This is a genomic window from Pseudoduganella rivuli, from assembly GCF_009674485.1.
GTDB classification, from domain to species: Bacteria; Pseudomonadota; Gammaproteobacteria; order Burkholderiales; family Burkholderiaceae_D; genus Rugamonas; species Rugamonas rivuli_B.
Genome location: NZ_WKJJ01000005.1, coordinates 345,597 through 403,267, shown reverse-complemented (window position 1 = coordinate 403,267; position 57,671 = coordinate 345,597). Strand labels below are relative to the sequence as shown.

Annotated in this window: 49 protein-coding genes (2 of these 49 cut by a window edge); 22 read left to right on the top strand and 27 right to left on the bottom strand. The window is 64.4% G+C overall.

All coding sequences use genetic code 11. The annotated features are described in order from the left end of the window. Positions 1–427: the 3' portion of a CHASE domain-containing protein gene (locus tag GJ700_RS10495; protein WP_154373380.1), read on the top strand. Its footprint begins 3,518 nt before the window's first position; only the last 427 of its 3,945 coding nucleotides appear in the window; its start codon lies beyond the left edge, outside the window; it ends in the stop codon at positions 425–427. 7 nt (positions 428–434) lie between these two features. Here the strand turns inward: GJ700_RS10495 and GJ700_RS34955 are convergent, their stop codons facing one another. Continuing rightward, a complete protein-coding gene (locus GJ700_RS34955; RefSeq protein ID WP_195763850.1) occupies positions 435–587 on the bottom strand; it encodes a hypothetical protein in 153 nt (50 codons plus the stop codon). A gap of 115 nt (positions 588–702) precedes the next feature. Further along, entirely contained in the window at positions 703–1,353 is a 651-nt protein-coding gene (locus GJ700_RS10490) for an HAD hydrolase-like protein (RefSeq protein WP_195763849.1), read from the bottom strand. A gap of 192 nt (positions 1,354–1,545) precedes the next feature. Between GJ700_RS10490 and GJ700_RS10485 the strand changes: the two genes are divergently transcribed. Then, a complete protein-coding gene (locus GJ700_RS10485; protein ID WP_154373366.1) occupies positions 1,546–2,304 on the top strand; it encodes a sulfite exporter TauE/SafE family protein in 759 nt (252 codons plus the stop codon). 6 nt (positions 2,305–2,310) lie between these two features. On the opposite strand, the gene GJ700_RS10480 is transcribed toward GJ700_RS10485, so the two are convergent. From GJ700_RS10480 to GJ700_RS10465, 4 genes are all read right to left on the bottom strand, one after another. Further along, complete coding sequence (locus tag GJ700_RS10480; RefSeq protein WP_154373364.1) at positions 2,311–3,579, bottom strand: glycerate kinase type-2 family protein; 1,269 nt, start codon at positions 3,577–3,579, stop codon at positions 2,311–2,313. A gap of 9 nt (positions 3,580–3,588) precedes the next feature. After that, complete coding sequence (glxR, locus tag GJ700_RS10475; protein WP_229506909.1) at positions 3,589–4,476, bottom strand: 2-hydroxy-3-oxopropionate reductase; 888 nt, start codon at positions 4,474–4,476, stop codon at positions 3,589–3,591. A gap of 22 nt (positions 4,477–4,498) precedes the next feature. After that, the gene (locus GJ700_RS10470; RefSeq protein WP_371867908.1) at positions 4,499–5,269 is read right to left on the bottom strand and encodes an aldolase/citrate lyase family protein; all 771 of its coding nucleotides are present in this window, start codon (positions 5,267–5,269) and stop codon (positions 4,499–4,501) included. A gap of 175 nt (positions 5,270–5,444) precedes the next feature. Further along, entirely contained in the window at positions 5,445–7,733 is a 2,289-nt protein-coding gene (locus GJ700_RS10465; protein WP_154373358.1) for a putative bifunctional diguanylate cyclase/phosphodiesterase, read from the bottom strand. Between the two features lie 216 nt (positions 7,734–7,949). On the opposite strand from GJ700_RS10465, the gene GJ700_RS10460 reads away from it, so the two are divergent. After that, the gene (locus GJ700_RS10460) at positions 7,950–10,676 is read left to right on the top strand and encodes a TonB-dependent receptor (RefSeq protein ID WP_154373355.1); all 2,727 of its coding nucleotides are present in this window, start codon (positions 7,950–7,952) and stop codon (positions 10,674–10,676) included. A gap of 175 nt (positions 10,677–10,851) precedes the next feature. Then, entirely contained in the window at positions 10,852–11,370 is a 519-nt protein-coding gene (locus tag GJ700_RS10455) for a pyridoxamine 5'-phosphate oxidase family protein (protein ID WP_154373353.1), read from the top strand. Between the two features lie 7 nt (positions 11,371–11,377). On the opposite strand, the gene GJ700_RS10450 is transcribed toward GJ700_RS10455, so the two are convergent. From GJ700_RS10450 to GJ700_RS10430, 5 genes are all read right to left on the bottom strand, one after another. Next, positions 11,378–11,893 (bottom strand): DUF2867 domain-containing protein, encoded by a 516-nt coding sequence (locus tag GJ700_RS10450; RefSeq protein ID WP_154373351.1) that lies wholly within the window; start codon positions 11,891–11,893, stop codon positions 11,378–11,380. Positions 11,894–11,928: 35 nt separating this feature from the next. Further along, positions 11,929–13,221 (bottom strand): DUF3472 domain-containing protein, encoded by a 1,293-nt coding sequence (locus tag GJ700_RS10445; protein WP_154373349.1) that lies wholly within the window; start codon positions 13,219–13,221, stop codon positions 11,929–11,931. A gap of 78 nt (positions 13,222–13,299) precedes the next feature. Then, a complete protein-coding gene (locus tag GJ700_RS10440; protein ID WP_154373348.1) occupies positions 13,300–14,676 on the bottom strand; it encodes a Gfo/Idh/MocA family protein in 1,377 nt (458 codons plus the stop codon). 30 nt (positions 14,677–14,706) lie between these two features. Then, positions 14,707–17,703, bottom strand: a complete 2,997-nt coding sequence (locus GJ700_RS10435; RefSeq protein WP_154373346.1) for a TonB-dependent receptor plug domain-containing protein — start codon at positions 17,701–17,703, stop codon at positions 14,707–14,709. 107 nt (positions 17,704–17,810) lie between these two features. Then, a complete protein-coding gene (locus GJ700_RS10430; RefSeq protein WP_154373344.1) occupies positions 17,811–21,176 on the bottom strand; it encodes a TIM-barrel domain-containing protein in 3,366 nt (1,121 codons plus the stop codon). Between the two features lie 290 nt (positions 21,177–21,466). Here GJ700_RS10430 and GJ700_RS10425 point away from each other — a divergent pair, with 290 nt between their 5' ends. The 7 genes from GJ700_RS10425 to GJ700_RS10395 all read left to right on the top strand — a co-directional run bounded on the left by GJ700_RS10425 (position 21,467) and on the right by GJ700_RS10395 (position 29,213). Further along, complete coding sequence (locus GJ700_RS10425) at positions 21,467–22,642, top strand: SIS domain-containing protein (RefSeq protein WP_229506908.1); 1,176 nt, start codon at positions 21,467–21,469, stop codon at positions 22,640–22,642. Between the two features lie 5 nt (positions 22,643–22,647). Then, positions 22,648–23,607 carry an ROK family protein gene (locus tag GJ700_RS10420; RefSeq protein WP_154373342.1) on the top strand — a complete coding sequence of 320 codons (960 nt, stop codon included), beginning with the start codon at positions 22,648–22,650 and terminating at the stop codon, positions 23,605–23,607. A 13-nt stretch (positions 23,608–23,620) separates the two neighbouring features. Further along, on the top strand, positions 23,621–24,976 hold the full coding sequence (locus GJ700_RS10415; RefSeq protein ID WP_229506907.1) for a D-tagatose-bisphosphate aldolase, class II, non-catalytic subunit: 1,356 nt from the start codon (positions 23,621–23,623) through the stop codon (positions 24,974–24,976). Positions 24,977–25,015: 39 nt separating this feature from the next. Next, a complete protein-coding gene (locus GJ700_RS10410; protein ID WP_154373340.1) occupies positions 25,016–25,783 on the top strand; it encodes a DeoR family transcriptional regulator in 768 nt (255 codons plus the stop codon). A 6-nt stretch (positions 25,784–25,789) separates the two neighbouring features. Next, positions 25,790–26,923: an N-acetylglucosamine-6-phosphate deacetylase gene (locus GJ700_RS10405; RefSeq protein WP_371867907.1), complete on the top strand. Its 1,134-nt coding sequence runs from the start codon at positions 25,790–25,792 to the stop codon at positions 26,921–26,923. A gap of 85 nt (positions 26,924–27,008) precedes the next feature. After that, entirely contained in the window at positions 27,009–28,829 is a 1,821-nt protein-coding gene (locus GJ700_RS10400; RefSeq protein ID WP_229506906.1) for an MFS transporter, read from the top strand. Positions 28,830–28,928: 99 nt separating this feature from the next. Then, positions 28,929–29,213 (top strand): hypothetical protein, encoded by a 285-nt coding sequence (locus GJ700_RS10395; protein ID WP_154373338.1) that lies wholly within the window; start codon positions 28,929–28,931, stop codon positions 29,211–29,213. A gap of 40 nt (positions 29,214–29,253) precedes the next feature. On the opposite strand, the gene GJ700_RS10390 is transcribed toward GJ700_RS10395, so the two are convergent. From GJ700_RS10390 to GJ700_RS10370, 5 genes are all read right to left on the bottom strand, one after another. Next, positions 29,254–33,231 (bottom strand): beta-galactosidase, encoded by a 3,978-nt coding sequence (locus GJ700_RS10390; protein ID WP_195763848.1) that lies wholly within the window; start codon positions 33,229–33,231, stop codon positions 29,254–29,256. Positions 33,232–33,368: 137 nt separating this feature from the next. After that, positions 33,369–34,058 (bottom strand): pentapeptide repeat-containing protein, encoded by a 690-nt coding sequence (locus GJ700_RS10385; protein ID WP_154373334.1) that lies wholly within the window; start codon positions 34,056–34,058, stop codon positions 33,369–33,371. A gap of 89 nt (positions 34,059–34,147) precedes the next feature. Further along, on the bottom strand, positions 34,148–34,609 hold the full coding sequence (locus GJ700_RS10380; protein ID WP_154373332.1) for a cache domain-containing protein: 462 nt from the start codon (positions 34,607–34,609) through the stop codon (positions 34,148–34,150). Beyond that, complete coding sequence (locus GJ700_RS10375) at positions 34,599–35,708, bottom strand: porin (protein ID WP_154373330.1); 1,110 nt, start codon at positions 35,706–35,708, stop codon at positions 34,599–34,601. The genes GJ700_RS10380 and GJ700_RS10375 overlap by 11 nt, the downstream gene beginning before the upstream one ends. A gap of 34 nt (positions 35,709–35,742) precedes the next feature. Beyond that, positions 35,743–37,095, bottom strand: coding sequence for an MFS transporter (locus GJ700_RS10370; protein ID WP_154373328.1), 1,353 nt, complete (start codon positions 37,093–37,095; stop codon positions 35,743–35,745). 233 nt (positions 37,096–37,328) lie between these two features. Here GJ700_RS10370 and GJ700_RS10365 point away from each other — a divergent pair, with 233 nt between their 5' ends. Continuing rightward, a complete protein-coding gene (locus tag GJ700_RS10365; RefSeq protein ID WP_154373326.1) occupies positions 37,329–37,778 on the top strand; it encodes a hypothetical protein in 450 nt (149 codons plus the stop codon). Between the two features lie 119 nt (positions 37,779–37,897). Further along, positions 37,898–38,761 carry a DUF2145 domain-containing protein gene (locus GJ700_RS10360; RefSeq protein ID WP_154373462.1) on the top strand — a complete coding sequence of 288 codons (864 nt, stop codon included), beginning with the start codon at positions 37,898–37,900 and terminating at the stop codon, positions 38,759–38,761. 13 nt (positions 38,762–38,774) lie between these two features. Here GJ700_RS10360 and GJ700_RS10355 read toward each other — a convergent pair whose 3' ends face one another. Next, on the bottom strand, positions 38,775–38,996 hold the full coding sequence (locus GJ700_RS10355; protein ID WP_154373324.1) for a tautomerase family protein: 222 nt from the start codon (positions 38,994–38,996) through the stop codon (positions 38,775–38,777). Positions 38,997–39,020: 24 nt separating this feature from the next. Further along, positions 39,021–39,764, bottom strand: coding sequence for an SDR family NAD(P)-dependent oxidoreductase (locus GJ700_RS10350; protein ID WP_154373321.1), 744 nt, complete (start codon positions 39,762–39,764; stop codon positions 39,021–39,023). 142 nt (positions 39,765–39,906) lie between these two features. Between GJ700_RS10350 and GJ700_RS10345 the strand changes: the two genes are divergently transcribed. The 9 genes from GJ700_RS10345 to GJ700_RS10305 all read left to right on the top strand — a co-directional run bounded on the left by GJ700_RS10345 (position 39,907) and on the right by GJ700_RS10305 (position 48,191). After that, on the top strand, positions 39,907–40,836 hold the full coding sequence (locus GJ700_RS10345; protein WP_154373319.1) for a LysR family transcriptional regulator: 930 nt from the start codon (positions 39,907–39,909) through the stop codon (positions 40,834–40,836). A gap of 74 nt (positions 40,837–40,910) precedes the next feature. After that, positions 40,911–42,137 carry an endonuclease/exonuclease/phosphatase family protein gene (locus tag GJ700_RS10340; RefSeq protein WP_154373317.1) on the top strand — a complete coding sequence of 409 codons (1,227 nt, stop codon included), beginning with the start codon at positions 40,911–40,913 and terminating at the stop codon, positions 42,135–42,137. Positions 42,138–42,142: 5 nt separating this feature from the next. Beyond that, a complete protein-coding gene (locus GJ700_RS10335) occupies positions 42,143–42,625 on the top strand; it encodes a nuclear transport factor 2 family protein (RefSeq protein WP_154373315.1) in 483 nt (160 codons plus the stop codon). A 168-nt stretch (positions 42,626–42,793) separates the two neighbouring features. Then, entirely contained in the window at positions 42,794–43,159 is a 366-nt protein-coding gene (locus GJ700_RS10330; RefSeq protein WP_154373313.1) for a hypothetical protein, read from the top strand. A gap of 83 nt (positions 43,160–43,242) precedes the next feature. Further along, complete coding sequence (locus GJ700_RS10325) at positions 43,243–44,046, top strand: SDR family NAD(P)-dependent oxidoreductase (protein ID WP_154373311.1); 804 nt, start codon at positions 43,243–43,245, stop codon at positions 44,044–44,046. Between the two features lie 224 nt (positions 44,047–44,270). Beyond that, on the top strand, positions 44,271–45,743 hold the full coding sequence (locus GJ700_RS10320; RefSeq protein WP_154373309.1) for a flavin-containing monooxygenase: 1,473 nt from the start codon (positions 44,271–44,273) through the stop codon (positions 45,741–45,743). An 11-nt stretch (positions 45,744–45,754) separates the two neighbouring features. Next, positions 45,755–46,549: an SDR family oxidoreductase gene (locus tag GJ700_RS10315; RefSeq protein WP_154373307.1), complete on the top strand. Its 795-nt coding sequence runs from the start codon at positions 45,755–45,757 to the stop codon at positions 46,547–46,549. A 9-nt stretch (positions 46,550–46,558) separates the two neighbouring features. After that, on the top strand, positions 46,559–47,323 hold the full coding sequence (locus GJ700_RS10310; RefSeq protein WP_154373305.1) for an SDR family NAD(P)-dependent oxidoreductase: 765 nt from the start codon (positions 46,559–46,561) through the stop codon (positions 47,321–47,323). A gap of 10 nt (positions 47,324–47,333) precedes the next feature. After that, entirely contained in the window at positions 47,334–48,191 is an 858-nt protein-coding gene (locus tag GJ700_RS10305) for an SDR family NAD(P)-dependent oxidoreductase (protein WP_154373303.1), read from the top strand. Positions 48,192–48,193: 2 nt separating this feature from the next. Here GJ700_RS10305 and GJ700_RS10300 read toward each other — a convergent pair whose 3' ends face one another. The 9 genes from GJ700_RS10300 to GJ700_RS10260 all read right to left on the bottom strand — a co-directional run. Then, positions 48,194–49,870: a GGDEF domain-containing protein gene (locus GJ700_RS10300; protein ID WP_154373301.1), complete on the bottom strand. Its 1,677-nt coding sequence runs from the start codon at positions 49,868–49,870 to the stop codon at positions 48,194–48,196. 130 nt (positions 49,871–50,000) lie between these two features. Beyond that, entirely contained in the window at positions 50,001–50,477 is a 477-nt protein-coding gene (locus GJ700_RS10295) for a nuclear transport factor 2 family protein (RefSeq protein ID WP_154373299.1), read from the bottom strand. Beyond that, the gene (locus tag GJ700_RS10290; protein WP_154373460.1) at positions 50,478–51,203 is read right to left on the bottom strand and encodes an EthD domain-containing protein; all 726 of its coding nucleotides are present in this window, start codon (positions 51,201–51,203) and stop codon (positions 50,478–50,480) included. Between the two features lie 10 nt (positions 51,204–51,213). After that, the gene (gene dmpG, locus GJ700_RS10285) at positions 51,214–52,242 is read right to left on the bottom strand and encodes a 4-hydroxy-2-oxovalerate aldolase (RefSeq protein ID WP_154373297.1); all 1,029 of its coding nucleotides are present in this window, start codon (positions 52,240–52,242) and stop codon (positions 51,214–51,216) included. Then, the gene (locus GJ700_RS10280) at positions 52,239–53,129 is read right to left on the bottom strand and encodes an acetaldehyde dehydrogenase (acetylating) (RefSeq protein WP_154373295.1); all 891 of its coding nucleotides are present in this window, start codon (positions 53,127–53,129) and stop codon (positions 52,239–52,241) included. The genes dmpG and GJ700_RS10280 overlap by 4 nt, the downstream gene beginning before the upstream one ends. A gap of 8 nt (positions 53,130–53,137) precedes the next feature. After that, on the bottom strand, positions 53,138–53,920 hold the full coding sequence (locus GJ700_RS10275; protein ID WP_154373293.1) for a fumarylacetoacetate hydrolase family protein: 783 nt from the start codon (positions 53,918–53,920) through the stop codon (positions 53,138–53,140). Positions 53,921–54,058: 138 nt separating this feature from the next. Continuing rightward, complete coding sequence (locus GJ700_RS10270; protein ID WP_154373291.1) at positions 54,059–55,459, bottom strand: DUF1329 domain-containing protein; 1,401 nt, start codon at positions 55,457–55,459, stop codon at positions 54,059–54,061. A gap of 14 nt (positions 55,460–55,473) precedes the next feature. Further along, positions 55,474–57,195 (bottom strand): DUF1302 domain-containing protein, encoded by a 1,722-nt coding sequence (locus GJ700_RS10265; RefSeq protein ID WP_154373289.1) that lies wholly within the window; start codon positions 57,193–57,195, stop codon positions 55,474–55,476. Between the two features lie 84 nt (positions 57,196–57,279). Further along, on the bottom strand, positions 57,280–57,671 hold the 3' portion of the coding sequence (locus GJ700_RS10260) for an SDR family oxidoreductase (RefSeq protein WP_154373287.1). The gene runs 388 nt beyond the window's last position; the window shows 392 of its 780 coding nt (coding positions 389–780); its start codon lies off the right edge, out of view; its stop codon occupies positions 57,280–57,282.

Genomic DNA, 57,671 nt, shown 5'->3' with positions numbered 1-57,671 from the left:
GCCTGACGACAGCCCATACATCCCGCCTGATTCCGAGCAGCCGCTGGCCGGCTTGTCGCTGCTGCTGGTGGAAGACAATTTGCTGAACCAGGTGGTGGCGCGCAACATGCTCGAGCATGGCGGCGCCGCCGTGGCGATCGCCAATAACGGCAAGGAAGCGGTGGACTACCTGAGCAGCCACGCCGGCAACACCGACGCGGTGATCATGGACGTGCAAATGCCCGTCATGGACGGCTTTGAAGCCACCCGCCGCATCCGCAATGAACTGGGATTACGGATACCCGTGCTGGCCATGAGCGCCGGCGTCACGCTGAACGAACAGGCGCAATGCCAGGCGGCGGGAATGGATGACTTTATTGCCAAGCCGGTCGACTGGGCCGACTTGCTGGCGGTGGTGCAAAAACACTGCGCACGTCCCGCCGGATAAAAACAACTTAGCGGAACAACGCAGGCGCGGTGGGACGCAGCATGTCCCAGCCCAGCTGGCGGCGGATTTCCTGCATCGATGGCGGCGGGCAACGCTCGGCCTGGCGCGCTTCCAGGTATTGCCGGATTTGTTCCTTGGTCGGGTGCTTTTGCTGCGTCATGTCCGCTCTCCTGATTGTTACGATCCTGTGACTGCTGGGGTCATCTTAGGCGCGTCGCTGCTCAATTTCCAATCAAGTTCTTGATAATGATGATATCGATTCCGATATCGGTACCTTAGCTGGCGCGCGAAGCCATGGCCGGCAGCGATTTCCAGCTCAGGATGCCCGGCATCTTGAAGTGCACGGTGCGCAGGCCGGATTTGCGGGCCGCCAGCAGGTTCGGCAGCGACGTATCGATCAACACGGTTTCGTCCGCGTGCACGCCCATGGTGCGCAGCGCCAGCGCATGCATGCCGTCGTGGTGGCGGTGGCCGGCGTCGTGGCGGGAAGCCACCAGCGTGAACTTGCTGTTGACATCATTGCCAAACAATTGCTCCAGCAGCGCGGCGGCGGACGGCGCCGGCAAATCGCTGATGACGCCCAGCTTGCAGCCGGCATCGAGCGCATCCTTGATCAGTTGCACGCCGCGGGGGTTGGCTTCCGGCTTGCGGGTCGCCAGCGCGTCGTGGAAATGCCGGTGGTGCGCGGCATTCAGGTCGATGGCGCGCGAGCGCTTGCCGCCCTTTTCATTCTTTTCCTCCTGTGGCAGCGCCACGTCCAGCACCCGGGTCCAGCCCACGGTGGACGCCACTTCGCGCAATTCCGGCATGCTCCAGCGCAGCGGCACGCCCGTGCCCTCCATCGCGGCGTGAATGGCCGCCAGGTGCAGCGGCGCCGTATCGAACAGGATTTCATCCAGGTTCAGCAAAATCGCATTGATCGTCATGGCTCGTTTCCTCATGGTGGGTGCTTGCAGAGCTGTCAATATACGATCGTTAATCGCGGAAGAAAAATTAATTATTATTCGCGATTGATAAGTATTACCTTATGCTTTCACCACACCGCCGGCATGGATTTCAAGGCTTCTCTATAATTGGTATTAGCACTACCAGATAGTCCTCCTGTTACCTCGCCCGCCATGCTGATCACCGACCCGCTGTTTTATGCCGCAGCCATTCCCGCCGTTCTGTTGACGGGCATTTCCAAGGGCGGCTTCGGCAGCGCACTGGGCGGCATGGCCGTGCCGCTGATGGCGTTGACCATCCCGCCCGTGCAAGCGGCCGCCGTCATGCTGCCGATCCTGTGCCTGATGGACCTGGTGGGCTTGCGCGCCTATTTCCGCAAATGGGATAGCGACAACCTGAAAATCATGCTGCCCGGTGCGCTGATTGGTATTGTCCTTGGCGCGCTGACCTTCGGCATGCTGTCCGAGAGCGTGATCCGCCTGCTCATCGGCGCGCTGGCCATCGCCTTCGCCGTCAATAGCTGGCTGGGCCTCGCTGCCAGGCGGAATGTGGCGGGGCGCTCGGTCGTCAAGGGGACGTTCTGGTGCGGCGTGTCCGGGCTGACCAGTTTCATAGCCCATGCGGGCGGGCCGCCCGTGGTGGCGTACTTGCTGCCGCAGCAACTGGACAAGGTGCGCTACGTCGCCACCATCAGCGTGTTCTTTGCCTTCGTCAACGCCGCGAAACTGGTGCCGTACGCGTGGCTGGGCCAGTTTTCGTCCGATAACCTGGCCACCAGCCTGGCGCTGGCGCCGCTGGTGCCGCTGGGCGTGCGCTTCGGCATGTGGCTGCAGGACCGGATCAATACGTTGTGGTTTTGCCGGATTGCGCAGACCGGGTTGCTGGTTACCGGTATCCAGTTGATATACAGGGATATCGGCTACCTGTTTTAAAGAGCGTCAGTCCGCAGCGTCGACGTAGATGGCACGGAAGTCGTTCACGTTGGTCAGTGTCGGGCCGCACACCACGGAATCGCCCAGCGCCTGGAAGAAGCCGTGGCCATCGTTGTCGGCCAGGCTGTCGCGCGGCTTGATGCCCAGCGCCCTGGCCCGTTCCAGCGACCCCGGGTCGAGCAGCGCGCCGGCGATTTCCTCCGCGCCATCCACTCCGTCCGTATCGCACGCAATCGCGTGGATCCCCGTGTGGCCATCGAGCGCCACACCCAGCGCCAGCAGGAATTCCACATTGCGCCCGCCCCGGCCCTTGCCGCGCACCGTCACCGTGGTTTCTCCACCCGACACCAGAATGCAGGGCGGCGAAAACGGCTGCGACCACCTGGCCACCTGGCGCGCGATGCCCGCCATGACGATGCCGACGTCGCGCGCCTCGCCTTCGATGCTGTCGCCGAGAATGTGGACGGCCACGCCTGCTTCGCGCGCCACGGCGGCCGCCGCTTCCAGCGCCCGCTGCGGCGTGGCGATCATGCGTGTCTCACAGCGCGCCAGGCGCGGATCGCCCGGCTTGATGGATTCGCCCGCGCCGCTTTCCAGCAACGCCAATACCTGCGGCGGAATGTCGATGGCATAACGCCGCAGGATCGCCAGCGCATCGGCGCAGGTCGTGGCATCGGCCACCGTGGGGCCGGACGCGATATCGACCGGATCGTCGCCCGGCACGTCCGACATCAGCAAGGTCACCACGCGCGCCGGCCAGCATGCCGCCGCCAGCTTGCCGCCCTTGATGGCCGACAAGTGGCGCCGCACGCAATTCATTTCCGAAATCGTCGCACCGGACGCCAGCAGCGCGCGGTTGATGGCTTGCTTGTTTTCGAGCGTCAGGCCTTCGCCCGGCTGCACCAGCAGCGCGGAGCCGCCGCCGGACACCAGGCACACCACCAGGTCGTCTTCCGTCAGCCCCGTCACCAGTGCGCGGATCCGGCGCGCCGCCTCCAGCCCCGCCGCATCGGGCACCGGATGCGCGGCTTCCACGATGGCGATGCGCTCGCACGGAACCGCGTAGCCATAGCGCGTCACCACCAGTCCCTCCAGGGGGCCGGGCCAGTGGCGCTCGAACACACGCGCCATCTCGGCCGACGCCTTGCCGGCGCCGATCACGATGGTGCGCCCTTTCGGCGCTTCCGGCAGGTGCAGCGGCAGGCAGGCGGACGGCTGCGCCGCGGCGACCGCGGCGTCGAACATGCGCCGCAACAGCGTTCGGTGGATGCCCATGCAGCCTCCTTACCTGGCGGCGATTTCGTGGTTGCCCATGATTTCCAGCGCCCGCACCAGCGCGGAATGGTCCCAGGCCTTGCCGCCGTGGGCCACGCAGGTATTGAACAATTCCTGCGCGGTGGCGGTGTTCGGCAGACTCAGGCCCAGCTGGCGCGCATTCGACAGCGCCAGGTTCAAGTCTTTCTGGTGCAGCTCAATGCGGAAGCCCGGATCGAAAGTGCGCTTGATCATGCGCTCGCCGTGCACTTCCAGGATACGCGACGCGGCAAAGCCGCCCATCAGCGCCTGGCGCACCTTGGCCGGATCGGCGCCCATGCGCGAGGCGAACAGCAGCGCTTCGGCCACGGCTTCGATGTTCAGCGCCACGATGATCTGGTTCGCCACTTTCGTGGTCTGGCCGTCGCCGTTGCCGCCCACCAGTGTGATGTTCTTGCCCATCAGTTCGAACAGGGGCTTGACGGTGTCGAACGCCTCCTGCGGGCCGCCCACCATGATGGTCAGGCTCGCGGCTTTCGCGCCCACTTCGCCGCCGGACACGGGCGCGTCCAGGTAAGCGCAGCCCAGTGCATTGATTTTTTCAGCAAACTGCTTGGTTTCAATCGGCGAGATCGAGCTCATGTCGACCACGATCTTGCCGGCAGTCAGGCCTTGCGCCACGCCGCCGTCATCGAACAGCACGGACGCCACGTGCGGCGTATCCGGCACCATGGTGATGATGATGTCGGCCTGCCGCGCCACTTCCTTGCCGCTGGCGCAGTCAATCGCGCCTTGCTCCAGCAACGCGGCCGGCGCGGGCTTGTGGTCGTGCACGTACAGCGTGTGGCCGCCCTTGATCAGGTTTGCCGCCATGGGCGCGCCCATGATGCCCAGGCCGATAAATCCAACTTTGCTCATTTTGCCTCTCCTTGAATGGTATTTACGCTGCCTGCTTGAAACGGCCGCACAATGCTTCCGCGCCGCGCGCCAGCAAGCCGATATCGCTGCCGATGGCGACATAGGTGGCGCCCGCCGCGATATAGCGGCGCGCCAGCGCCTCGTCGCCCGTCAGGACACCGGCCGCCTTGCCGGTGGCGACGATGCGCTTGATGGCCGATTCGATGGCGGCCACCACTTCAGGGTGGCCCAACTGGCCGATATAACCCATGCTGGCGGCCAGGTCGCCGGGGCCGATAAACACGCCGTCGACGCCTTCCAGCGCGGCAATCGCTTCAATGTTGCCGATCGCGTGCGGCGTTTCCACCTGCAGCAACAGGCAGAGTTCTTCTTCGCACACCAGCGGATAATTTTTCACGCGGCCGTAATCGGACGCCCGGGCCGCCGCGGAATAACCGCGCACGCCAAGCGGCGGATAGCGCGTGGCCGCCACGGCCCGGCGCGCTTCTTCCTCGTCCTGTACGAACGGGATCAACAGCGTTTGGGCGCCCACGTCCAGCAAACGCTTGATGACCACCGTGTCGTTCCACGCCGGACGCACGATGGGGTGCGTCGTACTGTGGGCAATGGCCTGCAATTGCGAGTGCACCATTGGCAATTCGTTGGGCGAATGTTCGGTGTCCAGCAACAGCCAGTCGAACCCCGCGTTGGCCAGCAATTCCACGGTAATGTTGTTCGACAGCCCGGACCACAGGCCCACCTGCAATTGCTTCGCCTTGAGCGCCCGCTTGAAGTGGTTGATTCTGATGTTCACAGTCCTGCTCCTTTCATGGTTTTTGCCATTCATTTAAGTCATAGGATGTCATACAACATGAATCGAGTATAGGCGCGCTTATCTTTTATTGCAACGGGGTTATCGTTATCAGGACAGGAAATTAAAAAGGCCCGCATACGGGCCTTGGGGGAAGAATTTCGGGGACGGCGCCGCGCTACGCCTTGCGGTAGCGTTCCAGCAGTTGCGGCAATGGCATGGGGCGGCCCAGCAGGTAGCCCTGCACCAGAGTGCAGCCGAACTGGCGCAAGTAACCCAGCTGCGAATCGGTTTCCACGCCTTCGGCAATCACGCCGATACCCATGTTGCGGCCCAGGTCCAGCATGGTGCGCACGATGGCGCAATCGTCCCGTTCGCGCGGCACTCCCTGCAGGAAGCCGCGGTCGATCTTCAGCGACGCGATCGGCAACGTTTTCAGCAGCGACAGCGACGAATACCCCATGCCGAAGTCATCGAGGCTGATTTCAAAGCCCAGTTGCGTCAATTTGCGCATGATCGGCAGCGACGTGTCGATGTGCGACATCACCATGTTTTCCGTCAGTTCGATTTGCAGGCTGGAAGGATCGATGCCGGCTGCGCGCACGGTCGCCATCAGTTCCGCCGGCAAATCGCTGTCGAGGAATTCCGGCGCCGCCATGTTGATGTGCACTTTGAGGCCGTGCATACCGGCCGCATGCAGGCGCGGCAAATCGTGGCACACCTGCTGCACCACCCAGCGTCCCAGGTGCACGATCAGGCGGCTTTGCTCCGCCACGGGAATGAACTGGTCGGGCGGCACGATGGTGCCGTCGGACTTGCGCCAGCGGATCAGCGCTTCCACCGCCGCCAGCGCTTCGCCGTGGGCATCCATGATCGGCTGGTAAACCAGGAAAAATTCGCCGCGCTCGAAACCGTGCTGCAATTCCGACAGCATGATCAACTGCTTCGCCAAGACATCCTGCTCGGCGCCCTGCGCATCGCTGTAATGGCTGACGCGGTTGCGGCCATTGCGCTTGCTGGCATACATGGCGGCATCGGCCGCGTGCAGCAGTTGCGCCGTGTTGGCGCCGTGCGACGGGTACATGCTGATGCCGATGCTGGCCGACACCGACAACTCGTGTCCCATGTACTGGAACTGTTCGCGCGCGCAGGCCGCCACGCGCTGCGCCAGCGCTTCGACAGCCTGCGGTTCCAGTCCATAACCCGTCATCATGGCGAATTCGTCGCCGCCCAGGCGCGCCACCACCGCCCCTTCCGGCGCCAGCTCCCGCAAGCGCTCGGCAAAGGCCTTCAGGACCACGTTGCCGGCCGCGTGGCCAAACGCGTCGTTGATGGGCTTGAACTGATCCAGGTCGATATACAGCACGCCAAAGCTGGCGCACGGCGGACACTGCTCGCACGCGCGGTCCAGCAGGTAATGGAAATGCGCGCGGTTGACCAGCCCCGTCATTTCATCAGTCTGCGCCAGCACGCGCATGCGTTCCTGCTGCGCCATGCGCTGCGCGGTCTGCGCAATCAGCGCGCTGATCGATTCGGCCAGTCCCGGCAATTGCGCTTCACGCTGGCGCGGTTCGCGGGAAAAGAATTCCAGGATGCCGGCGCTGTGCAAGCCGCCGTCGCCCCCGGTGTACGTCACGGGGAAGAAATAGCCCGATTGCAGACCGCAGCGGCGCGCGCTGGCAAAGCGCCCCCCGTCTTCCGTGTCCGTGCTGGCATCGACCCATTGCGCCTTGCCGCTCCAGACCTGTCCCAGCACGCCATGGCAGGTATCGCCGGAAGCCGTCGTCGTGACGGCGCGCAGTTCCGAATAATCGCCCGTGGCGGCATGCCACACGTGGCGGCAACGCAGCACGCCGGTACGGCCTTCCGGTTCCTCGCGCACCCAGAACGCCCCCCAGTCCCAGCCCAGTTCATCGCACACCAGCTGGATGATCTTGTGGATCGCGGCGTCGAAGGTATCGGTGCCGATCAAATATTGCGTCAGCGCGAAGCTGAAGCGTTCGCGCATGGCGGCATGCTTGGTGGACGTGATGTCGACCACCATGCCCGCCACAATGGCTTCCCCTTCGCGCGCGACCGGTTGCACCTTCAGCCAGCGCGTCCCCTTGCCCGTCACATTGACGCGGAATTCGCAGGCCGTGCCCAGGTGGACATCGGTGATGGCGTCGAGCGTGCTGCGCAGGCGCCACGCATCCTGTGGCGCCACGTTCAGCAGCGCATCGGCCACTTCATGGCAGCCGCTGGCGGCAATGCCCAGCAGCGATGCCGCCACCGCCGATAAATACAGGCGGCCGTGCCGATGCTCATACCACCAGCGGCCCAGCCCCGCCGCCTCATCGACGGCGCTGGCGCGCAAGGCCCGCTCGCGCACAATGCGCCAGGAATCCCCCGATGCGGGACCCGACGGTGGCGCCAGGGCTGCGGCCAGGATGTCTTCGCGGGGGAACGGCAGGCAATCGGTCTTCATGGTCTTTCGGCTTCTCTGCACTAAATGAGTGCGTCAATGACCCACAATCGATCAAAACTCACACCATGCGGCCTGGGTCCGGGGCCGCATGGTGCGTAGCAGCAAATGCCGTGCCATGGGGCCTTTCTCCACGAAATCCTGATGCCGATGGTATGATCGGCAAAGCAAACATGACAATAGATCAACAGCATCAGACCAATAGCCCCGGGAGATTGAATGACCAAGCGGATCAAGCATCAGGCAAGGAAACGCACGCAGGCGCTGGCAGCGGGCGCGCTGCTGGCGGCAAGCCACTTCGCCGCAGCGCAAACCACCATGGACGCGGACAACCCGGTCCGCGTTGAAATCACAGGTTCGGCCATCAAGCGCGTGGAAGCGGAAACGCCGCTGCCGGTGCACATCATCACGCGCGCGGAGATGGACAAGGCAGGTGTGACGACGGCGGCGGAGCTGATTGCGCGGATTGCGGCCAACATGGGCGGCCAGACAGATGGATCCAGCATCACCGATGGCCGCGACCAGCGCGGCTTCAACAGCGCCAACCTGCGCGGCATCGGCACCTCGTCCACGCTGGTCTTGCTGAACGGCCGCCGCATGGCGAACTTCGCGTCGCCCGGCGACGACACCGGTGTGGACTTGAATAATATTCCCGCCGCCGCGCTGCAGCGCGTGGAAGTGTTGCTCGATGGGGCTTCGTCGCTGTATGGTACGGACGCGATTGGCGGCGTGATCAACTTTATTACGCGGCGCGATTTCCAGGGTGTGGAGCTGGGCGCCTATGGCGCATCCACCAAAGAAGGCGGCGCGGGCAAGCGCACCGCCAGCATTGCGGCCGGTATCGGCGACCTGGTGCAAAACGGCTTCAATGTGTTTGGCGTGGCGGACTTCCAGCGCACGGACAGCCTCAGCACGTCGCAACGCAGCTTCATCAAGGATTTGCACATCGACGAGCGGCTGGGACACTTGTTGTCCGGCTACACCAACCCGGCCAATATCCGCCTGACGTCTGCGCAGCGCGACCATTTGCAGGATATCGGCTACACCATCAATGGCAAGCCGATCGTCAACCGGATGATCAACCTGTCCGCCCCCGATTGCGCGCCGCCGGCCAACCTGTACCTGCCGCTCGGCACCGGTGGTGAAAACGGTTGCACCTACAACTACATGCGCGACACCGAGCTGTATCCGAAATCGGAAAAAGCCAGCTTCCTGGGCCGTGCCGTATTCCAGCTGAACCCCGTGGCACAACTGTATGCCGAAGCATCCTATGCGCGTGCCCGCACCCACTACGTCGCCTCGACCGCGCGCGTCAAGGCCTATATCGATTACCGCAAGGTGCCGCAACTGGCCAACACGGGCCTGGACACGCTCGATGACGACACGCCCGGCGAGCTGGAGTTGCGCATACGCCTCAATGAGGCGGGGCGCCGCACCAGTGAATTGACCAGCACCGGCACACGCGTGGTGGTCGGCATGAACGGCGTTGCCGGCAAATGGGATTACGACGTGGCCATCAACCACAGTGTCAACACAGTGGCGGACAAGGATACCCGCGGCTACCTGCTGTACGACAAGCTCCAGCAAGGCATTGCCGATGGCGTCATCAATCCGTTCGGCCCTTCCAGCGCGGCCGGTGTGGCGCTGCTGAACTCCATTCAGGTCAACGATGACGTGCGCCATTCGCACGGCACCATGGACAGCATCGACTTCAAACTCAGCCGCGAACTGGGACGGATGGAGGGTGGCGCGATGGCGCTGGCCATCGGCGGCGAAGCGCGGCACGAACGCACGCGCTTCAACCCGTCGGCCTTGCTGTTGAGTGACAACATCAACAATGACGACGCCCCCCCGGGCGGACGCGCCACCAGCGACAGCCGCCATGTCGAAGGCGTCTATGGCGAATTGCTGCTGCCGTTCGCCAAACAATGGGAAGCGCAACTGTCGGCCCGTTATGACCACTACCAGATCGTGGGCGGCGCGGCCAGCCCGAAAGTCGGGATCAGCTACCGGCCATCGTCGGAACTGATGCTGCGCGGTTCGGCGGGACGCGGCTTCCGCGCGCCATCGATGGTGGACCTGTTCCGACCAACGCTGGTCAGCGCCACGGCTACACTGCCCGACCCGGCATATTGCGCGACGGTCGACAACAACTATGCCGATTGCGCGGACAATTGGGAAGCCCGCCGTTACAGTAACAAGAACCTGAAGCCAGAACACAGCCGCCAGGTTTCCGTGGGCGCCGTGTGGGCCGCCACGCGGGACGCCAATCTGTCGCTTGATTACTGGAACATCAAGCGCACCGACCTGATCTCCGAAATCGGCGATGACATCATTCTCGGCAATCTGGCCAAATACGGCAACCTGGTGCACCGCGATGAAGACGGTTTGATCGATTACATCGAACTGCACAAGGAAAACCGCGGCGCGCAGCAGGCATCCGGGCTGGATGTATCGGTCGACTGGCGCGGTACGCAAACACCGATCGGCCGCATCGGCGCCCGTCTGAACGGCACCTATGTGCTGAAATCACGCATCCAGAACGCACCGGGCGATGCTTACGTCAGCAACCTGGGGCGCTTCGTGACGGATGGCGTGGTTCAGCGCTGGCGCCATACCGCCACGTTCGATTGGGAACAGGGACCGCTGTCGGCCTACCTGTCGCACACGTATTCAAGCGGCTATGACGACCAGAATACCGCCATCAACGTCGACAACGGCACGGTGGTGGCGCCGAACCGCGTCAAGGCGTATTCGCTGTGGGACATGTCGGCCACCTACGCGTGGAACAAGCAGCTGAAATTGCGCGCCGGCGTGCAAAACATCTTCGACACCAGCCCGCCGTATTCGAACCAGGCGTATTACTTCATCTCCGGCTACGACCCGACCTACACGGATCCGCGTGGACGGCGCTGGTTTGGCAGCGTGACGTACTCGTTCAAATAGCCTCCTAACTCGGGAGAGGCGCCATGGCAGGGCCTCCCCCGCTGTCGAGTACGTGGTCGGGGCGGCAGCGCCAATAGCCCCGTTGCGTTAAATGCTGCACCGACCAGCCCCGCCACCGCTCCTAGGATGGATGCCGACGCGGCCATTCCGGTCCGCACGCAGCCAGGAGCACAGCATGAACTCCATCGATCAGCAGCAACCCGAAAGCAACCATTGCGACCTGTCCGGTCCGGACGCCGTACACCGCATCCGCGACATGGTCGACGACGCCAAGACTTGTTTCTTTTGCACGGCCGGCGGCGTGCGCCCGATGAGTCCATTGGAAGTCGACGACAACGGCAACTTGTGGTTCCTCAGCGCAGCGGACAGCCACAAGAACGACGAACTCGACGCCAACCCGGCGGTGCGCCTGTATTTCCAGGGCTCGGCGCACTCGGGTTTCCTGTATCTCGACGGCCACGCCATCGTTTCACGCGACCAGGCGCGTATCCACGAACTGTGGAACTTCGCGCTGAAAACCTGGTTCACGCAGGGTGAAGCCGATCCCCGCATCACGGTGATCCGCGTGACGCCGACGCAAGGCTACTATTGGGACAACAAGCATGGCGACGCGGTGGCCGGCGCCAAGATCATGGCCGGCGCCGTCATCGGGAAAACCCTGGACGACAGTATCCAGGGCCAGTTGCGCCTCTGAGCCGCGGCTACGTGCTCAGCCTGCGCAGCACCGCCGGCACGATGAGTTTGTGCATGGGCGCGACGGGGATCATGTAAATGCGCCCCAGCAGTCCATGCAAGTGCACGACCGTCGACACGGCAACGGCATCCTGGCCGTCATGGCGCAGCTTGCAGACCGACACTTGCACGCGCAAGTGCTTGTCGTCGTCACCGAGGATGACTTCATCGTCCGACACGCGCAGCACCCTGAAAATGCCGGCACGGTCGCCCGGCTTGTAATCCGCGGCCGCCTTGCCGGCGCGCAGGCTGCCCAAACTGCCGAGGTTCTTCAAGCCCACCAGCCCCACCACGCGGTTTCGCACCGACATCAGGAAGTTGACCCAGCCCGGCGTGCGCCGCACCACGTCGAGATACATCTGCATCGCCGTGCGCCCGTGCGGCGCCACCGTGGTTTGCCAGCAATCGTGGAAATAGGCGCCGGCCAGCTCCGTGTTCAGGTGGCTGGCGGCAGGGATGGCGGTTTCAAAGATGGGCGCGTTCATTGCCGGAAGAATAACATGTGCCCATCAACCCCGCCCTATTGCGGCAAGGTGTTCACGTCGACCGCTGGCGCGATGCCCGTCGCGGGCCGCGTGAAGTTCTGGTTCACCGGCACGTAGGGGCTGAAGAAACCGCCGTTGCGCAAGTAAAAACGTCCATTCTGCAAGCCGCCCGCATAATCCATGCGCTGCGCATTGGTGGCGGTCGCATCGCCCGTAAAGCGCGCCGTGGTCAGTTCGGTCCACGTCCCGGACGTGTTGCGCGCCCACTGGTTGCCATACTGTGCGCTGCGTTCCAGGTAGCCGTTGGTGTCGATGAAGTTTTCCAGGAACGAATGCACGCCGGTCAGGTACGTGCTGATGGCCGGACGCTTCCAGGTGGCGATGAAGCGCCAGCTGGCCAGTTCCGGCGCATAGAACCAGGCCGAATAGTCGGTGGCGCCTGCGCCGTCCGGACGGGCGCGCGTGATGAAGCGGTAAGTCGTTCCCGCCGCCCAGTTGTACACGAGGTAGGACTGGCCGCCCGTGCCCTCGCCGCCAAAGGTGTTGTCGACGACACCGGCGCCCTTCTTCACCAAGGTGGTCTTGGCGCCGTTGTCCGCATCCCAGACGGAAAACAGGATCCACCGTTCAGAGGGAGACTTGACCTGGATGCCGAAATAGCCCTGGCCGAAACCGTTGGCCATGTAATACGACCCGATCTTGTCCTGCCCCGCCGGCACCGTGACTTCGTTGTAGAAATATTCCGTGTTGGCCGGCGCCGTGTAGCCCAGGTGAACCGACGGACCGCGGCGCGACCAGTAGTAATTGGCCGCGTCGTTGGCGTAATTCAGGCCGGCGCTGGTGGTCACCTTCAATGCCGACACGTCGCCAAAGTAGCCGCCACTCTTGCTGACGCCCTGCAAATCCACCCGCACATAGCCGGGCGCCGCCACGTTGACCGTGCCGACAGCGTAGGTCTTGCTGGCGGCGCCGGATAGGTTGACGTTGAACGGCGTGCCGTTGATAGTGACTTTCACGGTACTGCTGGAACTGCCGGCCAGCTTCGCATCCATCGCCACGGTCGCACTGCCTGCCGCGTCCATGCGGAACCACGCGCTGGTGACCGTATTGGCACTGGTCCAGTTGGCCAGGCCGTTGCTATTGATGACTTCCGTTGCGCCGGCCGGGGCGCTGGTGATGAAGGCGTTGCCGGCCAGGGCCACCGTGGCGGCGGTGGCGGCGGGCGCGCCCTGTATGGCGCGCGGCGACTCGGTTGTGACGGCGGTGGGGCCGCCACAACCGGCCAATGCCAAAATAACGAACTGCACCAGCAAACTTCTACGTTTCATGTTTCGGTCTCCTGAGTAGCATGCATGGCGGCTTCCGCGTTGCGGAAACCGCCCTACGGTTACGGCCGCTGGCCAAAGTTAATACTTGTCGTCGAATGCAAAGATCGGCTTGCGTTTCGCCCACTGCCCGTTGGTAAAGTCCGGGAAGTCCAAGGTCTGGAAGCCTTGCTTGATCGATTGTTCGGACAGCGGCGTGATGGCGCTCCATGTTACCGCGTCGTAGATATCGATCGGCATCGGCGCCCTGGCCTTCAGCGCTTCGATGAAGGCGTGGATCACGAAATAATCCATGCCGCCATGGCCGGCGCCGGCCGCCTGGTCGCCATACTTACGCCACAGCGGGTGGTCGAATTTATCCTGGTACCCCTGGAAATCGTCCCACTGGTGCGGCTTGCTGACGCCTTCGATGTGGATGCCATGGTTCACGTCCATCCACAAGCCGTTGGTGCCCTGCACGCGGAAGCCCAGTGAATACGGGCGCGGCAGCGATGTATCGTGCTGCAGCAGGATGGTCTCGCCGTTTTCGCACGAAATCGTCGTGGTGACGACGTCGCCCAGCTTGAACTTCGCCTGCGCGTTCGGATGGTCGGCGCCGCCCTGCTTCACCACGTAGTCGTGCAGGCCGCGCGCCTTGGTGGCAAAGGTATTGATGCGGGTGAAGCGGTTGCCCCGGTTGATGTTGGTGTACATCGCGCACGGGCCGATGCCATGGCTGGGATACAGTTCGCCATTGCGCTGCACCGAGTGTTCCGTGCGCCAGCGCGCTTCCGACCAGCCCTTGCTGCCGAATTCCACGCCGCTGCCATAGGGTTTGGCCGGATCGCCGTTGTTGAACTTCACGGCCCGCAAATCATGCTGGTAACCGCCCTGCAGGTGCACCAGTTCGCCGAACAGGCCGGAGCGCACCATTTGCAGCACGGCCAGCACGTCGCGGCGGTAGCAGACGTTTTCCAGCAACATGTACGGCGTGCCCGTTTTCAGCTGGGTATTCAGCACATCCCAGTGTTCCTGCAGCGATACGCCCGCCACCACTTCGCATCCCACCGCCACCCTGGCCTGCATGGCGTCGATCGCCATTGGCGCATGCCATTCCCACGGCGTGGCAATGATGACGCCGTCGAGCAGCTTCGCATCGAGCATGGCGCGGTATGCATGCTGGTCGCCCTTGTCATTGCCATTGGCGCCAAAGGTGCGGGGACGGGGCTTGCCGGCCTTTTCGGCCAGCGCCAGCGCCTTGCCCAGCATGATGGGTTCGATGTCGCACAAGGCCGCCACTTCCACGTCGTCGCGGCGCAGCAGTTCGCGCAGCAGCACCTGGCCCCGCATGCCGGTGCCGATCATGCCGATGCGCAGCCGCTCGCGTCCCGTGGCGCCGAATGCCTTCGGCACTGCCAGCGCGGCGCCGGCGCCACCGGCGGCGGTCAGGAATTGGCGTCGATTGAATAACTTTTCCATCTATTGATCTCGTTGTCGGGTTGAAGCGGATTACCAGAATTTGTAGCTGGCGGACAGGGCGAACTGGCGGCCGAACAGGTTCTGGCTGTGGTTATAACCTTCCCAGCCGTTCGGATCATAGTAAGGGCGCTTGTTCAACACGTTTTTCACGTTCACGCCCACATCCAGGTGCTTGGTGGGTTTCCACGTCACGCCCAGGTTGACCGTCGTGTACGACGGCGCACCATCGCACAGTTCCTTCGGCATGTCGAGACCGGCCGCCATGCAGGTGCCCGGCGCATTGTCCGTGTCCCATGGACCGTAGGCCCACTTGGTCTTGCCCGTGTAATTGACGAACAGGCTGGTGACGAATGCCTCGTAGCTCCAGTCCGCGTTGAACGTTGCGCGCACGCGGGGCGAATCGTAGTAGCCCACGTAGTTGCCGGAGAAGCCGTCGCCATCTTCCGCGTTATACGTTTCGCGCTTGCGGATGGTGGCGGCAATGCCGGTGCCGAGTTTGCCCCAGCCACCCAGCGAGAAGCGGGTGCGCGCATCGATATCGAAGCCGTCGATCAGCGTGCGGCCACGGTTCGAATACGAGTTGATCAAGCCGCCCAGGTTGCCGACCGAATACTTCGGCACACCGCCCGCGCACGCCGCGCCATTGGCAGGGTTGGCGCACATGGCGGCCACCGCCGCCATGTTGGCGCGGTCGGCGTCCGTCAGCGCGCTGCGGATGGCTTGATTGGTGCCGGCCAGCCCCGGGCCGTATTTTTCCACCAGTTGCGTGAACAGCTGGTTGAAGTCCTGGCGCACGATTTCATTGCGGCGGTAGACGAACCAGTAATCGAGCGACACACTGACATCCTTGGCCGGCTGCAGCACGATGCCGGCCGTGGAAATCCTGGCCTTTTCCGGCTGCAGTTGCGGGTTCGGCGGCGTCAGGCCACCCACCGTGGTCGAACAATTCGAATTGAGCAGCGACTTGCCGAGGTCCGCGTCGGTCTTGGTGACGGATTTCATCAGCATGCGGGCAATCGCGTTGGTTTCATCGCAACGCACAGTATCGCGGATGCCGCCTACCTGCGCAAACACGCCGCCACTGCCGGATTCGGCCAGGTTGGGCGCACGGAAGCCTTCCGAATACGTGCCGCGCACCAGCAATTCCGGACGGGCGCGCCATTGCACGCCGATCTTCGGCGCCAGGTTGGCGGAGAAATGCGGATATTTATCCAGGCGCGCGGCCGCGTTGACTTCCAGGTTGTCCGTGACCGGCACCACCACTTCGCCAAACAGCGACGCGATCGTGCGCTTGCCGTCGAACCACGAACCGCCCTGCTGCGTGATCAAGCCATTGGCCGCATCCGCATTGCCCGGCGTATCGAAGCTTTCGCGCATCAGGTTGGCGCCAAACGCGGCGCGCACTTCGCGGTCGCCCAGCTTGAACAGGGTGCCTTCCACCTTGCCATCCCACGTGATCAGCTTGGTCCACGACTGGATATCGAAGGTCGGATACGCTTCGCGCAGCAGCGCCGCATTGGCTTCGCTGATCACGCCGAATTTGTAGGCGGGGTTGTCCGAGATGTAGGTGCGGCCCGTGACAGGGTCTTTTGTGAACGGGCCGAACGCCTTTTCAAAGCCCTTGGTGTTGACGTTGATGGTCTGGTACAGCACGGAATGGCTGCCCGCCACGTTGAACGCGGTTTCAAAGTCCCAGCCACTGAGCCAGCCACCGAGGCTGCCGCGCAGGCCGGCCATCACGCGGTAATTGTCATCCGTGTTTTTCTGGCCGAAGTGGCCCAGCGCATCCTGCATCAGGTAATTCAAGCCTGCCGCGCCACCCATCGTGGCCGCCATGTCCGCATCCAGCTTGCCCTTCAGGTAAACATTGTTCGGCCCCAGGTAGGGATAGCTGAACGTATTGAGCCTGGTACCGGTGTTGCGCGAGAACCAGTTGTTCGTGGTACCGCTGTTGAAGCTGCGCGGGCCGTTTTCGCCGCGCAGCTTAATGTGCGTCAGCGCCGCTTCCGCAAAGCCTTCCATGTCGCCGCCCAGCTTCACGCGGCCGCTGAGGAAGGCGGTGGCGCGGTCCGACGTGGGGCCGGTGTCCAGCGCATACGGCAGGTTGTTCCAGATGCAGCGCGTGCCGGATGCTTCCGTCACGGTATTGGTGCAACCCGCCACGGCGCGCTGGGTGCGGGCATTGTTTTTCAGCGGATCGAAGACGAAGAACGTCCCCGGGTTCAGCACGCCCGGCTCGCTGCCGGTGCCGATGCGGAAGTTGGAGATGAAATTCGGATTATTGACATAGAAATAATCGGGGCGTTTCAGGTAAGTGTCCGCCAGTGAAATGCGGTCGCGCTGGTAGACATTGACGGAACCGTACACGTTGTAGCCTTCGACATTCAAGTCGCCCGTGCCGTAAATCAGGCTGGCCTGCCGCTCGCCGTACGATTTCACGCTGGGCGACGAATCGCTGGTGGCGCGCGCTTCCAGGCCCTTGTAATTCTTCTTGGTGATGACGTTGATCACGCCAGCCACCGCATCGGAGCCATAGACGGCCGACGCGCCGTCTGTCAGCACTTCCATGCGCTCGATGGCGGCGGCGGGAATCGCGTCGATATTGACGAACATGGTCTGGAAGCCGGACGGCGCGCCATAGAACGACAGGCGGCGGCCGTTGAGCAGCACCAGCGTGCCTTGCGCGCCCAGGCCGCGCAGGTTCGCCTGCGAACCGCCGTCGGATCCCGTGAACATCGAGCGGAAGTCCTGCTGGGCCGGGCGGGCCGCCGGCAAGTTGTCCAGCACCTGCATCAACGTGCGGGCGCCCATGTTTTCGATCTGCTTGGCATCGATGACCTGCACCGGCGACGCGGTTTCCGCATTGATGCGTTTCAGGCTGGACCCCGTCACTTCGACGCGCACCGCTTCCTTGCCCAGTTCCTTGCCCGCCGCCTCGTCGGCGCCTTCCGCGGCGGCCGCCGAGGCGGCCAGTCCCGAGGCCAGTCCTGCGGCGGCCAGGGCTGCGATCATTTTTTTTACCTGCATGTGCGTCTCCTTCGTTCTGTGGTCGTAGTGTCGTGAGGGTGCACGCTCCCCTCCCCCGTCACGGCGAGGGGTGCATGTCTTGTAATGTGGTTGTGGTTACGCGGGATTCAGCGTGTTCGGACCGTGGCGCCGTCCGCGCCAATCAGCATGGCGTTGGCCCAGTTGCCGCAGACAGCGGCGGGCTGCTTGCCTTGCGCGCCGAGCGTGCGCAGGCTCAGTTGCGTCACGCCGCGGATGTCGAGTTCCGGCTTGACGACGGCGGGCGCCGCGACCAGGCCGCTGTCGTACAACAGCCGGTCACCGCTCCAGACCTGGAATTGCAAGCCCCCGGCGTCCCGGCAGCTGTCGTCCACGCCGAGGTCGGCGCGCAGCAAGTTCCAGTTCCCGGCCAGCCGCAGGTCGATGCGGCCGGCCGGTCCCATGCCAAGGCCCTTGTGGAACCTCAGTCCGTTCATGCGCATTTCCGCGCCTTGTTTCGATGCGGCCTTGTCGCGGCCCGGCGCCTTGGCAGGCAACAGATCCGACAGGTAGCGCTGCTGTTCGTCGCCTTCGGCGACCGTGTGCTCCAGGATGCGGAATTCCGACAGCGTGATGGGCGGCACATCTTTTGCCGCGATGGCGTCGAATGCCTTGACGGTGCTGCCTTGCGCCGCCGTCACCATCGGATCGGCCGATTCCGCGCCATCGCCGTCCGGGTTATGCACCGACAGAACGCGGAAGCGCAGCAGGCGGCCGATCGACGGCGTGAACGCGATGGTTTGCTTGCCCTGTTCCAGCTTCAGGCGCCCCGTGTGAACCGGCTTGCCCCATTCGCCGTTGCTGTCGGCCATGTAGATTTCATAATCGCGCACCTGGCCATATTTCCAGTTGGCGTCCGTGCGCGGCGCCAGTTCGATACCGTCGACCAGGCGGCGTTCCGTAAAGCCGATGGTCCATTCATGGGGACCGCTCTTGATGGCCTGGCTGCGCACCGTGCGGAACCACGTGCCCGGCTTGCCGTCGAAGGCGTTTTCCAGCGGGTGGCCCGGTTCTTCGAACGGGCGCGACACCACGATCATGGCATCCGCCGGCAAAGCGCGGCCCAGCGCCGGTGCGGACGGAAAGTCACCGTCGGCGCGCGCCACGGCCACCGGTCCCTGCACGGCGATGCGCAACGGCTGGCGGATATCCTGCGCCGCGGTCTTGACGAAAACCGTGCCGCTCCGCTCCTGCGCATCGAAGTACCAGCCTTCGGCGGCGGCGTCCCAGGCGGCGCGGTCCGCCAGTGCGGCCAGTGCGCGGCCATTGGCGTCAACTCCCGCCGGACGGTTTGCCGCCAGCATGCGCAGCGCATAGGCGCGGCGCGCCAACTGGCCATCGTAGCTGCCGGTCACCGGCGCGATATCCACGGTGACGGCGCCCGGCGTGCTGGCCATGCTGAATTGCTGCTGGCTGAACGCCCCTTGCTGGTAGCGGCGGGTATTGCCATCGTCTTCATACATCGTGAATGTGGAATCACCGTTCTGCGCCTGCGGATATAAATCCAGCGTTACCACGTCTTTCGGTTTTTCACCGTCATACAGCGCTTCCGGATACATCGGCAGGATCGCGCCGGCGCGCACCAGCACGGGCAGCTTATCGAGCGTCACCTGCATGTCGATGTCGCGGCCCTGCTGGCCCGCCGTGACCTGGCGGCCGTCCCAGTAATCGAACCATTGTCCCTGCGGCACGTGGATGCCCTTGCGCCAGCCCTGCGTGACGGCCTGGCTGCGGTAGACCGGCGCCACCAGCATGTCGCGGCCCAGCAGGTACTGGTATTTATGGGTTTCCAGCTGCGCGGCCGGATCGTTTGGATAATCCCACATCAGGCCCCGCACCAGCGGCGCGCCGCTTTGTTCCGCTTCCCGCGCCAAGGTGTACATGTACGGCGTCAGGCGCAGCTTGAGTTTCAGGTAGCGGCGGTTGATGGCGCGGTATGGCTCGTCGAACCACCACGGGTGCTTGCGCGCGGCGGCCGACCAGCCGGACATTCCCATCAAGACCGGCGTAAAGCTCTTCCACTGCAAATCGCGCACATAGGTTTCCGCGCTGCCGCCGAAGATCGCATCGACGTCACCCGTCGCATAGGCCTGGCCGGACAGGCCGGACCCGATCAGGGTCGGGATGTGCCAGCGGATGTAATCCCAACTGGCGCTCTGGTCGCCCGTCCACGCCACCGCATAGCGCTGCGTGCCGGCCCAGCCCATCACGGTCCAGATGAATGGACGGCTGTCGGAATTGTTCAGGATGCCGTCATAGGCGGATTTGTTGGCGTCCAGCGAAAACTGGTAACCCTTGCCGGTCCACGCCACGTCCAGCTTTTGCACGCGGCTGCCCGCCTGGCCCACTTCCCACGCGATCTTGTCGACGCCGTTTTCCGTCCACAGCCCGGTGCGGAAACCGTACTTCGACAGGCCCGCCACCGTGCCCGGCAGCGACGTGTAGCCACAGCCATAGCCGTCGTTCGGCAAGATCCAGCCGCCCGGCATGTCGTGTTCGCGGTACTTGCGGGCCACCGATTCGACCACGTCCGGTGTCTTGCCGGTCGGGCCGTCGGTCCAGCCGGCCGGCACCGTGCCCGGTTTTTTCACGTTGTCGCCATCGTTGTAGCAATCCGCATCGCCATATTCCAGCGCCCAGCGGGGCAGCAATTGCGCGCGTCCCGTCCATTCCGTATAGCGGGCCAGCACGTCGCGGATATCCTTGCCAACAAAGTAATACGCATCGAAGCGCTGTTCGGCGTGCTGCAGCGAACTTTGCTCCTGCTGGCGCAAGTCATACACGCCGTCGGACCACGTATTGCGCAGCATGCCCCAGCCCCTGGAACTCATCAGGAATGGCGCGGGGCTGGGACGGTCGCCCTCTTCCCAGCCGCCGGAATACGACACGTGCAACTGGCGGCCCTTGAATTCAAAGCGGCCGTTTTGCTGTCCGCCGCCATAAAAGCGCTCCGCGCGGCTGCTGGACAGGGTTTGCACGGTCTGCGTGTCGTTCTTCGCAGCAGCCAGTTCCAGCGGCTGCACTTCGCGCCACATCGGTTCGGTTTCCCCGGCGCGGAACAACGCGAAGCGCAACGGCTTGCGTTCGACGCGCAAGCGCAGCGCGCCGGTGGCGAATTCAATGGCGTGGCTGTCTTCGCGGACCGTGACATCGACTTTCGGATCGGCCTTGCCGACCACGATGGCCGCGGCTTTATCGCCCGCCCCCGTCAATTGCGCCGGCTTGCGCTCCACCGAGGGCGCCGCCCAGATACGCACGACGTCGGCGCGCGGCAGTTCGATGCGGACGATGGCGCCACTGTCGGTGGCGATGTCCCACGCGTTGCCGGTGGCGGCAACGGGCTGGAAGCTGCGCAGGTTGCCGACGGGCGCCGCCAACAATGGCACGGCGGTCACCGTCAGCAGGGACAGCAGGCTGCAGGCGGCGAGGCGGCGATAAGCTTGTTTGCGTTTCATGGCTGGCTATCAATGTGAATCGATGCACGCACTTTAGAAAGAAAAATAAGCATCGTCAACAAAAAGAAAGAAAAACTGTGAATTCGTGCGAGGAAAAGCCGTTTTTCCCATATTTTTCTTTCGTTTTGATGCATTTTCACATGTTTTACTTTCGAATTCGTGGCAAACAGCATACATTGATGCGGTGGAACCGGTGCTATGTGCACCGTTGAAACGTCATCAAAGCGCAAGAAACGAATGATTTATCTTTCGTTTTACTTTCGTTATTGACTTTTGAAAAGGCGAACCTTATGCTTCAACCCAATCGCCACTTTTACTTTCTTTCGATGACACAACTTCTGCAACGCGGCCGGCAAAGCTGGTCCGACATCGGCGGCCTCGCCACCGCCGAGGAAATCGCGCAGCAACCTGCCGTCTGGCGCGCGTTGGCAACGTCGCTGCAAACGGAATTGCCCCGCGTGAGCGCCTTCCTGTGCGACTGCCTGCGCAATCCCGCCCAGCGCGTGATCCTCACCGGCGCCGGCAGCTCCGCCTATGCGGGTGAAATCATCGCCGACACGCTGGATGCGGCGTGGCCGGCCAGCGTGCGCGCCGTGCCGACCACCAGCCTGCTGACGCATGCGGAGCTGTACCTGGACGCGAATGCGCCGACCCTGCTGGTGTCGTTCGCCCGCAGCGGCGACAGCCCGGAAAGCGTGGCGGCGGTCGAGCTGCTGCGCGCCACCGTGCCGGGCGCCCGCTTCCTGCACGTGACGTGCAATCCGGACGGCGCGCTGGCGCGCCAGGCCGGCGATGGCGGCCATGTCTGCACGTTATTGATGCCGGCCGCCAGCTGCGATCGTGGCTTTGCCATGACCAGCAGTTTTACCTCCATGGTGCTGGCAACCTTGTGCGCGCTGTCGCCGCAACCGGCGGAGCAATCGGTCGCACAAGTCAATGCACTGGCGGCGCTGGCCGAGCAGGCGCTGGCCGTATGGGCGGCGCCGGTGGCGGAACTGGCGGCACAGCGCGTCGGGCGCGTCGTTTACCTGGGCGCGGGCCCGCTGGAAGCGCTGGCGAAAGAAGCCGCGCTGAAAATCCTGGAACTGACGGCAGGCCAGGTGCAAGCCATGGCCAACACGCCGCTGGGCTTCCGCCACGGTCCGAAAGCCGCCGTCAATGGCGATACGCTGGTGGTGCTGTTCCACAGCGCCAAAGCGCTGGCGCGCCGCTATGACAGCGACTTGCTGGCCGAATTGCGCCGCGACGGCATTGCCGCGCGCTGCCTGACGGTGGGCTTCGGCGCCGATATCGGTGTGCCCGCCGTTGAAGGATTCTCCGACGCCTGGCTGGCGCCACTGTGGCTGCTGATGGCGCAGCAATATGCGCTGCACCAGTCCGCGCTGCTCGGGCTGCGTCCCGACAACCCGTTCGCCGGCGGCACGGTCAACCGTGTCGTGCAGGGCGTCACGATTTACCAGGAATGACGGATATGAGCGAGCACATGCCCCGCGCGTGGCACGGCATCGATATCGGCGGCAGCAAGATCGAGCTGGTGACCTACGCCGAACAGGGAGCGCAATTGCAGGAGCGGCACCGCGAACGCATCGCCACGCCGGGCCACGATTTCATGGAATTCATGGGAGCGATCGGCGCGCTGGTGGTGCGCGCCGATGCGGCGCTGGGCGCCAGGGCCGCGGTCGGTGTCGGCCTGCCCGGCATTATCGACAGCGCCAGCGGACGCCAGGTCAGCTCCAACGTGCCCGCGCTCAATGGCCGCCTGGTGGCGCAAGCCATGCAGGAAGCGTTGCAGCGCCCGGTCGCCATCGGCAACGATTGTCAGTGCTTTGCGTTGTCCGAAGCGCAGGGCGGCGCGGCGGACGGTTTGCCGACGATGTTCGGCGCCATCCTCGGCACCGGCGCCGGCGGCGGCTATTGCGTGGAAGGCCGCTTGCAGCGGGGCTTCAACGGCATCGCCGGCGAATGGGGCCACTGGTCGATACCCGCGCCGCTGCTGGCGCGCCACGGTCTGCCTGTGTATGACTGCCCGTGCGGCAAGCAGGGCTGCCTGGAACGCTACGTGTCCGGCCCCGGCATGAGCCGGCTGCATGCGCATTTCGGCGGCGATGGCGCCGAGCCGCTGGCCATCGCGGCGCGCGCCCACGGCGCCGCCGCATCGGAAGCCGCCGTGCACACGGAAGCGGTGCACCTGGATTTACTGGGCCATGCGCTGGCAGGACTGGTGCTGGCCTTTGATCCGCATGCGATCGTGCTGGGTGGCGGCTTGTCGAATTTGCCGCACCTGTACCGCGATCTGCCGGGCGCCGTGCGGCGCCATCTGTTCCGTGGCGTGCAAGTCCCCCCGATCCTGCCGCCCCGCTTCGGCGACGCCGGCGGCGCCCGTGGCGCGGCCCTGCTGGCGCGCCAGCAAACCATGACTTCGATTTTTTAAATCCGATCAGCACATGACTTCAACTGAATCCTTGTCCCCGGTACAGCAGATCGTCAAGGCGCACCGCCGGGGTGACGCAGTCGGCCTTTACAGCGTCTGCTGCAGCCACCCCGTCGTGCTGCGCGCCGCCATGCGCACCGCGCTGGCTTACGATACCGTGCTGCTGGTCGAAGCCACGTCGAACCAGGTCGACCAGTTCGGCGGCTATACCGGCATGACGCCGCCGCAGTTCCGCGACTATGTGCACGGACTGGCGCGCGAACTGGCGTTCCCGTTGACGCGGCTGGTATTGGGTGGCGACCACCTGGGCCCGAACGCCTGGCAGCACCTCGACGGCGCCACGGCCATGGCCAACGCGGAAGTGCTGATCGCCGCCTATGCGGCGGCCGGCTTCCATAAAATCCACCTTGATTGCAGCATGCGCTGCGCCGATGACCCGCAACATCTGCCCGATGAAACCGTGGCGGCCCGCTCGGCGCGCCTGTGCGTGGTGGCGGAAAACGCCGCCGCCAACGCCGGCTTGCCACCGCCCGTCTACGTGATCGGCACCGAAGTGCCGGTACCCGGCGGCGAAGCGTCGCTGGCGCAGGCACTGGCCGTCACGGCCCCCGCAGCCGCCCGCAATACACTCGACGTGCACCGCCGCGCATTCTTTGACCAGGAATTGCACGACGCGTGGCGCCGCGTGATCGCCATGGTGGTGCAGCCCGGGGTGGATTTCGACCATAGCGCGATCCAGCATTACGATGCGGCGCAGGCGGCCAGCCTGTCCGATTTCGTGGCGGGCCAGCCGGGACTGGTCTTCGAAGCGCATTCCACCGATTACCAGCGCGAATCGGCGCTGCACCAGATGGTGCGCGACCACTTTGCCATCCTCAAGGTGGGGCCGGCCGCCACCTTTGCGCTGCGCGAAGGCTTCTATGCGCTGGAACAGATTGAAAGCGAACTGGTGCCCAAAGCGCAATGTTCCAACCTGATGCGCACGCTGGAAGACACCATGCTGGACAAGCCGCAGCACTGGCGCAAGCATTACCATGGCAGCGGCGTCGAACAGCGGCTGTTGCGCCGCTATGCGCTGTCCGACCGCTGCCGCTATTACTGGGGCGAGCCGGACGTGGTGCACGCGGTGGCGCGCCTGATGGACAACCTGGAGAACGTGGCGATTCCGCTGCCGCTGCTGTCGCAGCACTTGCCGGAACAATACCTGGAAGTGCTGCAGGGGCAACTGGACATCCGGCCGGGCAGCCTGCTGGAGCATAAGGTGGGCCGCGTGCTGGCGCAATATGCGCGGGCCTGCAACCGCAACCAGGCGGGCAATGTGAGCGAAGCCGTACCCGCTGGCGCTGGCGCAACGGCGGCAATCTGTTAAGCTGCCGTTTTTTCAGCCTACAGCCTACAGAGCCCCCACATGCGCAATACCAGCCAACGCCGCGAAGCGATCCTGCAAATCCTGGCCCGCCAGGGTTCGGTGCAAGTCACTGATATGGTCGAACAGTTCGGCGTGTCCGCCGTGACGATCCGCAGCGACCTGACGGCGCTGGAATCGCAGGGACTGGTCACGCGCAGCCATGGCGGCGCGCTGCTGGCGCGCACGCCGCCGCCCGAGCACAGCATCCGCCAGAAGGATGCCATCAACCATGAGCAAAAGGAGCGCATCGGGGCGCTGGCGGCCAGCCTGGTGCAGCCGGGCGACAATATCGTCATCGATTCCGGCACCACGACGATTTCGCTGGCGCGCCACCTGCGCGACGCGGACGGCGTCACGGTGGCCACCAATGGCTTGAACATCGCGTGGGAATTGCAGGATGCGCCGGGCGTGGACCTGATCCTGACGGGCGGTTTGCTGCACAAGAAGTCGCTGTCGATCCAGGGCAGCCAGGCCGAAGCCTGCCTGCAGGCGTACAGTTTCGACAAGCTGTTCCTCGGCGTGGATGGCTTCGACCTGCAATTCGGCGTCACCACCCACCATGAAGCGGAAGCGAGCCTGAACCACAAGATGGTGGAGCGCTCACGCAAGATCATCGTCCTCACGGACGCTTCCAAGTTCGGGCGCGTCAGCCTGCACCGCATCGTGCAGCTGGACCGCGTCCATACCGTCATCACCGATGCCGCCATCAGCCCGGAATACCGCGAGGGATTGCAACGGCTGGGCATCGAATTACTCATAGCGGAATAGAGCGCGGTGTCAAACGTATTCAACAGCTTAAGCGGCAGAATTCTTACTCCTTCCGGCTGGATCAACGGCACGATCGCATTTGACCAGCGCATCCACACCATCGGGCATGACGCGGCCGTTGCAGGCAATCGCGCGCTGACCATCCTGCCCGGCTTTATCGACTTGCACGTACACGGCGCGGCCGGCACCGACATCATGGAAGGCGGCGATGCGGGCGCGGTCGTGGCCCGTACCCATGCGCGGCATGGCACCACGTCGCTGCTGGGCACGACCTTGACGGCGCGCGAACCGGCAATCCGGCGTGCGCTGGAAGGACTGGCCGGCGTCATCGCTGCCCGTCCCGCGGGCGGCGCCCGCATGCTGGGCGTGCACCTGGAGGGGCCGTTCCTGAATATCCACCGGCTCGGCGCCCAGCCGCCGGACGTCATGGTGGCCAGCCTGGCGCAGGTACAGGCGCTCAATGCAATCGCCCCGATCCGCGTGCTGACCATGGCGCCGGAAGTACCGGACCACCTGGAATTGATTCCCGCCCTGCGCGGCATGGGGATCCGCGTGCAAATCGGCCACAGCGCGGGCACCTATGACGATGGCGTGGCCGCGCTGAACGCGGGCGCGACCGGCTTTACCCATTTATTCAATGGCATGACCGGCACGGACCACCACGCCCCCGGCATGGCGGCCGCCGCGCTGGCGCACGCCGAGTATGCGGAAATCATCCCGGATCTGCAGCACGTGCAGCCAGGCGTGATCCGCGCCGCGCTGCGCGCGATTCCCCGGCTGTACGGCGTCACCGACGCCACCTCGGCCACCGGCATGCCGGACGGCGAATATGCGCTGGGCACGCAGCGCGTCTTCAAGTGCCAGGGCTGCGTGCGGCTCGCCACCGGATCGCTGGCGGGCAGCGTGCTGACGATGGACCAGGCGCTGCGCAATTTCGTCGGGCTGGGACTGGACCTGGCCGACGCATCGAACCGCTTGTCGCGCTATCCGGCCGATTACCTGGACGAAATGGAACGGGGCCGCCTGCAACCCGGCGCCTGGGCCGATATCGTGGTGCTGGACGAAGCCCTGCACCCCGTCGCAGTCTATGTCGAAGGCGAGGCCATCCCGTTGAACAACGCCGAAACGCAAAACCCGTAGGGCAGTTTCGCGCAGCGAAGCTGCCCTGCATGAGCCGCCAAAGAGCGTGCCGACACAGACAATCAATAACATCCCGGAGACCCCCATGCACCGCGCCCCCACCCCAGCAGAACCATCCCCCACCGCGCCCCCGTCCCGCATCTGGGCCATGCGCTACCTGTTGTTCATTGCCGGCATGGGCGGCCTGCTCTACGGTATCGACGTCGGCATCATCGCCGGCGCCCTGCCCTACCTGGAGTCCACCGCATCGCAAGCATGGCAACTGAGTGCGCAGCAATTGTCATTCATCGTGGCGGCCGTGCTGCTGGGTTCCGTGCTGTCGTCGCTGTTCGCCGGCGCGCTGGCCGATGCCATCGGGCGCCGCTGGGCCATGGTGCTGGCGGGCGGCCTGTTCACGGCCAGTATTCCACTGATTGCCTTGTCGGACGGCTATACGGCGCTGTTGCTGGGACGGTTGTTGCAAGGGGTGTCCGGCGGCCTGATTGGCGTGGTGGTGCCGCTGTACCTGGCCGAATGCCTGCATGCGCGCCAGCGCGGACGGGGCGCCGCCTTGTTCCAGCTGTTGCTGACGGTGGGCCTGGTGGCCGCAGCGGTGATCGGTTATATCGAAGCACAGGGCGTGGAAGCTGCCGTGGAAACGGCGAAACTGCTGCCGGAATCGGCCCGCGCCGAAGCGCTGTTCGATGCAAAGGACCAGGCATGGCGCCGCATCTTCTGGATGTGCCTCGCCCCCGGCGTGGTCTTCACCATCGGCAGCCTGTCGCTGGCCGAATCGCCCCGCTGGCTGGCGCGACGGGGCCGCATCGAACAGGCCCGCGCCGCGTTGCTGCGCACCCGTACCCCGGCGGAAACGGAAGCGGAAATGCGCGACATTGGCGCGGGCCTGGCGCTGGTGCATTCCGACATCGCCGCGCCGCGCGCCACCGATCCCCTGCTGAGCCGCCGCTATGTGCTGCCGTTCCTGCTGGCGTGCCTGATTCTTGCCTGCACGCAGGCGACGGGCATCAATTCCATCCTGGCCTATGTGGTCAACATCCTGAACCAGGCCGGCTTGCCGGGCGCCACCGCCAACATGGCCGACGTCGGCCTGAAGGTGTTGAACGCGGTGATGACGGTGGCCGCCGTGGCGCTGGTCGATACGCGGGGCCGCAAGTTCCTGCTGATGATGGGCAGCGCCGGCATCGTGGTGGCGCTGGTGGCGGCGGGCCTGCTGTTCCGCAGCGCCGAAGGTACGCAGCGGGACGTGACGGCATTGGTGCAGGCGGCGGTCGTCAACGACGGCCTGTCGCTGCGCGCCGATGGCGCCACGCTGCAGGCGCTGGGCGCGGCCGGCGGCAATGGACCTGTGCAGTTGACGGTAGCGTATGCGTATGGCCCGTTCACCAACGTGCAGGCGCTGCGCAGCGACGATCCTGCCCTGCCGGCGCTGGCGGTGTCGCGCGACGCCACCGTGCAGCAGGACAGCGTGATCGGCGCGTTCTTCCGCAAGCTGCACCTGAATCCATTCGCCAATCCACGGGACGCCGTCGGCGCCCCGCTGCGCATCGAACAGGCCATGCTGGGCGCGGTACCGCCGCCCTCGCATGGCTGGCTGGTGGCGTTGGCGATCTTCCTGTTCGTGGCCAGCTTTGCCGTCGGTCCCGGCGTCTGCGTCTGGCTGGCGCTGTCGGAACTGATGCCGACGCGCATCCGTTCCAACGGCATGAGCATTGCGCTGCTGATCAATCAATTCGTGTCGACGGTGATTGCCGCCGTGTTCCTGCCCACCGTGGGCCGCCACGGCTACTCGACCATGTTTTTCTATGGTGCAGCCTGCACGGTCGTGTATTTCCTGGCTGCCGCGTTCCTGTTGCCGGAAACAAAGGGCAAAACGCTGGAAGAAATCGAAGCGCATTTTGCCCGCTGACCTACAGACAGCCGGGGCGTGCGCCTACAGCCGCATGGCTTGACAGCGCCTAGCATGGGGAAACGCCGGGATGGCCCGGCGCATTTCATGGAGGCTATCATGGCTCAGAATCAACAGCACGGAGACCAGTCGATCGGCGGCAGCGGCACCCAGGACGGTATCCAGGGAACGCCGTCGGGAACGGAAGGCGCCACCAGCGGCCAGGGTGTCGAAAAAGGCCAGTCGAAACAAAGCGCGCAGAAAACCGGACAAAATGCCGGGAAAGACGGCGGCAACCGCCAGTCATCCACCGGCACGGAAACATACCAGCGCAACGACTTGTTCGAGGACGACCGCGAAGATACCGGGGTGGAAAAAACCCCGCGCTCGAACCATCCCAATTGACTACCCCCGGGGTCAGGCTGCGATGCACTGACCCCTATGGTTAACGCAGCGTTTTTTCGGGTTGCGCGACCGGGGTTACCGGTACGCCGCCCCGAGCTGCGCGCAGCGTAACCAGTTTGACCGGCTCCAGCGCATTTTCCGGCTTGCCATCCGTCGTCACGGCCAGCGCAATGGTGTTGTCACCGTTCGCGTTCAAAATCCCGGGCGGCAGTACGAAGGTGCGCTGTGGGCCGATGTGGCTGATGAAGTTACCCATGTTCCAGCCGTTGACGAACATCAGCACCCGGGTCTTGGCCGCCGATTGCGGCTTGCTGGTGTCGCCGAAGGCCAGGCCCAGCTGGATGTCGTGCTGCTTGGGCAAGTCCAGCTTGAACTTGGTGCGCAGCCAGTAAGTGCCGGCCTGCGGTGGCGCAATACCGGGCGACGCGGCAGCCCAGCCATCCGCTATGGCCGCGCCGGACGTCGGCAAATACCAGCCCTGCCGCTCGCCGTACAAGCCGCCATTGTTCATCGGTCCCCTCACCAGGTCGGCGATTTCCTCGCCGCCCCGGTTGCCCTGCAATTTCCACGCGATCGGCGTGGCGAATTTCGCTCCCTGCGGCGCGGCCAGCGAAGCGCTGATCAAACCGCGCGCTTCCTTGTGCTCGTCATTGGCGGCCAGGTCCCAGTTGTGCGAATTGTTGCGCACCATGACGGACAACACGTGCGGTCCCGGTTTCAGGGCATCCGCCGGCAACGTGAACGATGCGGTTGCCGTGGTCTTCGGCCGCGCTTCGCCGGACGGCACTTCGCTGACGCCGAGATACACGCCATCCAGCCAACCTTGCAGCATGCCCGCGCCGCCTCCGCCATAAGCCAGTTCCAGCTGCGTCGGCAGCGTGTGACCGGGCGCCAGTTCGAAGCGCCCCCGGTACCAGACGTCGCCATGGTGGAAGCCATAGTCGCTCATGGCCAGCACGGGCTGCCCCTGCGGCGGCTGCGTGGCCGTGGTGGCCGCGCTGACGGTGAGGTCGGCCTTGCGCCAGCCGCTGTCATCGAAGTCCGCCCGCGCTTCCGGTGAATCCACGCGCATGCCCCACGGCAGCGCCATCAAGTCCGGCAGCCGGTACGGCGCGGGACCGGCAATACCGCCGGCCACGACACGGCCATCGCTGCCTCGGGCAAGCTTCAGCGCCTGCCCGTTGAAGCGCACACCGGTGGCGGCGCGGTCCGCCCACACGTCGAGCGTGGACGGCGCCGTGCTGTCACCCTGCACCGCGAGGACGCCCTGCTGCCACGCTGCCGACCGCACCAGCGCCGAAGAGCGCAGCAAGACCGGCCCGTGCACCGTCTCCACTTTCCAAATCTGGCGCCCGGCCGCATCGTCCGCCAGCAACAGCAGCAGCGGCGCGCCTCCCGCCGGCGTAATGCGCACGATGGCCAAATCCTTGTGCACGTAATTGAGCCGCAAGTCGCCGCGCGCCGCGTCATAGGCATGGGCCACCTGCCCCTGCAACACTTCCACCTTCGGCGCCTGCGCATAGCGCAACACCGTCTCGCCATCCTCGCCCGAGCGGCCATACAGCAAGGCCAGGTCGCGCGCGCCCTGCCGCATGTGCGTTTGCGTATCGGACGTCGTGTACACCAGTTGCTGGCGTTCCAGCGCATAGTCGGCCAGCAGCAGCTTGGCGTCATGACCGTTCAGCGCCAGCCTGCCCTGCTGCGGCACCGTATAGCTGCCCGCCTTCAGTTTCAGCGTAAAACTGAACGGATCGTTGGTGGTCGCATCCGACGGGTAATGCTGCGCATAAATCAGGCGCGCGCCCCCATCCGGGCTGATGTTGTGATACAGCTTGATGCGGTCCGTCGATGCGGCAAGCGGTTCCGCCTTGTCCATCTTTGCCAACAAGCCTTCCGCCGCCTGCACGAAATGACCCATCTGCTTCAGGGTCAGCGCCTTTTCGCGCAAGCCCCGCCCTTCGTCGATGGCTGCGCCGTAATCGTAGGACGTGTACACCACCGAGGCCGGCGACCAGCCCCACGACGTGCCGCCGTACACCATGTACACCGTGTGCAGCGACAAGGCGTTGACCAGGCTGGAACCATAAAACACGCGCGTATAGCTGGAACCGATCCGCTCCGCCGTGCATTCGTACGTCCCTACGCTGCCCCAGAAGTCGAACCAGCCGCCGCCGATTTCAGCAGCAAAGCCGGGCGTCTTCGGCGACGCCAGCGCGCCGATCTTCACGGGACCGGCCGTTCCCGCCGGCGGCATTTCGCCATACATGCCCCAGTTGGGGACCGTGTTCGGCTTGCCCGGCGTGCGCGTGTTGGTGCAGCCGCCGCCCGGATAGCCATCGAATGCATACAGGTCCGTCGGACCCGGCACGGCAAACGGCGCGCTCGATTCCGGCGGCGTCCAGTTAGGCAGGCGGCCCGCCGAATTGTGGAACAGCGGCACCGTGATGCCGTCCGCCCGCACCTTGTCGTGCAAGTGGCGCATGTAGCGTTTGTGCGCGTCGGTGGTCTGGCTCAGTTCATTTTCCAGCTGGTAGGCGATGACGTTACCGCCGCCATTGGTGACCTGGTGGCGCGCCACGATGGCGTTGATTTGCGTCAGCCACTCGTCGGCCGCGCGGATATAGTCCGGCGCATCGGTGCGCGCCACGGCGCGCTGGCGCGCCAGCCAGCCGGGGAATCCGCCCCGCGTCAGCTCGGCGTTGACGTACGGTCCCACCCGCATGATGACGTACATGTCCAGCTCTTCGGCCATCTCGATGGCGCGCTCCATGTTGCGGATGCCCGTGAAGTCATATTCGCCTGGGCGCGCCGTGTGGTAGCCCCAGTCGAAATAAAACGACACGGTGTTCATCCCCATCGCCTTCATCTTTTGCAGCACGTCGCGCCACAGGTCCGGCGACGGCAGGCGGAACGGGTGGATTTCACCGCCCCAGATCATCTTGCGCCGGCCGTCGAGCATCAGCGAATGCCGGTCCCACGTGACGGTCTGCGGCTTGTGCTTCGGCGCGGTGGCGGCATCGACAACCTTCGACGGTTCGGCAATCACCGTAAAGTGGCGCGCCGTGCCCGACATCGACGCCAGTTCCGCTTTCGGCGACCACGACGTCCAATCCCGGCTGTCGCTGCTGTAATAGCGCCTGCCGCCGTCGCCCTCGAAATACAGGCGCCAGCCGCCGTCCTCCAGCTTCACCAGCGCTGGCGCGCCATTGTCTGCCCCCCAGCCAGCCCAGTCGCCCGTCTTTTCCATGGTCCACGGGCCGGACGGATCGCGGGCCACCGCCATTTCCAGGTGTCCCGTGGCCTGCTTGCGGGCCAGCAGCCGGAACACGCCGCCATCGCGCACGGCAAAGGCGTCCACATAGCCATCCAGCCCTGGCAGGCGCACCGGCTTGCCAAAGCGCTTGAAGCCGGTACCGGCCGCCGTCAGCAGGTAGTTGACGGCGGCGCCGTCGCGCTGCGCGGCCGACACGATCACGTGCACCTTGCCATCGCTTCCTTGCAGCCATTCCGGCGCGCGGGCGCCCGCCAGGGCCACATCAACCACATCGACCACGTGCGACCAGCTGCGCAAATCCTTCGAGCGGGCGACGGCAAAGCCGCCGCCTTGGGCGGACGTGTAGGCGACATAGTAGTAGCCGTCATCCGCGTGGAAGATCGACGGGTCACGCACGCCGCCCGGCGGCGCATAGGTTTCCGACGCCAGCGATGTAAACTCCTTGCCGTCGTAAGCGCTGAACAGGCTGAGGGACGGCGCCGCCGTGGACGGGAACGCCGTCGCGATATACGTGGTGGCGCCCTTGCGCGGTACGACCTTTAAATGGGAACCATCGGACGCGTCCTGCTGCCCGGCCGTCTGCACTTTGTTGGCGGACGTCAGGCCCATGGTATCGAGCAGCGCATCGCCCGTATTCGGCACCGCCGGCTGCTGCTGTCCGTATGCCGTGCTCACGGACAAGGCCAGCGCCAGCATACTGAAATGCACGGCGTGCCCGCGCAGTCTCCTGTTCTTATTGATCATCGTGCCATCCCGTCTCATCATCGCTCGCAGCCGGTTTTTCCGGCGATGGGCCATGATAGTGGCTTCCACGGGGCGGCACGAAGACACCCGGCAAAACACTCACTCTGTTGATCGGGAATGCGCCGGGTTTGACCAGTCTATGCGACGATCAGTCCCAGTTCGCCGAGGAAGGCCGCCGCCTGGCTGTGCGAAATCACGGCGCCCTTGAACAGGCCCGCTTCACTCAATTTGACCCCTTCCAGGTTCACGCTGCGCAAGTCCGCGCCGGTGAATTTCGCCTGTTTCAGCACTGCGTTGCGCAGGCTGCCGCCGTCAAAGACCGCTTCGCGGAAATCGCAACCAGCCAGGTAAGCGTCGGAAAAATCCAGCTGTTTCAGCGTGGCGGATTTGAAGGAAAAACCCCGTAAATCCGCGCCCACCAGCAGCGATTCCTCGAACGCGGCGCCCAGGTGCGACGTTTCCTCCAGCGAGGCGCCGGTCAGCTTGCAATTGGCATAACGCACCGACGCCAGCCGCGCGCGGCGCCACTTGGTGTTATTCAAGTCGCAACTGTCGAATTGCGCATCGACGGCGTCGGCCGCTTCGAAATCCGCGCCGCCGGCCCGGCAGCGCAGCCAGACCGTGCGCGCCAGCTTGCACGCATACAGCACGGCGCCGCCGAACGTGCAGCGGACGAAGGTGCAATCCTGCAGGTCGAGCCGCGACAGGTCGGCATCGTCCAGCGCGCAACCGTCGAATGTGCGCACGCCGCGCGCCAGGGCGGCGGCCATGCCGTCGCGGTTCAGCGCAGCGCCGGAAAGAGTGGAAATTTCGCTGAGGCTGTCCATTGGCCGGGTATCCTTTATCTGCGGACGCCCCGGATTCCAGGTCCGGGGCGCCGCGGATTGTAGCGTGTTTGCGCCCGGCGGGGCATCGTCTATTTGCGGTAGATGCCCACGCCCAGCCACGTCCCGTCATCGATTTTTTCGATGTACGACGTTTTCGGCTCCAGCGCCTGCGTGGCGGGATTGATCCACTGGTAATCGACCCAGCCCGATCCCCTGGACTTGGCCAGCGCCGCCATATCGCGCGAAAAGAACTTGCCGTTGGCATCCTTCAGTTGCGACAAGTTCTTGCCGTTCATGCGTTTATTGGCGCCATGGCACACCATTCTTGCGTTCATATCCTGTACGAACACATACAGCTCGCCCTGGATAAAGCCGCCCTGCGGATCGGCGAAATCGCGGCACGCCTGTTCCACGCCCTTGCCGCGGGCATGCGCCACGGCTTTTTTCACCAGCGCCACCGCTTCATCGGCGCTGGCACGGCCGGCGCCCTGGGCAAGCGCCGCTCCGGAACAGGCCATCAGCGCAGCCACCGCCATGAATTTAAAACGCATGGCGCACTCCCGCCGATAAGCCGGACTGGTTCTGGCCCACACCCACCGTGCCGCCCGCGTCCAGCGCAATCGCCGCAATACCATTGTTGCGCATATGGCCGATGGAACTGTACACGGCCGTGCGTTTCGACAGGCTGTACGTCAGGCGCAGCACGGACAACGTGGAATCGTTGCCGCTGTCTTTCACGTCATGGCGCGCCACCTGGCCATCGAGTTGCAGCATCGGTGTCAACGGATAGCTGGCGCCGATGTACCACAAGTTCGATTCCAGGTCGCTGGCGCGGGTGGCCGCGACCTTCTTGCGCGCCATCAGGCCCGCCCCCACGCGCAGCGGGCCCGCCATCGCATAACCGTTCAACGTGGCGCGGCGGTCGTAACTGTCACTGGTGGTCAGGCCCGCCGCCGCGCCCGCGTTGCCATACATGATGTCGTAGGACGCGGTGACGCCATATGCCTTGTTGTCATAGCCCAGCAAAGCCGTGGCCTGGCGGCACGCCTTGCTATTGCCCGCCACTTCGCCGGCACAGGCGGTGCCGGCCGGACCGCCCGCCGTGGAAGTGTCGCGGCCCACGCTGTACGTCGCGCCCACCGTGAAGTCGTTGAACGTGCCGAGGTAACCGATGGCGTTGTCGCTGCGGGCGTTCGGGATATACAGGTCGATGCTCGACATCGAGAACAAATTCGGTCCCAGCACGTCGGATTTCACGGCGGCGAGGAAGGTCATGTTGACTTGGCGGCCCAGCATCAGCGTCCCATACGCGTTTTTCAGGCCGACATACGCCTGGCGGCCGAACAGGCGCCCGCCCTGCCCCACGGTGCCGGTATCGACCGACACGCCGTTTTCCAGCACGAACACGGCTTGCAGGCCGTTGCCCAGGTCTTCCGTGCCACGGAAGCCGATGCGGGACGGCACGCTGCCCGTCAGTCCCGGCACTTTCAGCACCGAGTCGCCCGCCGCGTTGGCGTGGTTGGTGTAGACGATGCCGCTGTCCAGGATGCCGTAAATGGCCACATTGCTTTGGGCGAACGCCGCGCCTGCCATGGTCAGGGCGCACGCGCCCAGGGCCGCCGCGACGGCGCCCGATACTGTCTGTTTCATATTGTCTCCGGGTTGTTTTAAGTAGAGTGGGGAATTACACGGCTTCGGCCGCGTCGGCGTGGACTGGCGCCAACGCGGCCAGCGATGCCGAGCGGCCGTGGCGGATCATGGACACCGCCACCGTGGCAATGACAGCGGGGATGGCCATCGCCATGAAGTTCTGTTCCAGCGGCAGCGCCATGCCCACCAGGGTGCCGATCACGATGGGCGCGAGGATGGCGCCGCTGCGGCCCACGCCGGACGCCCAGCCGATGCCCGTGGCGCGGATCGCCATCGGGTAGAACTGGCCCGCATAGGCATAGGTGACGATTTGCGTACCGATCGTCGATGCGCCGGCGAAACCAACCAGCACGAACAACACCGGCGTCGGCACCTTAAAGCCCAGCAAGGTGATCGACACGGCCGCGAGCGCATACATTCCGACCAGCACATATTTGATGTGGAAGCGGTCCGCCAGCCAGCCGCCGCCCACGGCGCCGATCATCGCGCCGAAGTTCAGCACCAGCACGAACGTCAATGCGGAACCCAGGCTGTAACCGGCGCCGGCCATCAGCTTGGCCAGCCACGAACTGAGCGCATACACCATGAACAGGCACATGAAAAAGGCGACCCAGAACATCACGGTGGAAAAACCGCGTCCATCCTGGAACAGTTTGCCGATGGTGGCGCCGGCCACGCGGTCCGGCGACGGCACGACAAATCGGTCCTGGGCGCCGGCCGCATACGACGGCTCCATGCGGGCCACGATGGCTTTTAACTCGTCGAAGCGGCCCGCGCGGATCAGGAATGGCATCGATTCCGGCATGGATTTCAAAATAAAGGGAATCAGCAGGACTGGCACACCGGCGGCCAGGAACACGGACGACCAGCCATACGCTTCCAGCATGCCCTTGCCCAGCAGCGCGGCCAGCATGCCGCCCACCGCATAACCGGAAAACATCAGGGTCACCATGGTGGCGCGGATTTTCTTGGGCGAATATTCCGTCATTTGCGCCACCACGTTCGGCATCACGCCGCCGATGCCCAGGCCCGCCAGGAAGCGCATCACGCTAAACATCACGGGATCGCTGGTCATGCCCGCCGCGGCGGTAAAGATGGAAAACAGCGCGACACAGATGGCGATGGCCTTCCGGCGGCCGATTTTATCGGCGATGGTGCCGAGGAAAATCGCGCCGAACATCATGCCGAACAGCGCGGAACTGACCATGAAACCGGCGCTCTGGGGCGTGACGCCCATTTCCTTCATGATGGACGGCAGCGCAATGCCGGCGACAGCCAGGTCGTAGCCGTCGCAAATGATGATGATGGCGCACCAGAACAGGACGCCGGCATGGAAGCGGCCAAACGCCGCGCCATCGGAAAGTTTGTGTACGTCGATACTGCGCATGGCAGGTGTCTCCCTTGATGTTTTCGTATTGCTTGATGTTGTACGGGTGCTTGCAAGGCATTTGCAGAATAGATACCTCGAGTCACCCAGTCCAACACTGATTTGGTAGGGATTTCATACCCGCCGGGTATGGAGAATGCGGCTTGCCCACCACGGCAAGAATTGCAGGCATACAATACTTTGCCGCCATAGGATATGATCAGGCTCATCATTAGTTGATTAAGGAAACCGACATGACCAAACTTTCTTCCCTGCGCCTGTTGTGCGCCGCCGGCGCGCTGGCCTTCGCCTTCAACGCCAGCGCCGACAGCACGTCGTCCGCCTCTAGCGCAGGTTCCGCCTCCAGCGGCAGCGTATCCGATTCGATCGGCGCTTCCAGCAATTCCTCGTCCGGCGGCAAGAACAAGGTGGCCGACGGCGCCTACCACGTCATCGATATCGCCCAGGCGCCCGACCGCAAAGGCATGACCCGCGTGACCCTGCAAGCGGATAACGGCAGCTTTGTCCTGACCCTGCCGGAAAAAACCCTGAACCAGGCGCAGTTGGCCAAGGGCGACGCCGTGTATGCGAAAAACCTGGAGTTCGGCGTGGAATTCGCCCGCGCCGATACGCGCGAAGCATTCTTCCTGGCGATTGCCGACGAAGTGTATGGCGAACTGGCATCCCGTAAAGTGACGCTGTGACCGCATTGCGGCGCAGCGCGGCGCGCTGCTTTGGCGGGAACAAGGTTGTGACGGCGTTGCCGGGCGCCGTGCTGGCTGCCGGGCTGATCTCCAGCCTGCTGGCCGGCACCGCCCAGGCGATGCCGAATTTTGCCAGTTCCGCCAATGCCGGCCTGCCCCGCTTTTGCGACAAGGACCCGTCGCTGACGGTGGCCGAAGAAAGCCGTTTGCTGCGCTTTGCCGCCATCGTGCGGCAGGAATTATCCGCCGGCGACAGCGATATCGCGCTGATCAGCCGGTCCGGCCTGGACCTGTCCCGCTTCGGCATCCGCTATTCGCACGCGGCGCTGGCCTGGCGCGCCACGTCCGGCACGTGGTCGGCGCGCCAGTTGTATTACGCGTGCGACGAAGGCAAGCCCCGCATCTTCGACCAGGGCGTGGCGGGCTTCACGATGGGCACGGACAACCCGGCGCTCGGCTATATCTCGGCGCTGCGCCTGCCGCTGGCGGCGGCCGATGCGTTGCGCCCCGCGTTGATGGACCGTCCCCGCGTGCTGAACCTGGTGGCGGAACAATACAGCGCCAATGCGTACGCCTACAGCCTACAATACCAGAATTGCAATCAATGGGTGGCGGAAATGCTGGCCGTGGCCTGGTCCGGCCTGCCGGACGGCCCCGATTTGCGCGCCCGCGCCCAGGACTGGCTGCGCGAGAACCGCTATGCGCCGGAACCGGTGCCGGTCGGCTCGCGCCTGCTGATGTGGCTCCCCACGTTCGTGCCCCTGCTGCACGTCGATGACCACCCGCGCGAAGACCGCGACGCGCTGCAATTGCGCGTCAGCCTGCCCGCGTCGCTGGAAACCCTGATGCGGCAACGGGTGCCCGGCAGCGACCGGGTGGAAATATGCCACAACGAACGGCAAATCGTCGTGCGCCATGGCTGGGAACCCATCGCGGAAGGTTGCCAGGCGGGGCCTGGCGACCGCGTGGTGCTGCTCGACTAAAAAGCTGACTTAATTACGTTGCGTCGCGGGCGGCGGCTTCCCGCTGGCGCAACGTCGTCACGTTTTGCCGGTTCACGCCCCAGTTATCCATTTCCACTTCATCGATGATGACGAACGTGGTGGCGGGATTTTTATTCAGCACGCGTTGCAGCAAGTCGGTAACGCCCTCGATCAGTTCCAGCTTTTGCGCTTGGCTGACGCCTTCGTTGGTGACCCGGATATTCACGTATGGCATGGCCATTCTCCTCAATGTGATGGGTTACCAGGTGCCGCTGGCCGCGCCGTCGTCCACGTTCAGCACGGCGCCGCTGGTGAAGTTCGAATCCGTCAGGTACAGCACGGCGTCCACCACGTCTTGCGTGCTGCCGATCGTGTGTGACGGGTTCAGGCCCTTGAGGAAGTTGCGTGTCCCCTCATCCTTGCCGTGCATCGGCGTTTCGATAATGCCCGGCGCCACCGCGTTGACCTTCACGTTGGACGGCGCCAGTTCCAGCGCCAGCGCGCGCGTCGCGTGATTCAGGCCGCCCTTGATCAGCACCGGCAACAGCGCCGGTACTTTCGCGGTCGGCTGCATGGCGATGCTGGCCGTGATGTTGACGATATGGCCGGACTTGTTCGCCGCCATGTGCGCGGCCACCGCCTGCGATGGATAGAACACGCCCTTCAGGTTGGTGCCGACCATGGCTTCCACGTCGTCTTCCGTGTAATCGGCGATCGGCTTGGCCAGGAAAATGCCCGCATTGTTGATCAGGATATCGACCTTGCCGAACGCCTGGACCGCGCGCTCCAGCAATGCCTGCGCGGTGGCCGGCTGGGCGATGTCGCCGGCCACCGGCACGAAGCGGGCCGGATGGCCCAGCTTGTCGGCCGCCGCCTGCAAGCGCTCCATGGTGCGGGCATTGCCCACCACGTTGTCGCCGCGCTCCAGGTAAGCCTTGGCAATGGCAAAGCCGATGCCGCTCGAGGCGCCGGTGACGATCACGGTTTTAGGGTTCGCATTCATTGTTTTCTCCAGTGAGTTTCAGTGAGGGCGGCCGTTGCGCCGCCATGGAAGCCACTATATCTATGCGCTTGGAGTTGATAAACAGCCGTCATAACAAGATAATTGATACATGATGTAATCAATTAACCGGCAAGGAGAGCCCATGCAACGCCAGTTCGACGACGTACTATTGGGCAGCATCGAGTTGTTCTGCCTGGCGGCGGAACTGGGTGGTTTTACTGCCGCCGCTGTCGCCGCCAGCGTGACGCCGGCCGCCGTCAGCCGCTCGGTGGCGCGGCTGGAACAGCGGCTGGGCGTGCGCCTGTTCGTGCGCACCACGCGGCAAATCCGCCTGACCGACAGCGGCAGGCTGTATTTCGAACAGTGCCGGCAAGCGCTGTCGCAACTGGCCGAAGCGGAACGGCAAGTCACGGGCAGCCAGGCCATGCCGGCCGGCCCCTTGCGCATCAGCGCCCCCACGCCGTATGCGCATTACCGCCTGTTGCCGATGCTGGGCGAATTCCGCGCGCTGTTTCCCGAAGTGACGGTCGACGTCCACATCAGCAACCGCAACATCGATTTCGCCGATGAAGGCTACGACCTGGCGATCCGGGGCCGCATGCCGCAGGATTCCAGCCTGGTGGCGCGCAAGCTGGAAGACGCGGAACTGGTGCTGGTGGCCTCCCCCGCTTACCTGAAACGGGCCGGCCGCCCAACATCGCTGGACGACCTGGCGCGCCACGAATGCATCCAGTTCGAACTGCCCAGCACGGGCAAGCACATCCCGTGGCCCTTCATGCGCAACGGCGAACAGGTCGACATCGCCACCACGGGCGGCCTCGGTTGCACGGAAGACGTGCTGGGCGTCGCGACGCGGGCGCGGGCGGGCGCGGGACTGGTGCAGACATACCGCTTCATCGTCGAACAGGATTTGCAACGGGGCGACCTGGTGGAACTGTTGCCGCAGCACGGCGGCACGTCGCGTCCGTTCATCCTGCTGTACCCGCACGCACGCCATTTGTCGCTGCGCGTGCGCGCGTTCGTGGACTTCGTCATGGAGCGGCTGAACCGGAAAGCCCAGACACAACGCTGATACAAAGCCATGTTGTCGTACAAGTGAGCGCTGTGATATCGTCGCCCACTTGTTTCGCTCTTTTGAATTCAACCATGAAATTCCGACTCTCCGCGCTGGCCCTGCTCTCCGCCACGGCCGGCTGCACCACTCCGGTAGCCCAGGTATCCCCGCCCGTCCCGGTGGGCGTCGCTTCGTTCAACATGGCGTGGGCCGGCACGGAAGCCGATTTCACCACGCACCTGGCCATGTGCACGGCCGTCGAATGGTGCGACACCCGCCCGCGCCGCAAACAGGGCGAAACCACGCCATCGCCCGAAGCGATTGCCACCGCGCGGCGCTGCGAAGCGGCCATCGACCAGTTCGCGGGCGGCGCCCGGCAAGCCATGCAAATCGCGCCATGCAACGCCTACAAGGGCAGGAATGCGGCCGACACGGTGACCCTGGCCAATTACCAGAAAAAACTGGCCGGCCTGCGCGCCACCATTGCCAGCCTGATTGAAAAAGACGGCGTGCAAGTGATCGCGTTCCAGGAAGTCAAATCGGACCAGGTCATCCGCGACGTACTGGGCGTGCACGCCGCCACGTTCGACGTATGCTACGCGCCGCACAATGCATTCCAGACCGTGGCCTTTGCGTGGAACAAGGCCGTCACGCAAAAACCCGGCCAGTGCGCGTCGCGCACCGAACTGGCCGTGGCCGAAGATCCCGCCAACCCGGCCAATTTCCGCACTGTGCGCCCGGGACTGGCGCTGGAACTGACCATCCACGGCCAGCCCGTGACGTTCATGAACGTGCATTTGAAGTCGTCGTGCGCCAATCTGAAAGCGAACGGCCCGTTCCCGGCGCGCACGCTGGACGACGCCGATGCCGCCTGCCGCGTGCTGAACCGCCAGGTGCCCGCGCTGGAAGACTGGATCGAAGCGGTGGATGCGAAGAGTCCCCGCTTCGTGCTGCTGGGCGACTTCAACCGCCGTATCGATGAGGAAGCGGCGGAAACCCTGGCGCCCATGCAGGTGCGCACCGATGGCAGCGACCCCGCCGGCCCGAACAAGAAGGATGGCCTGGGCTATGTGGCCAGCAAATACCTTTGGCAGGAAATTTCAGATGGCAAGCCCACGCTGCACCAGGTGCCGCTGTCCAGCCTGGACACCGGCTGCAAGGGCTTCACGGGGCTGGACCACATTGTCCTCAGCGATGCATTGAAGGCGCTGCAAACCACCGCCACGCTGACGTCGCGCAAGGTCCCGGTAGTCAATGAACCCCGCCAGGTGATCGAGACCAGCGACCATTGCCCGCGCATCATGACCCTGAACCTGTGAGCGCCATGAAAAAACTGCCCGCCCTGCTTGCCCTGCTGCCATGGCCGGTGCTGGCCGCCGCCTGCCAGCCTGTCGACAGCCTGATCGAACGCGACCGCCAGTACGAGGAAGCGTTGCGCACGGGCGATGTGCCGTATTTGCAGGCATGGCTGGCCGACGATTACGTGTGGGTGCATACGCTGGCGTCGCAGGTCGAAGACAAGGCTTCCGTGCTGGGGCGCCTGAAAAAGCCCGACACCATTCCGAAAAGCCGCACCACCAGCAACGTGCAGGCGCACGTGCTGGGGCAGACGGTGGTGTTGCGGGGATTGTCCACGGTCGAGCAGTGGAATGCGGATGGCAAGACGTGGCGCACCAACCAGTACCAGTTCATGCGCACCTATGCCGACGTGGGCGGCCAGTGCAAGCTGCTGGCCGTGCAATCGATGAAAGTCGCCAGCAGTCCGTCGAACCTGCAACCGCTGCAAGCGGTGCAGGGTTCGAAATAATTCACTGCGGAAAGTGGTGGCTTGTCATTTTCCAGCCACCAGCGTTGTTCGATGACAGGGTGGAAAGAACCGGATTGGCTCATCCGCAACACTCAGGGCGGGCAGGCAACAGGGTGAGGCTGGCGCACGATTGCAAGTTCAGTCATGATGACATCATCGGAGGTGCGCATGACCAAGGAAACATTGCAACCTGATCAAGGGGAACCGGCCAAGCCGCTGATGCCTTTCCGCACGCTGCTATACCGGTTCATGTTTTTCGACTGGCTGTTCCGCGACGTCAGCGCGGCGCGCAACCTGTTCGAGCGGCACGCGGCGCTGCAGCACAATAAATACATGAGCCGCTACCTCCCCTTGTATTTCCGCCGCTGGACCGTGCTGGCCACGTTTGACTTCGGACTGGGATTCCTGTTCGAGCGTGTGTTGCAAACCACCGTGGTTTCCGCGTGTTTCTTTACCTGGTCGTGCATGACGATGGCGGGAATGGTGGTGATTGCCGTGGCGTGGGTGTTCCTGACCTTCGGGCGGATGTCCTGACACGGTTAGTCTGAAGGGACGATGCCTGGAGGACGGGACTGGCGCACATTCTGTGCCATTGCCCCACAACCGACAGGATCGCCATGCAACTCCCCCCTACTCCTTGCGCCGTCGTCACCGGCGCCGCCAGCGGCATCGGCCGCGCCATTTCCGCCGCGCTGGCCGCGCGCGGCGCCAACCTGATGCTGGTCGATATCGACAGCGCCGCCCTGCACGCCACCGCCCGCCATCTCGGCGAAGCGGCGCCGGACGTCCGCGTGCTGCCCATCGTGGCCGACCTGAGCCAGCCGGGCCAGGTGGCGGGCCTGGCCGGCAGCGCGTTTGAAGCGTTTGGCCGGGTCGACTGGCTGTTCAACTGTGCAGGTCTGCTGGCCAGCGGCCGCAGCTGGGAATTCGACGAACAGCAGTGGGCGCGCCTGATGGACGTGAATTTCTGGAGCGTGGTGCGCGCCACGCGCGCCTTTGTGCCCCGCATGGCGGCCCAGGGCAGCGGGCATATCGTCAATATCGCATCGCTGGCGGGCATGCTGCCGGCGCCGTGGCTGGCGCCGTACACAGTATCCAAGCACGCGCTGGTGGCGTACAGCGAAACCCTGCAACAGGAATTCCAGGCATTGGATATGCCGCTGCACGTATCGGTGGCGCTGCCGGGTCCCGTCGACACGGGGATCAGCCGCCATATCGGCGCGCCAACCGGGGATGCCGCTGTCGACGGGGTCAACACCTACCTGCGGGGCGTGATTGCCGAGGGGATGGCGCCGGCCGCACTGGCCGCGATCGTGCTGGCCGGCGTCGACCTGAAGCAATTCTGGATCTTTCCCCATGAGGCAATGCTGAAGGAAGCGCTGCGACAGCGCCACAGCTTGCTGCAAGGCGTGCAGGCGTAAACGGCATGGCATGCCCTACGTATTTCGCGCCAACGTCATTCATCCAACGCATTTCGTACCAACGCATTCAAACCCGTAGGGCGGATTGGTTTCATCAAGCCGCCATGCGTGCGCAGCCACCAGCGCAAGCGCCAGTGACAACGCCGACTAGTCCAAATGGATGTAGTCCCGGCAAGGCAGCTGGCATAGCCTAGCGCTACAGACAACCCAATCCAGAGGTTCCAATGAATCAGCAAACGAAACAGCGCAATGTGCGCGTGGTAGTGATGGGCGCCGGCATGGCCGGCATCCTGGCCGGCATCAAGCTGCGCGAGGCGGGCTACACCAGTGTGGCGATTTATGAAAAAGCCGCCCGCGTCGGCGGCACGTGGCGCGAAAACACGTACCCCGGCCTGACGTGCGACGTGCCGTCCCACGCCTACACGTATTCGTTCGAACCCAACCCCGACTGGAGCCGCGTGCTGCCGCCCGGCGCCGAAGTGCAGGCGTACTTCGAACGTACGGTGGAAAAATACGGCATCGGCGACATGATCCGCTTCAACGAAGAAATCGTCGGCTGCGAATTTCACGATGGCCGCTGGAATCTCACGATGAAAAGCGGTCTGCGCGACACGGCCGATATCGTGATCGCCGCCACCGGTGTGCTGCATCACCCCAGCCTGCCGGACATCAAGGGCCTGGCGTCGTTCGAAGGCAAGGCCTTCCACAGCTCGCGCTGGGACCACGGCGTACCGCTCGATGGCGCGAAAGTCGGCGTGGTCGGCAATGGCTCCACGGGCGTGCAAATCGTCTCCGCGCTGGCGGGACGGGCCGCCAAAGTATCGCACTTCCAGCGTACCGCGCAGTGGATCTTCCCGGTTGAAAACCCGTATTTCACGGACGAACAGAAAGCCGCGTTCCGCGCCGACCGCGCGCTGCTCAATTCGCTGCGCTACGACCCGACGTACATGTCCAACGTCGAGCGTTTCACCAACGCCATCCTCGACGCGGAATCGCCGGAAATCAAGGAAATCGAAGCCATCGCGCTGGGCCACCTGGAACGCAGCGTCCCGGACCCGAGCCTGCGCGCCAAACTGCAACCCGATTACCGCGTGGCCTGCAAACGCCTGATTTATTCGCCCGATTACTACACGGCGATCCAGCATCCCGATGCGGCGCTGGTCACCGACGGGATCGAATGCGTGGAAGCCAAAGGCATCCGCACCCGCGACGGCAAACTGCACGAGCTGGACGTGCTGGTGCTGGCCACCGGGTTCAAGGCCGACCAGTTCATGCGCCCGATGAATGTCGTGGGCCGCGATGGCGTCAAGCTCAATGACGTCTGGGCCAGGCGTCCCCGCGCCTACCTGGCGGTGGCGATTCCCGCATTCCCGAACTTCTTCATGCTCAACGGCCCGACCGGCCCGGTCGGCAACTTCTCGCTGATCGATATCGCGGAACAGCAGTGGCAATACGTGTCGCAACTGATGGACCTGGTGCGCAACGGTGTCTGCAACGAAGTCGAAGCGACGCAAGCCGCGCTGGACGATTACGACACGGCCCGCATCGAAGCGGCAAAGAAAACCGTGTTCGGTTCCGGCTGCAACAGCTGGTACCTGGATGCCGAAGGCGTGCCCGCCACCTGGCCATGGTCGCAACAGCGCTTCCGCGACGCGATGACGGCGCCGCAATTGGAACACTATACGTTGCGGGCATAAGGAGCGCGGCCATGAAAAAAACCGCCATCGTCACCGGCGCCGCATCCGGCATCGGCGCCGCGGTCTGCGAGCAACTGCGCCATGCCGGCATGCGCGTGATCGGCATCGACTTGCGCCACAGCGATATCTGCGCCGACCTGTCCACCGCCGCCGGCCGCGCCTACGCCGTGGAAGCGGCGCTGTGCCTTTCCGAAAATCGCATCGACACGCTGGTGTGCTGCGCGGGCCTGGGCCCGCAGGCCGAACCCGTCGCAAGCATTGCCGCCGTCAACTACTTCGGCGTGACGGCGCTGCTCGATGGCTTGTTCGGCGCCCTGCAGGCCGGGTGCCGCGCCAGCGCCGTCGTCGTCTCGTCCAGTTCCGCCACGTTGCAGGCATGGGATGGCAACCCGCTGCGCCAGGCCTACCTGGACAACGATGAAGCAGCGGTGCAGGCCATGCTGGCGGCGCTGCCGCCCGACCTGGCGCCGCAGGCAGGTTTTATCGCTTATGCTAGCTCGAAAAACGCCGTGGCCTGCGCCGTGCGCCAGCGCGCGGCCAGCTGGGGCCAGGCCGGCGTGCGCCTGAATGCCGTGGCGCCGGGCGCCGTGCAAACTCCGCTGCTGGAAGCGGGACTGGCCGACGCCCGTTATGGCGAGGGCATCCGCAACTTTGTCGCGCCGCTCAGCACGCGCGCCCGAGCGGAACCTGCCGACATCGCCGCGCTGATCGGCTTCGTCGCGGGTGACAGCGCCCCATTCATCCACGGCAGCGTGCTGTTTGCCGATGGCGGCATCGATGCCGCCATGCGTCCCCAACACTTCTAAGGAGTTCCCATGCAACTGTCATCCCCTTCCACCGCCGTCATCGTCACGGGCGGCGCTTCCGGTATCGGCCTGGCCTGCGCGCAGGCGCTGGCGCTGGCCGGCCGTCCCGTGGCCCTGTGGGATATCAACGGCGGCGCCGCCATCGAACAGGCGGCCGCCATTGAACGCGACCACCACGTCAGGGCCATCGGCGTCGGCATCGATTTGTCCGATGCGGCGGCGCTGCCTGCCGCGCTGGACGCCACGCGCGCCGCGCTGCCCGCCATCGGTGGCCTGGTTCATGCCGCCGGCATGGTCGACATGGGTTCCATCGACGGCCTGACGCCGGACAACTGGGACAAGGTCATGAACGTCAACCTGCGCCCGCTGGCATTGCTGGTGCGCGCACTGCATGCGGATTTCAGGGCCAATCCCGGTTCCGCGATTGTCGGCATCGCGTCGATCAACGCGACCTTGGGCAACGCGGTCAATCCGATCTACAGCGCATCGAAAGGCGGCATGCTGTCGCTGGTGCGTTCGCTGGCCGATGCGCTGGGACGCGACGGCATCCGCATCAACAGCATTTCACCGGGCCAGATCCTGACGCCGATGATCAAGCCGGTGGTCGACCAATTGCCGCCCGGCGCCTTCGAACGCCGCATCCTGTTGTCGCGGCTGGGCAAACCGGAAGAAGTGGGCAAGGTGGCGCGCTTCCTGCTGTCCGATGAAGCCAGCTACATCACGGCGGCGGAAATCGTCGTCGATGGCGGCAACCTGTCGTCGCAACGCATGTAAAGGAGGCCACATGACACAACCATTGATCGCGGTCGTCACGGGCGCGTCGCGCGGCGCCGGCAAGGGCATCGCGCTGGCGCTCGCGGCCCAGGGCGCCATCGTCTACGTGACGGGCCGTTCGCAGCAGGAAGGCGACGCGGCCCTGCCCGGCACCATCCACGCCACGGCGAAGGACATCACGGCGGCCGGCGGCGCCGGCATTGCTGTCGCCTGCGACCACGCGGACGACGCACAGGTCGCGGCCCTGTTCGAACGTGTGCGGCGCGAACAGGGCAAGCTCGATATCCTCGTCAATAACGCCACCTTCCTGCACGACCGCCTGATCGACAAGGGGCCGTTCTGGGAAAAGCCGCTGGCGCTGGTCGATATCCTCGACGTGGGCCTGCGCTCCGGCTACGTGGCCAGCCACTACGCGGCGCCGCTGCTGATTGCCTCGGGAAACGGCTTGATCGTCTTCACGTCGTCCTTTGGCGCCAGTTGCTACATGCACGGTCCCGCCTATGGCGCGCAGAAATGCGGCATCGACAAGTTTGCCAAGGACATGGCGGTGGACTTGCGCCCGCATGGCGTGGCGTGCGTGTCGCTGTGGATGGGGCCCTTGAAGACGGAACGCACAAAAGCCGTCTGGGAGCGCGAGCCGGAAAAATATGCGGCATTCGAACCGCTGGCGGAAACCCCGCAGTTCACCGGCATGGTGATAGCAAAGCTGCACGGCGATCCGCACAGGATGGAGAAATCCGGCCAGGTGCTGATCGGCGCGGAACTGGCCGAGGAGTATGGCATCCGCGACTTGGATGGCAAGCAACCGCCATCACACCGCGCCATGCTGGGCGGACCAGTACAGGCCCATCCGGCCATCGTCGAGTAACTTTACCGGGCAACCATGCCGACCGCCCCCGCCTGCTGCGCATCTTCGGCACGGGCGCGGCGCCGCGATGTCTTGTGTTCATACATGCGCTGGTCGGCCAGCGCCACCATGGCTTCCCGCGATGCCGCTTCCGTCGCCGCCGCCCAGCCCACGCTGGCGCCGGCGTGCGGGAATCCTTCGGCGCGCAACGACTGTTCCACCTGCTGCAGCGCTTCCAGCAAGCCCGCCACGTCGTCCTTGCGCGCCAGTACCGTGAATTCGTCGCCGCCCAGGCGGAATACCGGCACGCCGCTCCCCACCAGTTGTACCAGGCCTTGCGCAAAGGCGCGCAGCAAGGCGTCGCCCCGCGTATGGCCGTAACGGTCGTTGACGGCCTTTAACCCATCGAGGTCGATCAGCAATACCGCCAGCTCATGGCGCTGCGCATCGAAGCGGTGCGCCAGCTGTTCATCGAATGCGTGCCGATTGAAGATACCCGTCAGGTGATCGGTCTGCGCCTGCACGATGGACTGGTTCAGCCGCTGCAGCGCTTCATCCTTTTCCACCGCCAGCTGGCGCAGCTTGTGGGCCAGTGCAAACGCCAGCAGCACCGCGTCCAGCGTGCCGCCCAACAGGGTCAGCAATTCCGGATTATTGACGGGCGGCGGCACCAGCCCGAAATTGCTGGGCAAAATCAGGCACGCGGGCAGCAGCAGCGCAACAAACGCCAGCACGAAATAGCGCGCCTGCCGGTTCCCCGCGCGCAGGCAGGCAATGCCGCTGACCAGCGCAATCGTCAGCCAGACGCTGATGGCCAGGGTGGCGAGAAATGGCGCATACGGCAGCGCCAGCAACACGCAAGGCATCAGCAGCAGCGGCAACACATAGTTGATGCGGCTGATACGGGCCAGCAGCGGGAAATGCCGGTGCAGTTGCAGGAACTCGACATAGAACACCGTGTTGGGAATCGGCAGCAGGAAGAATGGCACGTACAGCCAGCGCATATCGTGCCAGCCCAGTATCTGCGCCGGCAGAAGAAATTCCTGCGCCCATGCCACCATGTACAGCAGCAGGTACAGCGCATAGAACAACGTTGCGCGGTCTGGCTTCATCAGGTGCACGAACAGGTTGAACAGCGCCAGCGCGGCCAATGCGCCCAGTGCGCCGAGGGCCAGCATGTTTTCCACGGACACCAGGTGGCGGTATTCGGGTTCGGTAAACAGGCGCACGGCGGGCGGCGCACGGTAAAACGGGCTGTCCGTGTGCACCACGATGACGGCGCTGGCGCCCGGCGCCAGCCGGATGCGCTGGCCGTAATGCAAGGGATACTGGTAGTCGGCGCGGTAGCCGCCGGAAAATTGCTGGACCGTGCCGTCGCTGGCATAGATCCGCACATCGGCGCGTTCGATCATCACGCTGCCCGGCACCAGCACCCAGTCCGCGACGTCCGTGTCGTTGCGGACTTGCGCCACCAGCCAGTAGGCGCCGCCGAACATGCTGACTTTACTGGCCGGGGACAGGGAAAGCCGCCAGCGCCCGATATCGGCTGCGCTGGAAGGAAAGGCCGTATCGGCCGCCTGATAGATGGCGCCGCCCCTGGGCATGACATCGGCCCCGCTGACCACTGGCTGGCCCGCGGATACCGGTTGCAAGGCGCTGGCCAGCAACATGGCCAGCAAGAGGCGGAGCAAAATCTTCATGGGGACGCAGGCAGCAGTCCGCCCCGCACGGAAATAATGCCAGTTTAATCAATGCGGGCCGGTAAATCAGGTAAACAAACCCGATCATACCAGATGAGTTGCATTCTGATATTAACCATTGCTTATCCGCTTATGCGGCGCCGGCATGCAACACGCTGGGCACGCCGCCGGCTATCGACAGCATCACGCTCGACGTGACCTTGCAGCGCGTGGCGCTGATCTTCCACTCGCCGCCCACCCGCACATAGGCATCGTCATACAGCGCCCCCAGCTGCGTGACCGTTTGTTTGACGGTGTCGATCTGCTGGTAATGCAGGCTCCACGTGCCCCGCGCATGGTCGCCATCGATGACGGTGATGTCCGGATTGACGCCGTGGTGCATTTCCACGATGTGCGGGTGGCAGCCCAGTTGCGTGAACAGCCGGACCAGCCCTTCGCGGTCGGTAAAGCGCCCCAGCGCACCGTAATCGATGTCCACCGGTCCCGCCGCGAAGCAGTCGCGCATGCCATCGGGATCCTTGCCGTCGCAACTGTGAAAGTAGCGCGCCTTCAGCTGCCGGATCGCTTCCACCGCTTCCAGCCGTGAAATGCGGTCGGAAAGGTCCATTTATGCCCCCTCCCATTGCGGACGCCGCACCAGGTACTGGCTGGTCGGCACCACGTCGATCTTGTCGAAGTCGATGAAGCGGCTGCACGAATCCATCATCGCATCGAGGTTGCGCTTGAATTTATCCGTGTCGCCGATGGCGTTGAAGAATGCCTGCATGTCCGTCATCGCAGCCTGCGGGAAGCATTCCTCGACGATGGCGGAATAACGGGGCGCGCCATAGGTCAGGGGACGCACGACGAAGTTTTGCACGTACTGGAAGTTATCCTGCGTATCGATCGCCACTTGCGTGTGGTGGCCATGCCAGATGTCCAGCCATGCGCCGGGCGTCAGCCGGGGCGGCACGCTGAGGAACGCCAATTGGGAAAAGCCGGCCGTGCGCTCGCCTTCGCTGGCCGGGTAGCGGGTGTTCTTGATCGGTTCGGATTCCGACACCAGGTAGGCCGCCATGTGGCTGACCACGGCCGCCACGGCTTCGTCGAACGGCTTGCGGAACGCGCCATTGGCGCTGTCCAGCCATACCGAGATGGCGCCGGCAATGGCGGGCTGCGTCTGCACCTGGCGCAGCGCCACGGCCGGCAAGACCGCTTCGTCACAGACATTGGCCTGCACGCCGCGCGCGCCCAGCGCGATCAATTGCTGCGCCAGTTCGCCCCGCACCGTGGCGGCGAATGCTTCCGCACTGGTGCGCGGGTCGCGCCACAGCGTATAAATGACTTTTTCCATCATGATCTCCTTATGCGGCCCGCCGTTCGCGGGCCATCGTCAGCGCCGTGTCTTCGATCATGTCTTCCTGCCCGCCCACCATGCCTCGGCGGCCCATTTCGACCAGGATGTCGCGCGCCGGCACGCCGTAGCGCTGTTCCGCGCGCTTGGCGAACAGCAGGAACGAGCCATAGACGCCCGCATAGCCCAGTGTCAGCGCGTCGCGGTCGATACGGATCGGGAAGTCCATCATCGGCACCACCAAGTCTTCCGCCACATCCTGGATCTTGTACAGGTCGACGCCGGTGTCGATGCCCATGCGTTTGCAGACCGCCACCAGCACTTCCATCGGCGTGTTGCCCGCACCGGCGCCCAGCCCGGCCGCCGCCGCATCGATGCGGTTGGCGCCGTACTCGATGGCGGTCAGCGAATTGGCCACGCCCATGGCCAGGTTGTGGTGGGCATGGAAACCCAGTTCCGTTTCCGGCTTCAGCTTGTCGCGCAGCAGGCCGATACGCTGTCTCACGTCTTCCGCCAGCATGTAGCCGGCGGAATCCGTGCAGTAAATGCAGTTGGCGCCATAGCTTTCCATCAACAGCGCCTGTTCCAGCAATTTTTCCGGCGACGCCATGTGCGCCATCATCAAGAACCCCACCGTATCCATGCCCAGCTTGCGGGCGTGCGAAATATGCTGCTGCGATACGTCCGCTTCCGTGCAGTGCGTGGCCACGCGGATGGTGGCTACGCCCAGTTCGTGCGCCATGCGCAAATGGTCGACCGTGCCAATGCCCGGCAACAGCAGCGCCGACACCTTGGCGCGCTTCATCAGCGGAATCACGGCGCCCAGGTATTCCTCGTCGCTGTGCAGCGGGAAGCCATAATTGACGGACGAGCCGCCCAGCCCATCGCCGTGCGTGACTTCGATCAGCGGCATGCCCGCTTGATCGAGCGCTTGCGCCACCGTCTTCATCTGGTCCAAGGTCATCTGGTGGCGCTTCGGATGCATGCCGTCGCGCAAGGTCATATCGTGCAACGTGATGCTTTTATTCACTTCGCTCATGCCGCCTCCCGCAAAATCGATTGCGCATACAGTTCCGCCGTGCGGGCCGCCGCCGCCGTCATGATGTCCAGGTTGCCCGCATATTTCGGCAGGTAGTCGCCCAGCCCCTCCACTTCCAGGAATACCGACACGCGCCGGCCGTCGAACACGGGACCGTTGACGAGGCGGTAGCCCGGCACGTAATGCTGCACTTCGGCGATCATTGCGTGGATCGACGCCGTGATGGCGTCCACCTGCGGCTCGCCCTCCACCAGGCAGTGGACGGTGTCGCGCATGATCATCGGCGGTTCCGCCGGGTTGATGACGATGATGGCCTTGCCCTTCTTCGCGCCCCCCACCTGCTCCACGGCGGCCGCCGTGGTGCGGGTAAATTCATCGATGTTGGCGCGGGTGCCGGGACCGACGGAACGCGACGACGTGGTGGCAACGATTTCCGCATAGTTCACCGCCTGCACGCGGGACACCGCCGCCACCATGGGGATCGTGGCCTGGCCGCCGCACGTGACCATGTTGACGTTGAGGGTGCTGCCACCCAACTCTTGCGATAGATTCACCGGCGGCACGCAAAACGGGCCGATGGCGGCCGGCGTCAGGTCGATCATCATGACGCCCAGCGCATTGAGCTTGCGGGAGTTTTCCGCGTGCACATAAGCCGATGTGGCGTCGAAGGCGATCTGGATGCCGTCTTCCAGCACGTGCGGCAGCATGCCGTCCACACCTTCCGCCGTGGTTTTCAGGCCCAACTCCGCCGCCCGCTTCAATCCGTCGGACGCGGCATCGATACCCACCATCCACACAGGCTCCAGCCACGGACTGCGCCGCAACTTATACAGCAAGTCGGTGCCGATATTGCCCGGCCCGATCAGTGCACATCTGATTTTTTTCATAGTCTCTCCTATACAAACGACACGGCGCACGTGCCGATGCCTTCGATCCGCACGGACAGCGTATCGCCCGCCTTGACGGGCACCAGCACGGCCAGCGAGCCCGATAAAATCGGCTCACCGGCCTCCAGTGCAATGCCCCTCCTGCCCAATTCATTCGCCAGCCACGCCACCGCCTCGGCCGGATGGCCCAGCGCGGCGGCGCCGATACCGCTGGCGACCACTTCACCGTTTTTCTCGATGGTCATCGCGCAGGCGGCCAGGTCCAGGCCCTGCGGCGCCACCCGCTCGGCGCCAATGGCGAACACGCCGCACGATGCGTTGTCGGCCACCGTGTCGGCGATGCGGATGCGCCAGTCCTGCACGCGCGAGTCCACGATTTCAAAACACGCCGCCACGCTGCGGGTGGCGTCCAGCACGTGCCGCGCCGTGATGCCCGGGCCTTGCAGGCGCTCCCTGAGGAAAAAAGCAATTTCGCCTTCCGCGCGGGGCTGGATCAGCGTGTCGGCCGGGATCGCCGCGCCGTCCGCGTACGCCATGCCGGACAGCAGGATGCCGAAGTCCGGCTGGCGCACGTCCAGCATGTCTTGCACGGCCTTGCTGGTGACGCCGATCTTCTTGCCGATCACTGTTTCGCCCTGGCCGATACGGCGGGCCACCATGCGCTGCTGGATGCGGTAGGCGTCGTCGATGGTGAGGGGCTGGCTGGCGCTGGGCGGAGCGATGGGGGTGCGGGTTTGCCAGGCCTGGTACAGGCGGTCGCCTATCGCGTCTAATTGGTCGTTGCTTATCATTGGTTTATCCTTGCTGTTCATGCTGTCTTGCTGCAAGCATGGCGGCTTCCGCTGCGCGGAAACCGCCCTACGGAGTCACTGTCCCGTAATCCGTAGGGCGGTTTTGCCAAAGCCAAAGCCGCCAAGCCTCACGCCCCGTTACAGCCCCGACTGGCGCGCCGCATCCGGCGTGTAATCGGCAGCCTTCAATTCACCGGTATTGATACGGGCGGCTTTCGGCTGCTGGTTGGTCAACCGATCCGCCATGTAGGCGCCCGAGACCAGGTCGTGGTAAGCGGTGACGCGGGCGTGGTAGGCCTGCAATTCATACGCGTACACCAGGTTCACCATCGCCACGCGCCACAATTCGCCGCGCGCATCGTAGTGGTCCGCCATCACGGCATTCCACGTGTCTTCGTCGACGTACATGACGCGGCGGGCATACAGGTGGCGCATGCCGGCCTTGACTTTGCCTTCCAGCACCCAGACGCGGTGCAGTTCATAGCGCATCAAGTCCGGATTCAAATGGCCCTTGGCCAGCATGGTGTCGTATTTGACGCTGGTGTCGTCCAGGCGGTTGGCGTGGTACGGGATGTACATTTCGCGCTTGCCGACGATTTTCCAGTCATAGCGCTCCGGCGACCCGTTGAACAGGCGATCTTCATCGACCGTGTGGAAACCGCCGGGACCGAATGGCTGGTCAAAGCCGAATTCCGGCGCCTGGCGCACGCGGCGCGTGCCCGGGTTGTAGCTCCACGTCTGGCGCGGGTGGTTGGCGAAGTCGTTGGTCTCGAAGCCCACATTGATCGTGCCCTTTTCCCGTTCCGGCAGGATGGTGTTGGTCAGGAAGTAGTTCGACGGGCCGCCCGCGCCGCGTTCCAGCACGGCCTTGCGGTCCATGGTGATGTTGTTGAACATGGCCATCATGCGGTAGTTGGTGCGGCCCCACGCCTTGTTGCCGTCCGGGTAAACCACGGCCTGGTCATAGATCGCGATTTCATTGTTCGCGCGGTACACGGTCTGCGTATTCCAGAACAATTCCAGTCCGGTCTTCGGCAGCGGGAAGGCGGGACCGGCAAACGCCCCGGCCAGGGTCAGGCCGCCATTGGTGAGCGTCGCATTGGCCGCGTTTTCCTTGACGTTGGCAATCACCTTGTCCGGGTAGCGGAAATCGCGGTGGCTGGGATAGACCGGAATGCGGAACGTGGCGGGGTAGCGCTTGAACAGGGCTTTCTGGCCATCGCTGAGGCGCTCCGCATACTGCGCCATATTTTGCGCCGTGATGGTGAACAAGGGCTTTTCGTTGGGGTACGGGTCCGGGTGCACGCTGCCCGTGCCCTGGAAATGCACACCGGGCGGCACGCCCAGCCACTTGCCGGAATAAGGCGGGATGGAGCCATCCTTGTTGCCTTCCTTTTCCGCGCCCAGCGGCGTCAGGGTCGAGCCCAGCGCCTTGATTTCTTCCGCCGTGGAAGCCTGCGCGGCGAAGGACAGGGTTGCGGCGGCAACCGCCGTGATATGAGCAAAACGCAGGGCGAATGATTTGAAGTTGCTATGCATGACGATCTCCCGACTTAGAAGCGATACTTGACGTTAAAGCTCAGATAATTGCGGTCGCCCAGCGGACGCAGGGCCGCATCGGCGCCCCCGAGGAAGGCGTTGTAAGCGGCGCCCACTTCCAGGTTGCTCAGGTAGCGGAACGTGACACCCACGGACATGCGCTTGTCGCCCTTGCCCGTCAGCGCGCCGAAGCTGCCCGCCACGGCGGGCACGCCGCGCACCAGGTGCTGGAACGTGATGGGCATGTCCATGTCCCAGCCGCCAAACACGTTCTGGTAGCTGAGCGTTGGTCCCACCACGTAACCCCACGACGAGCGGGTGGCCGCCAGCTGGCTGTATTGCGCGCCGGCGATGGTCAGCGCATCCACGCTGGATACCCTGTGCATGCCCACTTCCGCCACCAGGATCATGGAATCGGCCAGCGGCGTTTTTTCCATCGCCTTGATGGCGGAAATCTGGCCCTGCCATGACGTCGAGCGCGACGACGTGGGTCCGGCCGGCGTATTGACCAGCACCGGCGCGCCGCTGCGGCGGCTCAGTTCACCGGCCAGGCTGATGCCGGCCACCTGGGTGGAAAACGTGGCGCCCGCCAGGTGGATGCCGTCGAAGTATTTGACCTGGTACGTGGTTGGCAGGAACTGGAAGGCCGGTGGCAATGCGGCCGACGTGATGGCGGGGATGCCCGCCTGCGGCAAGCCTGGATACAAGGTGGCAAAGCCGAAGTTCATTTGCACGGTGGGGTTCTTGTCGTGGTAGCGCAGGTAGTACAGCCCCAGCTCCGTGCCCGCCTCGGGCCGGAAACGCACGCCGACGCCGAACTGGCCGCGGTCGGACGGGCGGATGTCCGGGCCGCGCAGCGCGGCCAGCATCATCGGCAGGCCGGGCAGCGCCGCCGTGGCGGGGTTGGCCAGCAGCGGATTGGCCATCGTGTAGATGCGGTCGGCGCCGGGGCCGATCATGTCGGCATAGCTGAAGTACGTGCCGGCGGGCGACACCTCGGTCGGCTTGTATTTGTACTGGTAGTACGCCATCGCGCTGAACGACGGGGTGATGGCCCACTGCGCGGACACCTGGCCGGTCGGCAGCAGGATATCCTTGACTTCCGCGCCGGCCACGTTGGACTTGGTGGCGTCGGCCGGCGCCTGGGCGCCCGCGATATTCGGGAAGTACAGCGCTTCGCCCCACTGCACCACTTGCTGGCCCGCACGCAGGTTCAGCTTGGTGTCGCCCGGCGTGAACGCGCCATAAGCATAGACGTCCAGCATGCGTGCGCGGCGGCCCGCGTAATCGCGCGCGCCTTCCGTGAACGATTGCGGGTCGCCCGCGTGGTTGACGGTCGATGGCACGTTGTTGTCGTTGCGGCGGTTGTACACGTTGTCGTAGAACATGCTGGCGCGCGCGAACAAGCCCAGGTTCCGGTATTTCAAGTCGCCTTCCAGCAAGGCGCTGATGCGGTTTTCCGTCAGGCTGTGGCGCTTGAAATTGCGGTCGCCATCATCCGCGTTGATGGTCGACGGCAATCCCGCCGCGCCAATGGGGCCATTGACCAGCGCCGCGCCGGGCGACTTGGTGCGCATGGCCACACCGTAGTTGATGGTGGCGTTGAAATCCAGCGTCGCTTCGTCGCCCAGGTTGATGGTGGGCGCCGCCATTGCCGGGGCGCACGCGGCCAGCATGGTTGCCTGTGCGATCCGGCGAAGCTTCCCTGGCGGTACTGCCTTGGTCGTACTGTTCATGCTCTGTCTCCTCGTTGTTTTAGCGTGTTTTTTCAGTGTCGATTTTTGGCGGGCCGCCAACATCGGCTGAATGGACTAGTTCAGTCATGCGGCAGGATTGCCCGCGTTGGCGGCGGCCAGGAACGCGGGACGTTCGCCACCGCCATCGAGCACGAGGTTGCTGCCGCTGGCATACGCCGCCACGGGCGACGCCAGGTACAGGCAGGCGGAGGCGATTTCCTCAGGCTGCGCAAGGCGTCCCATGGGAATGGTGGTGGCGATGGCTTGCAAACCGGCTTCGTCGCCGTAGTGCTGCAGCGCTTCTTCCGTGCGCACCAGGCCGGGGCTGACGGCCGCCACGCGCACACGCGGCGCCCATTCGACGGCCAGCGAACGCACCAGGCTGACGATGCCCGCCTTGGCCGCCCCGTACGCGGCCGTGCCGGGCGAAGGCCGCAGCGCGCTGACGCTGCCGATAAACAGGATCACAGCGCCCC

Excerpts from the sequence above, each read along its gene's own strand:
- GJ700_RS34955 (WP_195763850.1), bottom strand. The coding sequence starts at position 587 with ATGACGCAGCAAAAGCACCCGACCAAGGAACAAATCCGGCAATACCTG.
- GJ700_RS10490 (WP_195763849.1), bottom strand. The coding sequence starts at position 1,353 with ATGACGATCAATGCGATTTTGCTGAACCTGGATGAAATCCTGTTCGAT.
- GJ700_RS10485 (WP_154373366.1), top strand. The coding sequence starts at position 1,546 with ATGCTGATCACCGACCCGCTGTTTTATGCCGCAGCCATTCCCGCCGTT.
- GJ700_RS10480 (WP_154373364.1), bottom strand. The coding sequence starts at position 3,579 with ATGGGCATCCACCGAACGCTGTTGCGGCGCATGTTCGACGCCGCGGTC.
- glxR (WP_229506909.1), bottom strand. The coding sequence starts at position 4,476 with ATGAGCAAAGTTGGATTTATCGGCCTGGGCATCATGGGCGCGCCCATG.
- GJ700_RS10465 (WP_154373358.1), bottom strand. The coding sequence starts at position 7,733 with ATGAAGACCGATTGCCTGCCGTTCCCCCGCGAAGACATCCTGGCCGCA.
- GJ700_RS10460 (WP_154373355.1), top strand. The coding sequence starts at position 7,950 with ATGACCAAGCGGATCAAGCATCAGGCAAGGAAACGCACGCAGGCGCTG.
- GJ700_RS10455 (WP_154373353.1), top strand. The coding sequence starts at position 10,852 with ATGAACTCCATCGATCAGCAGCAACCCGAAAGCAACCATTGCGACCTG.
- GJ700_RS10450 (WP_154373351.1), bottom strand. The coding sequence starts at position 11,893 with ATGAACGCGCCCATCTTTGAAACCGCCATCCCTGCCGCCAGCCACCTG.
- GJ700_RS10445 (WP_154373349.1), bottom strand. The coding sequence starts at position 13,221 with ATGAAACGTAGAAGTTTGCTGGTGCAGTTCGTTATTTTGGCATTGGCC.
- GJ700_RS10440 (WP_154373348.1), bottom strand. The coding sequence starts at position 14,676 with ATGGAAAAGTTATTCAATCGACGCCAATTCCTGACCGCCGCCGGTGGC.
- GJ700_RS10435 (WP_154373346.1), bottom strand. The coding sequence starts at position 17,703 with ATGCAGGTAAAAAAAATGATCGCAGCCCTGGCCGCCGCAGGACTGGCC.
- GJ700_RS10430 (WP_154373344.1), bottom strand. The coding sequence starts at position 21,176 with ATGAAACGCAAACAAGCTTATCGCCGCCTCGCCGCCTGCAGCCTGCTG.
- GJ700_RS10425 (WP_229506908.1), top strand. The coding sequence starts at position 21,467 with ATGCTTCAACCCAATCGCCACTTTTACTTTCTTTCGATGACACAACTT.
- GJ700_RS10420 (WP_154373342.1), top strand. The coding sequence starts at position 22,648 with ATGAGCGAGCACATGCCCCGCGCGTGGCACGGCATCGATATCGGCGGC.
- GJ700_RS10415 (WP_229506907.1), top strand. The coding sequence starts at position 23,621 with ATGACTTCAACTGAATCCTTGTCCCCGGTACAGCAGATCGTCAAGGCG.
- GJ700_RS10410 (WP_154373340.1), top strand. The coding sequence starts at position 25,016 with ATGCGCAATACCAGCCAACGCCGCGAAGCGATCCTGCAAATCCTGGCC.
- GJ700_RS10400 (WP_229506906.1), top strand. The coding sequence starts at position 27,009 with ATGCACCGCGCCCCCACCCCAGCAGAACCATCCCCCACCGCGCCCCCG.
- GJ700_RS10395 (WP_154373338.1), top strand. The coding sequence starts at position 28,929 with ATGGCTCAGAATCAACAGCACGGAGACCAGTCGATCGGCGGCAGCGGC.
- GJ700_RS10390 (WP_195763848.1), bottom strand. The coding sequence starts at position 33,231 with ATGATCAATAAGAACAGGAGACTGCGCGGGCACGCCGTGCATTTCAGT.
- GJ700_RS10385 (WP_154373334.1), bottom strand. The coding sequence starts at position 34,058 with ATGGACAGCCTCAGCGAAATTTCCACTCTTTCCGGCGCTGCGCTGAAC.
- GJ700_RS10380 (WP_154373332.1), bottom strand. The coding sequence starts at position 34,609 with ATGCGTTTTAAATTCATGGCGGTGGCTGCGCTGATGGCCTGTTCCGGA.
- GJ700_RS10375 (WP_154373330.1), bottom strand. The coding sequence starts at position 35,708 with ATGAAACAGACAGTATCGGGCGCCGTCGCGGCGGCCCTGGGCGCGTGC.
- GJ700_RS10370 (WP_154373328.1), bottom strand. The coding sequence starts at position 37,095 with ATGCGCAGTATCGACGTACACAAACTTTCCGATGGCGCGGCGTTTGGC.
- GJ700_RS10365 (WP_154373326.1), top strand. The coding sequence starts at position 37,329 with ATGACCAAACTTTCTTCCCTGCGCCTGTTGTGCGCCGCCGGCGCGCTG.
- GJ700_RS10360 (WP_154373462.1), top strand. The coding sequence starts at position 37,898 with ATGCCGAATTTTGCCAGTTCCGCCAATGCCGGCCTGCCCCGCTTTTGC.
- GJ700_RS10355 (WP_154373324.1), bottom strand. The coding sequence starts at position 38,996 with ATGCCATACGTGAATATCCGGGTCACCAACGAAGGCGTCAGCCAAGCG.
- GJ700_RS10350 (WP_154373321.1), bottom strand. The coding sequence starts at position 39,764 with ATGAATGCGAACCCTAAAACCGTGATCGTCACCGGCGCCTCGAGCGGC.
- GJ700_RS10345 (WP_154373319.1), top strand. The coding sequence starts at position 39,907 with ATGCAACGCCAGTTCGACGACGTACTATTGGGCAGCATCGAGTTGTTC.
- GJ700_RS10340 (WP_154373317.1), top strand. The coding sequence starts at position 40,911 with ATGAAATTCCGACTCTCCGCGCTGGCCCTGCTCTCCGCCACGGCCGGC.
- GJ700_RS10335 (WP_154373315.1), top strand. The coding sequence starts at position 42,143 with ATGAAAAAACTGCCCGCCCTGCTTGCCCTGCTGCCATGGCCGGTGCTG.
- GJ700_RS10330 (WP_154373313.1), top strand. The coding sequence starts at position 42,794 with ATGACCAAGGAAACATTGCAACCTGATCAAGGGGAACCGGCCAAGCCG.
- GJ700_RS10325 (WP_154373311.1), top strand. The coding sequence starts at position 43,243 with ATGCAACTCCCCCCTACTCCTTGCGCCGTCGTCACCGGCGCCGCCAGC.
- GJ700_RS10320 (WP_154373309.1), top strand. The coding sequence starts at position 44,271 with ATGAATCAGCAAACGAAACAGCGCAATGTGCGCGTGGTAGTGATGGGC.
- GJ700_RS10315 (WP_154373307.1), top strand. The coding sequence starts at position 45,755 with ATGAAAAAAACCGCCATCGTCACCGGCGCCGCATCCGGCATCGGCGCC.
- GJ700_RS10310 (WP_154373305.1), top strand. The coding sequence starts at position 46,559 with ATGCAACTGTCATCCCCTTCCACCGCCGTCATCGTCACGGGCGGCGCT.
- GJ700_RS10305 (WP_154373303.1), top strand. The coding sequence starts at position 47,334 with ATGACACAACCATTGATCGCGGTCGTCACGGGCGCGTCGCGCGGCGCC.
- GJ700_RS10300 (WP_154373301.1), bottom strand. The coding sequence starts at position 49,870 with ATGAAGATTTTGCTCCGCCTCTTGCTGGCCATGTTGCTGGCCAGCGCC.
- GJ700_RS10295 (WP_154373299.1), bottom strand. The coding sequence starts at position 50,477 with ATGGACCTTTCCGACCGCATTTCACGGCTGGAAGCGGTGGAAGCGATC.
- GJ700_RS10290 (WP_154373460.1), bottom strand. The coding sequence starts at position 51,203 with ATGGAAAAAGTCATTTATACGCTGTGGCGCGACCCGCGCACCAGTGCG.
- dmpG (WP_154373297.1), bottom strand. The coding sequence starts at position 52,242 with ATGAGCGAAGTGAATAAAAGCATCACGTTGCACGATATGACCTTGCGC.
- GJ700_RS10280 (WP_154373295.1), bottom strand. The coding sequence starts at position 53,129 with ATGAAAAAAATCAGATGTGCACTGATCGGGCCGGGCAATATCGGCACC.
- GJ700_RS10275 (WP_154373293.1), bottom strand. The coding sequence starts at position 53,920 with ATGATAAGCAACGACCAATTAGACGCGATAGGCGACCGCCTGTACCAG.
- GJ700_RS10270 (WP_154373291.1), bottom strand. The coding sequence starts at position 55,459 with ATGCATAGCAACTTCAAATCATTCGCCCTGCGTTTTGCTCATATCACG.
- GJ700_RS10265 (WP_154373289.1), bottom strand. The coding sequence starts at position 57,195 with ATGAACAGTACGACCAAGGCAGTACCGCCAGGGAAGCTTCGCCGGATC.